At 29.4% G+C, this 44243-nt stretch carries 38 protein-coding genes and 2 tRNA genes; 10 read left to right on the forward strand and 30 right to left on the reverse strand.

What is annotated here, in order from left to right; all coding sequences use genetic code 11:
• Positions 1-221 precede the first annotated feature (221 nt).
• The 9 genes from ACLR9T_RS07655 to ACLR9T_RS07695 all read right to left on the reverse strand — a co-directional run bounded on the left by ACLR9T_RS07655 (position 222) and on the right by ACLR9T_RS07695 (position 9505).
• Positions 222-917, reverse strand: a complete 696-nt coding sequence (locus tag ACLR9T_RS07655; protein WP_413108951.1) for a DUF421 domain-containing protein — start codon at positions 915-917, stop codon at positions 222-224.
• A gap of 52 nt (positions 918-969) precedes the next feature.
• Complete coding sequence (locus ACLR9T_RS07660; protein ID WP_413108952.1) at positions 970-1479, reverse strand: flavin reductase family protein; 510 nt, start codon at positions 1477-1479, stop codon at positions 970-972.
• A gap of 1 nt (position 1480) precedes the next feature.
• On the reverse strand, positions 1481-2896 hold the full coding sequence (gene malQ, locus ACLR9T_RS07665) for a 4-alpha-glucanotransferase (protein WP_413108953.1): 1416 nt from the start codon (positions 2894-2896) through the stop codon (positions 1481-1483).
• A gap of 1 nt (position 2897) precedes the next feature.
• Positions 2898-3557 (reverse strand): lactate utilization protein, encoded by a 660-nt coding sequence (locus ACLR9T_RS07670; RefSeq protein ID WP_413108954.1) that lies wholly within the window; start codon positions 3555-3557, stop codon positions 2898-2900.
• Positions 3558-3588: 31 nt separating this feature from the next.
• Positions 3589-5601, reverse strand: a complete 2013-nt coding sequence (gene feoB / locus ACLR9T_RS07675) for a ferrous iron transport protein B (protein WP_413108955.1) — start codon at positions 5599-5601, stop codon at positions 3589-3591.
• Positions 5591-5827, reverse strand: coding sequence for a FeoA family protein (locus ACLR9T_RS07680; protein WP_413108956.1), 237 nt, complete (start codon positions 5825-5827; stop codon positions 5591-5593). The genes feoB and ACLR9T_RS07680 overlap by 11 nt, the downstream gene beginning before the upstream one ends.
• Positions 5828-5837: 10 nt before the next feature.
• Positions 5838-6638: an MBL fold metallo-hydrolase gene (locus tag ACLR9T_RS07685; protein WP_413108957.1), complete on the reverse strand. Its 801-nt coding sequence runs from the start codon at positions 6636-6638 to the stop codon at positions 5838-5840.
• Positions 6639-6734: 96 nt separating this feature from the next.
• Positions 6735-9161, reverse strand: coding sequence for a heavy metal translocating P-type ATPase (locus tag ACLR9T_RS07690; protein WP_413108958.1), 2427 nt, complete (start codon positions 9159-9161; stop codon positions 6735-6737).
• An 11-nt stretch (positions 9162-9172) separates the two neighbouring features.
• Positions 9173-9505, reverse strand: a complete 333-nt coding sequence (locus ACLR9T_RS07695) for an ArsR/SmtB family transcription factor (RefSeq protein ID WP_279159814.1) — start codon at positions 9503-9505, stop codon at positions 9173-9175.
• A gap of 112 nt (positions 9506-9617) precedes the next feature.
• On the opposite strand from ACLR9T_RS07695, the gene ACLR9T_RS07700 reads away from it, so the two are divergent.
• Together ACLR9T_RS07700 and ACLR9T_RS07705 are read left to right on the forward strand one after the other, a co-directional pair.
• The gene (locus tag ACLR9T_RS07700) at positions 9618-10145 is read left to right on the forward strand and encodes a cysteine hydrolase family protein (protein WP_413108959.1); all 528 of its coding nucleotides are present in this window, start codon (positions 9618-9620) and stop codon (positions 10143-10145) included.
• Positions 10146-10314: 169 nt separating this feature from the next.
• Positions 10315-11379, forward strand: a complete 1065-nt coding sequence (locus ACLR9T_RS07705; RefSeq protein WP_413108960.1) for a branched-chain amino acid aminotransferase — start codon at positions 10315-10317, stop codon at positions 11377-11379.
• Between the two features lie 159 nt (positions 11380-11538).
• Here ACLR9T_RS07705 and ACLR9T_RS07710 read toward each other — a convergent pair whose 3' ends face one another.
• Entirely contained in the window at positions 11539-12879 is a 1341-nt protein-coding gene (locus ACLR9T_RS07710) for a citrate synthase (RefSeq protein ID WP_413108961.1), read from the reverse strand.
• A 173-nt stretch (positions 12880-13052) separates the two neighbouring features.
• Here ACLR9T_RS07710 and ACLR9T_RS07715 point away from each other — a divergent pair, with 173 nt between their 5' ends.
• Both ACLR9T_RS07715 and ACLR9T_RS07720 read left to right on the forward strand, forming a co-directional pair.
• Complete coding sequence (locus ACLR9T_RS07715; RefSeq protein WP_413108962.1) at positions 13053-15404, forward strand: HAD-IC family P-type ATPase; 2352 nt, start codon at positions 13053-13055, stop codon at positions 15402-15404.
• Positions 15405-15499: 95 nt separating this feature from the next.
• Positions 15500-16822 carry an amidohydrolase gene (locus ACLR9T_RS07720; protein WP_413108963.1) on the forward strand — a complete coding sequence of 441 codons (1323 nt, stop codon included), beginning with the start codon at positions 15500-15502 and terminating at the stop codon, positions 16820-16822.
• A 25-nt stretch (positions 16823-16847) separates the two neighbouring features.
• Here the strand turns inward: ACLR9T_RS07720 and ACLR9T_RS07725 are convergent, their stop codons facing one another.
• A complete protein-coding gene (locus tag ACLR9T_RS07725) occupies positions 16848-17393 on the reverse strand; it encodes a hypothetical protein (RefSeq protein ID WP_413108964.1) in 546 nt (181 codons plus the stop codon).
• A 99-nt stretch (positions 17394-17492) separates the two neighbouring features.
• On the opposite strand from ACLR9T_RS07725, the gene ACLR9T_RS07730 reads away from it, so the two are divergent.
• Positions 17493-17942 carry a GAF domain-containing protein gene (locus ACLR9T_RS07730; protein ID WP_413108965.1) on the forward strand — a complete coding sequence of 150 codons (450 nt, stop codon included), beginning with the start codon at positions 17493-17495 and terminating at the stop codon, positions 17940-17942.
• A gap of 68 nt (positions 17943-18010) precedes the next feature.
• Here ACLR9T_RS07730 and ACLR9T_RS07735 read toward each other — a convergent pair whose 3' ends face one another.
• Together ACLR9T_RS07735 and ACLR9T_RS07740 are read right to left on the reverse strand one after the other, a co-directional pair.
• On the reverse strand, positions 18011-18415 hold the full coding sequence (locus ACLR9T_RS07735) for a hypothetical protein (RefSeq protein ID WP_413108966.1): 405 nt from the start codon (positions 18413-18415) through the stop codon (positions 18011-18013).
• Positions 18416-18463: 48 nt separating this feature from the next.
• Entirely contained in the window at positions 18464-19675 is a 1212-nt protein-coding gene (locus ACLR9T_RS07740; RefSeq protein WP_413108967.1) for a DUF2974 domain-containing protein, read from the reverse strand.
• Positions 19676-19753: 78 nt separating this feature from the next.
• Between ACLR9T_RS07740 and ACLR9T_RS07745 the strand changes: the two genes are divergently transcribed.
• The 3 genes from ACLR9T_RS07745 to ACLR9T_RS07755 all read left to right on the forward strand — a co-directional run bounded on the left by ACLR9T_RS07745 (position 19754) and on the right by ACLR9T_RS07755 (position 25087).
• Complete coding sequence (locus tag ACLR9T_RS07745; protein WP_413108968.1) at positions 19754-21175, forward strand: polysaccharide deacetylase family protein; 1422 nt, start codon at positions 19754-19756, stop codon at positions 21173-21175.
• A gap of 101 nt (positions 21176-21276) precedes the next feature.
• A complete protein-coding gene (locus tag ACLR9T_RS07750) occupies positions 21277-23607 on the forward strand; it encodes an HAD-IC family P-type ATPase (protein ID WP_413108969.1) in 2331 nt (776 codons plus the stop codon).
• A 1404-nt stretch (positions 23608-25011) separates the two neighbouring features.
• Positions 25012-25087, forward strand: a tRNA-Glu gene (locus ACLR9T_RS07755).
• Between the two features lie 48 nt (positions 25088-25135).
• Here the strand turns inward: ACLR9T_RS07755 and ACLR9T_RS07760 are convergent.
• Positions 25136-25211 (reverse strand) — tRNA-Gln (locus tag ACLR9T_RS07760).
• A 57-nt stretch (positions 25212-25268) separates the two neighbouring features.
• On the opposite strand from ACLR9T_RS07760, the gene gltX reads away from it, so the two are divergent.
• Both gltX and ACLR9T_RS07770 read left to right on the forward strand, forming a co-directional pair.
• Positions 25269-26708, forward strand: a complete 1440-nt coding sequence (gltX, locus tag ACLR9T_RS07765) for a glutamate--tRNA ligase (RefSeq protein ID WP_413108970.1) — start codon at positions 25269-25271, stop codon at positions 26706-26708.
• A 237-nt stretch (positions 26709-26945) separates the two neighbouring features.
• Complete coding sequence (locus tag ACLR9T_RS07770) at positions 26946-27392, forward strand: DUF3795 domain-containing protein (RefSeq protein WP_413108971.1); 447 nt, start codon at positions 26946-26948, stop codon at positions 27390-27392.
• 151 nt (positions 27393-27543) lie between these two features.
• On the opposite strand, the gene ACLR9T_RS07775 is transcribed toward ACLR9T_RS07770, so the two are convergent.
• The 16 genes from ACLR9T_RS07775 to ACLR9T_RS07850 all read right to left on the reverse strand — a co-directional run bounded on the left by ACLR9T_RS07775 (position 27544) and on the right by ACLR9T_RS07850 (position 44083).
• Positions 27544-27909, reverse strand: coding sequence for a hypothetical protein (locus tag ACLR9T_RS07775; RefSeq protein ID WP_413108972.1), 366 nt, complete (start codon positions 27907-27909; stop codon positions 27544-27546).
• Positions 27910-27918: 9 nt separating this feature from the next.
• Positions 27919-30477, reverse strand: a complete 2559-nt coding sequence (locus ACLR9T_RS07780) for an NYN domain-containing protein (protein WP_413108973.1) — start codon at positions 30475-30477, stop codon at positions 27919-27921.
• Between the two features lie 164 nt (positions 30478-30641).
• Entirely contained in the window at positions 30642-31379 is a 738-nt protein-coding gene (locus ACLR9T_RS07785) for an amino acid ABC transporter ATP-binding protein (protein WP_413108974.1), read from the reverse strand.
• Positions 31379-32950 carry an ABC transporter permease subunit gene (locus ACLR9T_RS07790; protein WP_413108975.1) on the reverse strand — a complete coding sequence of 524 codons (1572 nt, stop codon included), beginning with the start codon at positions 32948-32950 and terminating at the stop codon, positions 31379-31381. The genes ACLR9T_RS07785 and ACLR9T_RS07790 overlap by 1 nt, the downstream gene beginning before the upstream one ends.
• 343 nt (positions 32951-33293) lie before the next feature.
• Positions 33294-33866, reverse strand: a complete 573-nt coding sequence (locus ACLR9T_RS07795; RefSeq protein WP_413108976.1) for an NUDIX hydrolase — start codon at positions 33864-33866, stop codon at positions 33294-33296.
• Between the two features lie 29 nt (positions 33867-33895).
• Positions 33896-34291 (reverse strand): hypothetical protein, encoded by a 396-nt coding sequence (locus ACLR9T_RS07800; protein ID WP_413108977.1) that lies wholly within the window; start codon positions 34289-34291, stop codon positions 33896-33898.
• Entirely contained in the window at positions 34281-34898 is a 618-nt protein-coding gene (locus ACLR9T_RS07805) for a nucleotidyltransferase family protein (protein ID WP_413108978.1), read from the reverse strand. The genes ACLR9T_RS07800 and ACLR9T_RS07805 overlap by 11 nt, the downstream gene beginning before the upstream one ends.
• Positions 34898-37189 carry a xanthine dehydrogenase family protein molybdopterin-binding subunit gene (locus ACLR9T_RS07810; protein WP_413108979.1) on the reverse strand — a complete coding sequence of 764 codons (2292 nt, stop codon included), beginning with the start codon at positions 37187-37189 and terminating at the stop codon, positions 34898-34900. Before ACLR9T_RS07810 ends, ACLR9T_RS07805 begins: the two co-directional genes overlap by 1 nt.
• Positions 37189-37662 (reverse strand): (2Fe-2S)-binding protein, encoded by a 474-nt coding sequence (locus tag ACLR9T_RS07815; RefSeq protein WP_413108980.1) that lies wholly within the window; start codon positions 37660-37662, stop codon positions 37189-37191. Before ACLR9T_RS07815 ends, ACLR9T_RS07810 begins: the two co-directional genes overlap by 1 nt.
• Positions 37652-38455: an FAD binding domain-containing protein gene (locus ACLR9T_RS07820; RefSeq protein ID WP_413108981.1), complete on the reverse strand. Its 804-nt coding sequence runs from the start codon at positions 38453-38455 to the stop codon at positions 37652-37654. Before ACLR9T_RS07820 ends, ACLR9T_RS07815 begins: the two co-directional genes overlap by 11 nt.
• Before the next feature lie 3 nt (positions 38456-38458).
• Positions 38459-39862 (reverse strand): uracil-xanthine permease family protein, encoded by a 1404-nt coding sequence (locus ACLR9T_RS07825; RefSeq protein ID WP_413108982.1) that lies wholly within the window; start codon positions 39860-39862, stop codon positions 38459-38461.
• 11 nt (positions 39863-39873) lie between these two features.
• Entirely contained in the window at positions 39874-40641 is a 768-nt protein-coding gene (locus ACLR9T_RS07830) for an ABC transporter ATP-binding protein (RefSeq protein ID WP_413108983.1), read from the reverse strand.
• Complete coding sequence (locus ACLR9T_RS07835) at positions 40641-41633, reverse strand: FecCD family ABC transporter permease (protein WP_413108984.1); 993 nt, start codon at positions 41631-41633, stop codon at positions 40641-40643. The genes ACLR9T_RS07830 and ACLR9T_RS07835 overlap by 1 nt, the downstream gene beginning before the upstream one ends.
• A gap of 6 nt (positions 41634-41639) precedes the next feature.
• Positions 41640-42656, reverse strand: a complete 1017-nt coding sequence (locus ACLR9T_RS07840; protein WP_413108985.1) for an ABC transporter substrate-binding protein — start codon at positions 42654-42656, stop codon at positions 41640-41642.
• On the reverse strand, positions 42643-43182 hold the full coding sequence (locus ACLR9T_RS07845) for a nucleoside-triphosphatase (RefSeq protein WP_413108986.1): 540 nt from the start codon (positions 43180-43182) through the stop codon (positions 42643-42645). The genes ACLR9T_RS07840 and ACLR9T_RS07845 overlap by 14 nt, the downstream gene beginning before the upstream one ends.
• Before the next feature lie 106 nt (positions 43183-43288).
• On the reverse strand, positions 43289-44083 hold the full coding sequence (locus ACLR9T_RS07850) for a transcriptional regulator (RefSeq protein ID WP_413108987.1): 795 nt from the start codon (positions 44081-44083) through the stop codon (positions 43289-43291).
• Positions 44084-44243: the final 160 nt, after the last annotated feature.

The raw sequence follows: 44243 nt of genomic DNA on the forward strand, positions 1-44243 counted from the left end.
TATATAATAAGGGATATAGTGGTTTGACGCAATTCTAATTGGAATATTTCATATATTTAAGAATAAATTTATACATATCTTTTTATTTTTGCAACAGCTATCTTAGCCAATTTTAAGTTTAGTACAACAAAAAGCTCCATTTTATGGAGCTTCCATGAGTATATGTTTGTGTATATAAACTGTATTTTATTTACTATGCTATTTCATATAAATAAAAAATTTTAATCAAAAACTTTTTCTACCTCATTAACTGAATACACTGCTAGATTACTATTATCTTCTTGAAACATTAAAATAACATCAGAAAGTGGTATTCCTCGAACATTCAATTCCCTTTCTAACCATTTTTCGTCTTGACCAATCATATTTAAATTATCATGAAAAATAATTCCCTGTTTAACTAAAATGGTAGGTAATTTGACTTTATTAATTGTAATATTTAAATCATTTACTACTGCAGGACGATATTTTTCTTTAGGAAAAAAACTAAAACTTCCATTTGTTTCTAATACAACTGTCTGTAATTCATTTAAATTAAAATAACCCGCTATTCGACACTGCATTAAAAACTCATCTAAATCTAATTTAGCTTTTTCTAATTCTTCATTATAAATTTGATTATTTTCATATAAAACAACAGCTTGACCATCAATCATTTTTCTTAGCTTTAAAGAAGAACTAGCTGCTTTAGATAGAAGAATAATCACTATTGCATAAACCACCATAGCAATTAAAGGCTGTAAAATATTATCAAAGCCCCCCATTACCAATTCACTTGCAATACTACCAATTGTAATTCCGTTTATATAATCATACATATTTAATTGGCTAACTTGTCGATATCCCATCATTTTTGTAATAATAAATAACACGATCAAAGAAATGACTGGAATAATAATATATTCTAATATTTGCATAATCTCACCTTTAATAGTATGGTCGTTATAAATAAAAATAAACGAAAAAGAATTATTCTTTTTCGTTTATATATGCATTTTCAATTTCACCAATATATACATAATGATAATCATGATTAGGGTAATTTTTAGCATCAAGACTTTTATCAATGAAACCATCAGGATTAATTTTTCCTTGATATAGTTTTTTACAAATAAATGTCATTTTTCCCTGTTTAAATGTTGGTTGTTCATCAAGCATTTCAATATCAAAATCAACTTCTTTGATTTTATCACAATCACGTCCTGATTTAGAACCTAAAATACCTAATTCTTTTTTATATCCTTCAAAGAAAGTTAAACTAAAATAATCACTATTATCTACAAACTCTTTTGTATATCGTTGAGGACGAATGTATACAGTAACAACATTTTTATTCCAAATGACACCAATTCCACCCCATGATGCAGTCATCGTATTTGTAACACCATCTCTTAATGCGCTAATCAATAACCAGTCTTTTCCAATTGTTTTAAATGGATTTAAAACAATTTCATTAATATCAATTTTTTTATAGCTCATCTTAATCCCCTTTTCTTAATTTACCAAATAATTCAATTCCTTTTTTAGCCATTTTTAAATCAGATACTCGGTAAGTCCAATTAGTATCATTAACTTCTCCTGGCACATTAAAACGTTGATCATTATTTACTTCTAACAAATCCCAAATTGGAATAATTACATCACTAGCATTTGAATTTAGACAATAATGTAATATCGCAAGATTTAAAGGTAATGGACTTTTAACTAATTCAACAAGTCTATCATAAGTTTGCTGATCTAAATTATCAACCCAGCCTTTAATAGTTTCATTATCATGCGTACCAGGATAAAAATAATTATTGTTTAGTTGTTCAAAACCTTCATCAAGCATAAATTGAAATACTTTCATTCCCTTTAAATGATAATGATTTTTTAATTCAATCACTTCCGCTCTTAAATAACCTAAGTCTTCAGCAACTAATTCAATATCCCCTAACTTTTCATAAAGACAGTCAAATAATTCATAACCTGGAGCATATTTCCAAATACCATCAATTGCGCTGGTTGAAGTTGCTGGAATATCCCAGTAAGAATCAAAAGCTCTAAAGTGATCAATTCTTGTAATATCAAATATTTTACTAGCCCAGCCAATCCGACTGACCCAAAATTTGAAATCATTATTTCGCAAATGATTCCAATCATAAATAGGATTGCCCCAATATTGTCCTGTAGCACTAAAATAATCTGGAGGAACCCCTGCCACATCTGTTGGATGACCTAAATCATCTAGTAAAAAAGATGCATTATCAAGCCAAACCTCTACAGAACCATGGTCTACATAGAATGGCATATCGCCTATAATTTTGATACCTAACTCATTTGCATATTTTTTAAAAGTGAACCATTGTAAATAAAAAATATATTGTACAAATTGATAATATCCTATTTCTTCGTCATATTCGCTTAAATTTATTTGCTGAAGTTTAGGAAAATATTTGAATTCGTTTGGCCACGATGACCAATCATATGAATTATTAATAGTAGCAAACGTACAATATACTGCATAATCAAGTACCCAGGGACATTTTTTTAAGAAGTAATGATATTCATCGTTACCTCTAAATTTTTTATATGCTCTTAATAGATATTTATGCTTAAACTCTCGAATTTTATCATAGTAAACAACTGAACTTTCAGAATAATATTCTGGTACATCTTCCAATAAACCCATTTCCATTAATTTTTCTAAATCTATATATATCTCATCACCAGCATAAGTACTTACACTACGATATGGTGAATTTGCTTGAGTTGATAGATGAAATGGTAAAATTTGTAAATACTGAGCTCCATTTTTAGCTAAAGTTTCAACAATTGAATAAGCATCTTTTCCTAAATCACCAATTCCATATTTAGATGGAAAACTAGATAAAGGAAATAAAACTCCCGCCTTCACTTTAATATCCCAAATCCTGGTTAACGATGACGATCTTAATTCTATCTACGTTACCTTGATAACCTAACTTAACATAACTACTACATATTCGATCTGAGGATAGACACTCTATGCATTCTCCTGTTTTAGTACATGGAGTTTTTTTATTTAAGCGAACAGCATTAGCAGGAGCACTAACTGTTTTTATATGATTAATTGCTTCTGTTTCTGTTTCAAATATTTTATTTTTTCCAGCAATCACAATTACTTCTTTGGGTCCATAGATCATAGCTGCAACTCTATTTCCATTACCATCGACATTATATAAACATCCATCCATTGTTAGAGCGTTAGTACTAGTAATGAATAAATCACTTGTAAATGCCTTTCTAAAAATCTCTTGCATTTGCTCTCTAGTTAAATCTTCTTGATAGCGATCGTGTAAAATCACATCAGATTGTTTAATTAGATCAATCACTCCTGTTTCAAACAATGTCATTGATCCCCCTAAAGCAACGGTTCTTTGATTACATAAGTATTTATTTAAATAATTATGTAATTGTTCAAAATTATCTACAAAAGTAATTTGCATATTATTTTGATTAAAAGCTTTGATCATTTTATCTTCTTTAATCGTTATAATTTTCTTTAAATTTTTGTCCATAATTGTAAGTCCTTTCATAAACATATACACTTATTATATTATTTGTTTGCTAAGAAATCAATAAAGCTAAACGATAAACCATAAATGCGACAACATAAGCGATTCCAGTTTGATACATAGCTGTTAAAATTGCTTGTATCCAGGAACCTAATTCTCGCTTGGTTGCAGCAAAAGCAGCAACACATGGCATATATAAAACTGTAAATGTTAAAAAGGCAAAAGCACTAGCTGGTGTAAGCAATGAGTTTAAAGCATGATATAACGCAGCAGGAGTACTTGAATTAGTTAAAACTGATAGAGTGGATACAACTGATTCTTTAGCTGTGATTCCTGTGATTAGTGATGTGGATAGACGCCAATCAGTAAAACCTAAGGGTTCAAATATAAAAGCAAGTTTATTACCAATAAAAGCTAGAATGCTTTTAGAACTATCATTAACCATTTCAAATCTAAAGTTAAAACTTTGTAAAAACCAAATTAATAAAGATGCAATAAAAATAATTGTAAATGCCTTTTTTAAAAAATCTTTTGCTTTTTCCCACATATGCATAATAACATTTTTAGCCGTAGGAATACGATAACTAGGTAATTCCATAACAAAAGGAATTGGATCACCTGGAAAAATTGTTGATTTTAATAATAATGCTGAAAAGATTGCAACTAAAATACCAATACAATAAATAGTAATCATAACCAAAGGGGCTTTAGTACTAAAGAATGCCGCAATAATCATGCCATAGATTGGTAATTTTGCACTACAAGACATAAACGGTGTTACAACTATTGTCATTTTACGATCTCGTTGTGAAGATAATGTTCTTGATGCCATGATTGCAGGCACTGAACAGCCAAAGCCAATCAACATTGGAACAAAAGATTTTCCTGATAATCCAATTTTTCTTAATAATTTATCCATTACAAAAGCAACTCGAGCCATATATCCACTATCTTCAAGCATTGATAAAAAGAAAAACAGTACTACAATTAAAGGTAAAAAAGATAATACACTACCAACTCCTGCAATGATTCCGTCTTGTAGTAATGAAATTAACCAAGGTGCAACCTGATGATTAGTAAGAAATTCAATTATCGTTTCACCAATAAAACTCACTCCCATCTCCATTAAGGATTGTAAGGGAGCACCAATCACATTAAAAGTTAAAAAGAAAATTAATAGCATCACTATAATAAATATTGGAATTCCAAAATATTTATGAGTTAAAAAAGCATCTATTTTTTCCGATCTTACCTGTCCGGTTGTTTCTTGTTCCTTAAACACAGTTCTACTAGTAATATCTTCTATAATTTGATATCGCATCTCAACTAAAGCAGCATCTTTATCAAGACCTTCTTTTTCTTCCATATCCTTAATAATATGTCCAATAATGTGTAGCTGTCGATTATCTAATTTTAATTGTTTAATTATTTCAGGATCACCTTCAATTACTTTAGTAACTGCGAAACGTTTAGGCAAAGCTGCTTTTATAGCATTTTCTTCAATTAAATGATTAATTGAATGAATAGCTTTATGAATTTCACCAGTACATAAATCCAAATGTGAGCAATTTTTTTCTTTTAAAATTGCTTCAATCGCCTCAATCAATTCTTCAATTCCCTCATTTTTACTAGCTGAAATAGGAATTACTCGGATTCCTAAAGCATCCTGCAAACCCTCGACATCAATACAATTACCACTATTAATAACTTCATCCATCATATTTAAAGCTAAAACCATTGGAATATTTAATTCTAATAACTGCATTGTTAAATATAGATTTCTTTCAATACTTGTCGCATCAATAATATTGATAATCATTGATGGTTTTTCTTTAATTAAAAAATCAGTTGAGACAATTTCTTCCATTGTATAAGGTGTTAATGAATAAATACCTGGAAGATCAACCAATTTAATTGTTGGATGTTTCTTTATTGTGCCTGATTTTTGTTCTACTGTTACACCAGGAAAGTTACCAACATGCTGGTTTGATCCAGTTAATGCGTTAAATAATGTAGTTTTTCCACAATTTTGATTTCCAATCAAAGCAATTGTTTTAGTTATCATTATTTATCACCTCAATTTCTATCATTGCTGCATCATCTTTTCTAATTGTTAAAACATAGCTACGTAAATATAATTCTATTGGATCTCCCATTGGAGCAACTTTACGAACCTTTACAATCGTTCGTGGTGTTAATCCCATTTCTAATAAACGTCTCCGTAACAATCCTTCACCATGAACTACAGTAATTTTTCCACTCATTCCAGGTACTAATTTATCTAATGTCATACTACTCCTCCTATAGCTCATATTCATCTAAATCATTAGGTACATATATATTGCCATTAAAATATTGTTTGGCTTCTTCAGTATACAATTGTTTACGCTTCTTTAAATTTTGTTCTTCGGTATGATATAAAACCAGATTTTTTATTTTTAAATATTTTGCTAATTCACTAGCTTCTTTAACAGTAGAATGATGTTTTTCATATGGTTTGAAAATATTACGTTCTCTATATAAACAAAAAGCCTCACATAATAACCAGTTTGAATTTGATACATATCGATAACATAACTCATTAAATGGTTCATCACCTAAACATGTTAATTTTCCATTATTTAATTCCAACGTAAAACCAAATTGTTTAGTTTTAGTTGAGTGAATATCAAAGAAAGTCACAAGATGTTCACAAATTGTGACTTTTTCTCCATCTTTAACTTCTTTAATAAAAATTCTCTGATTTAGTAAGTCGTAATACTTTTTTTGAACAGTTAGTTTTACAATTGTTTTAATTGTAGAAACTAACTCATCATGACAATATATGTTGAAATTACCATCATATTCCTCATTTATAATCTTTGTTGCAATCATTCTAAATATCCAAATCACACCTAAAACATGATCCGTATGCCCATGAGTTACAATCATATGTTTAATTTGATTAAGTTTGATTTTAGCTAAATCTAATTGTTTTAAAATGCCGTTTCCTCCGCCTGCATCTACAAGTAGATAATCATCTTTAAACTTTAAAGCAAAACAGGTATTATAACAGTTTTTTACACTTGCATTTCCAGTTCCTAATACAATTAATCTTTCCATAAATACCCTCCGCGCTAAATTATACACTAAATTTTAAATTGTTTAAAGTCTCTAACATTATTCAAACTAAATCAGGACTGATTATTCAGTCCTGATTTATCTTAAGATACGCATTGAATTTAAGATGGCAATCAAAGTTACACCAACATCTGCAAATACTCCCATCCACATATTTGCATAACCAAACATCGTTAATAAAAGAACTCCAATTTTAATAATTAATGTGAAAGTCACATTTTGTTTTAATACTTTATTTGTTTTTTTAGAAATTGAAATAGCTTCACCTATTGTAACAATATCATCATTCATTAAAACGATATCAGCTGCTTCAATTGCAGCATCACTACCAACACCCCCCATAGCAATTCCTAAATCCGCTCTTGCAAGTACAGGAGCATCATTTATTCCATCTCCAACAAATGATAATCTAGCACCTTGATTAATTAAAGTTTCAACTTGTATTACTTTATCTTGTGGTAATAACTCACTATATACAGTATCAATTCCAATTTTCTTTGCTATATCTTCAGCAACCTCTTTACGATCTCCAGTTAACATAACAGTATTTTGAATTCCTGCTTTTTTAAGACGTTTTATTCCTTCAATAGTTGTATCTTTGATTTTATCAGCAACAACTATGTTACCTAAATATTTTCCTTGACAAACTATATGAATGATCGTTCCTACTGTTGAGGGATTTTTAACTTGTATTCCTAAGCTTTCAATATAAGATTTATTTCCTAAATTATACAAGTTATCATCTATTTTCACTTCAATTCCTTTACCTGCTACTTCTTTAAAATCACTAATTCGTTTTTGATCAATAACTTGATCATATTTTTTCACAATACTTTTAGCAATAGGATGGTTTGACATGCTTTCTCCATAAGCACCTAACATTAATAAATCATCTGAACCATTTATTTCAACAACTTCAAAACTACCTTCAGTAAGTGTTCCTGTTTTATCAAAAACAACAGTATCAATATCTTTTAGTAATTCAAGATAATTACCACCTTTAACTAAAGCACCTATCTTACTTGCTTTACCTAAACCAGCATACAAACCTAATGGTATTGAAATTACTAACGCACAAGGACAAGATACAACTAAAAATGTTAATGCTCGATATAACCATTCAGAAAAGATAGCATCTTTAAAAATAAACATTGGAACGATTGCAAGAGCAGCAGCTAAAAATACTACTGTTGGGGTATAGATTCTAGCAAAACGGGTAATAAATTGCTCAATTGGAGCTTTTTTACTAGCAGCATTTTCAACTAAATCCAAGATTTTTGATACAGTTGAATCTTCATAAACCTGAGTTACTTGGACATTTATAATTCCTGTTAAATTAACAACACCAGCTAATACTTGATCCCCCTTTTCAACATTTCTTGGTAATGTTTCACCAGTTAGACTAGAAGTATCTAAAGTACTTTCACCACTTAATACCTTTCCATCTAGAGGAATCTTTTCCCCTACTTTAATGACTATTTCATCTCCAACTTTAATTTTTTCTGGAGCAATTTTTTTTATATCATCACCAACTACAAGATTAGCGTAATCACTTTTTAAATCCATTAATGAACTAATTGATGTCCTTGTTTTATTTACAGCATAAGCTTGGAAAATCTCACCGACTGAATAAAACAACATTACCGCTATAGCTTCTTTATAATCACTGATACAAAAAGCGCCAATAGTAGCGATACACATGAGAAAATTTTCATCAAAAATCTCCCCTCGTTTTATATTTTTTAAAGCTTTTAAGATTACTTTGTATCCTACTAACAGATATGCGATTCCATAAATTAAAATATCTAATTTAAAATCACCAATAATAATACCAATAATATAAATTAATGTTCCAATAATTAATCCAAGATGATCCTTAGGAGTAAATAATTTTGGTTTTTCTATTATTTTAATTTCATCTTTTAGTGATAATGTAATACCCTCTTCAATTTGATCAACTACTTTTTGGATTAGTTTTAATAATTTATTTTGATCAATTGAAGTTTTAGGTTTAACTTTCAAAGTCTCTGTTGAAAAAATAATCTGTGCTTCATCAATTTCATTCATTTTATTAATTGCTTGTTCAACTTTTATAGCACAATTAGCACAATCAAGACCATTGATATGAATATTAAGAGCATCATTTAAATCATGATGTAAAATTGGTTCTACATCATGATCGTGTCCACATTCACAATTTTCATGGTCGTGATGGTGTTCATGGTTATATTTGCAACTACATTTACTATGATCGTGATGATGATCCTCATCTAGATTTTCAAATTTATTTGATAAATTAATCACTTCAACATCTGGTTCAACACTTTTAACTGTTGCAATAATCTGTGCTTCATCAAATGAATCATCTTTTGTTTCGATAAACATCTTTGTCGTTGCAAAAACAACGCTGCATTTTTTAACCCCTTCTAAACTAGCTACTCGTTCTTGAACTTTTTGAGCGCAATTAGCACAATCAAGTCCTTTTAAATTATATTTAAGTTTCATAGTGACCTCCCTTATTCAATCACATGCTTATAACCTGCATCAAAAATTTGTTTAACATGTTCGTCATCAAGTGAATAGTACATTAATTTTCCATCACGTCTAAATTTAACTAAATTGGCTTGTTTTAAAATCCTTAACTGATGAGAAATTGCTGATTGAGTCATTTCTAAACATGCAGCTAAATCATATACACACATTTCTGATTCAAACAAAGCGCAAATAATTCTAATTCTAGTTGAATCTCCAAACACCTTAAATAATTCTGCAACATCATATAAAATTTCTTCTTCTGGAAGTGCTGCAGCAACTTTATTAACAATAGCTTCATTTACTACTTTATCCATTTTACGTCTCCTTTCGTATGAATATTTATTCATATGACAATATGATTATATAACCATATATTTACATTGTCAACCAATAATGATAAAATAATTCAAAGAATGGAGGATTAACATGAAAAGATTACTAGTAGTGATTGATTATCAAAATGATTTTGTTAGTGGAAGTTTAGGATTTAATGATGCAGTAATATTAGAAGATTATCTAGTAGAACTAATTGAAAAATATCATATAAATAAAGATGATGTGATTTTTACTTATGATTCTCATCAAAATAACTATTTAGATACTCAAGAAGGTAAAAATTTGCCTATTATTCATTGTATAGAAAATAGCAAAGGTTGGCAGTTATATGGAAAAATAAATGATTTAGCTAAAAATGATAAAAAAATTCTGAAAAATACTTTTGGTTCTTTAGAATTAGGTAATTATTTAAAAGATAAAGATTATGATGAAATAACTTTAGTTGGTGTAGTTTCAAATATTTGTGTAATTTCTAATGCTGTTATTATCAAAGCCGCCTTACCTGAAGCAACAATAATTATTGATTATAAAGGTATTGCTAGTAATGATTCTTTACTTCATGAAAAAGCAATTGATTTAATGGCTAATTTACATATGAAAATTATTAATAAAAAATAGTTTATAATGAAATAAACTATCTTTTGATTGAATAATTTACCATTATCCATAATTATTATTATATTTTCATAGAAATCCTATAATATCTCTATTGTTTAGATAAATTCCATCTTGTAACAAGACTTAAATAAGAGTATACTTATAAATAAACTAAGGGGGTATTTTAATAATGGAAATTAAAATTGAAAGAGCTCAAACACTAAAAGAAAAACCGAGTCAAGATAATTTGGGGTTTGGTAGTTATTTTACTGATCATATGTTTATGATGGATTATACCGAAGGTAAGGGCTGGCACGATGCAAGGATCGTTCCATATGCACCAATTCCTATGGATCCAGCTACAATGGTATTACATTATGCACAAGAAACGTTTGAAGGGTTAAAGGCATATCGAGATCCTAACGGGGACATTACACTATTTAGACCCGAAATGAATGCACGAAGAATGATCAATTCAAACAAACGTATATGTATGGCAGAATTACCAGAAGATATGTTTGTTGAAGCAGTTGAAGCAATTGTTAAATATGAACAAGATTGGATTCCTACTGCTAAAGATACATCATTATATATTCGACCATTTATGTTTGCAAGTGAAGCTGGGGTTGGAGTTCATCCTGCTAAATCATATACATTTATCATTATTTTATCGCCTGTAGGAAGCTATTATCCTGAAGGAGTAAATCCAGTTAAAATATGGGTTGAGGATGAATATGTTAGAGCTGTTAAAGGTGGGACAGGATTCACTAAATGTGGTGGAAATTATGCTGCTAGTATTGCTGCTCAAGTAAAAGCAGAATCTCATGGTTATACACAAGTATTATGGTTAGATGGTGTTCATCGTAAATATGTAGAAGAAGTTGGAACAATGAACGTAATGTTTGTAATTGATGGAAAAGTTATTACTGCTCCGCTTGAAGGCTCTGTATTACCAGGGGTTACTCGAGATTCAATTATTCATATACTTAAAGATTGGGGTTATGAAGTTGAAGAAAGAGAGCTTAGTATTGATGAATTGATGGAAGCTGGTAAAAACGGTAAACTCACAGAAGCTTTTGGAACTGGAACTGCAGCGGTTATTTCACCAGTTGGGCAACTATATTATAAAGGTGAAGAAATCATTATTAATAAATTTAAAACAGGTGATCTAACTCAAAAACTTTATGACACTTTAACTGGAATACAATGGGGTCGTATCGAAGACAAGTATGGATGGGTTCGTCATCTTAAATAATTATATTAATATAATCTAATAAAAATAAAAAAAGCAAGTACCATTGTGTATCTTGCTTTTTTATTCACGAGTAGTTATAAAAAGATATCTTTTCTAATAATATCAGTATCTATTCAATAATGTACTCTTTCAACCTATATTAGATAAATAAAAATAAGCTTATTTTCGTTTATCTATCGGAATATAATCATATGTCTGTCCAACATACTTAGCTGCTGGACGAATGATTCTACCAGAATATAATTTATTTTCAATATTGTGTGCTAACCAGCCAACTGCACGCCCTACTACAAACATCAGTGTATATAACTCTTTTGGAATACACAACATATCATAAATTAACCCACTATAAAAATCAACATTAGCACAGACATTAATTCCTTTACGTTTTTCGATTTCCTTAATTGCTAATTGTTCAAAACGATAGTAAAAATCAAATTCTGCTTCACGCCCCTTTTCAATAGCTAAATCTTTACATTGTTGTTTTAATATAACACAACGAGGATCACTAAGTGTGTAAACAGCATGACCGATACCATAAATCAAACCACTATTATCATTAAATTGTTTAGCTAAGATCTTATCAATAACTTCTTTAATTTGTTCATCACTAGCACTTAAACCAATTTCATCAATAACTAATTGCATCTGCTTCATAACAGCTAAATTAGCACCACCATGTTTAGGACCCTTCAATGAACCAATTGCTCCAGCAAAACTAGAATAAATATCTGTTCCTGTTGAACTAATTACAACATTAGTAAAGGTTGAGTTATTTCCCCCACCATGATCAGCATGTAATACTAAACACATATCTAAAACCTCAGCTTCTTTAGGTGTGAAATGTTTATGGTCACGTAACAAGTATAAAATATTTTCAGCAATTGATAAATCAGGTCTGATTTGATGTATATACAAACTTTCTTTATCAAAATAATGTACTTTAGTACGATATGCATAACAGACAATTGATGGTATTTTTGCAATTAAGTTTAATCCTTTGTACATAGTTGCTGAGGCACTGATATTATCAGGATCACTATCATATGAATAAAGCATCAATACCTCTTGTTGTAATTTATTCATTAGATTTTTAGAAGGAAACCCTAGAATTTTTGATTCAAGATAGTGTGCTGGAAGCTCATAGCGACTAGATAGCTCATTTTTAAAGTTTTCTAATTCTTCTGAATTAGGTAAATATCCAAATAAAATCAGAAAACAAGTCTCCTCAAATAAGAAACGCTGATTGGGTTCTCTTTTATTAATTATATCAGAAACATTGATTCCACGATAATATAGTTCACCATCACAATCAACCTTTTCCCCGTTTATTTTTTTATAACCAACTACATCAGCTATTTTAGTAAGTCCAACTAAAACACCAGTACCATCTTCATTTCTTAATCCTTTTTTTACATCATATTTTGAATATAATTCATTTTCTATTTTATTGTTACTTTCTTTTGCTTTTTCAATAAAACCATCAATAAATTCACTCATATAAACACCCCCTAAAATTTAATTATTTCTATTATAGCATCAATCAATCAAATTGTATACAATTTATATTGAAGATTGTATACAAAAAATCTTAATCTTTCTTAAGTAAAATTCATATTGATTTATTGTTTAATTAGTATAATTAAGTTAAAATGAGTTACAGAGGCGATATTATGAAAATAAATAATCAAAATTATACTGGTTTAAATAGTAATCAAGTCAAACAAAGAATAAATGAAGGCAAATTAAATATAATCGATAATAAGATTACTAAATCATATAAGCAGATATTTTTAAATAATACAATTACTTTTTTTAATATATTAAATACTGCTTTATTATGCCTTGTTATCTTTGTCGGTTCTTACAAAAATACTTTATTTATATTAGTAATTATTATAAATACTATTGCAGGTATTTATCAAGAAATAAAGGCTAAACGAACGTTAGATCGTTTAGCAATTATTACAACATCTAAAGTTGATGTCATCCGTGACGATATACTTCAAGAAATTTCAATTGATGAAATAGTATTGGATGATTATCTTGTTTTAAATACAGGGTGTCAGATCCCTGCTGACAGTACATTAATTGAGGGGTATATGGAAGTAAATGAGTCTTTATTGACGGGGGAATCTGATCCTGTTTTAAAGCAAAATGGTGATTGTTTATTTTCAGGGAGTTTTATTACTTCAGGAAAAGGAATTTGTAAAGTTGTTCATGTTGGTGATGATAACTATATGAATAAAATTACTAATGAAGCCAAACGATTAAAAAAGCATAATTCTCAATTAAATCAAAGCTTAAATAAGATTTTAAAATATGTAAGCATTATTATTTTACCAATTGGATTACTATTGTTTTTAAAACAATTTATTTATGGTCAACAAAGTTTTAGTGATTCAATAATTAGTACAGTTGCTGCTGTGTTAGGAATGATTCCTGAGGGTTTAGTCTTACTGACTAGTGTTGCATTAACTCTTAGTGTTTTAAGATTAGCAAAGCAAAAAACACTAGTTCAAGAACTATTTTGCATTGAAACATTAGCTCGAGTTGACGTCTTATGTCTTGATAAAACAGGGACTATTACTGAAGGAACGATGAGAGTTGAATTTGATGTAAAGACAAGTAATGTTGATTTGAATGAGATTATTGGTAATTTAATGTACACATTAACTGATATTAATGTTACTGCTCAAGCACTTAGAGAACATTATCCCTGCCAAACAACTTTTAAACCATACTATGTCATCCCATTTAGTTCGGATCGTAAATATAGTGGAACATCTTTTTATGAGTGTGGTACATACTATATTGGTGCATACCAGTTTTTATTTCCTCATGGTAATCAAAATCTTGAAGAGCTTTGTTCTAAATATGCAAGTGATGGATATCGTATTTTAGTATTAGCACATACTGATAAGATAATGGATAATGAAACTTTACCTAATGATTTAGAACCATATGGTATCATAGTATTAAGTGATGTGATTAGACCTGATGCTAAAGAAACAATAAATTATTTTAATTTACAAGGAGTAGATCTAAAAATTATTTCTGGAGATGACCCAATTACAGTTTCTGCTATTGCTAAAAGAGCAGGATTAAAAGAAGGACACAAATATATTGATGCTACTAAACTAACTTCAACAACAGAATTGCAAGAAGCAATGAGTAAGTACTCAGTTTTTGGACGGGTTACTCCTCAACAAAAAAAAGAAATGGTTTTGACACTAAAAGAAATGGGACATACTGTTGCAATGACTGGTGATGGAGTAAATGATGTTTTAGCATTTAAAGAAGCAGATTGTTCAATTGCAATGGCTTCAGGCAGTGATGCCGCAAAAAACGCTGCCAATTTAGTTTTATTAGATAATAATTTTAATGCTATGCCTCATATTGTTGATGAAGGTAGACGAGTTATTAATAATATTACTATGTCAGCATCAATGTTTTTAATTAAAACAATTTTTTCTGCATTAATTTCTATTACAACAATATTTTTTGGTCAAGCTTATCCTTTTGAACCAATTCAATTATCTTTAATTAGTGCATGTGGGGTTGGTATTCCTACTTTCTTTTTAACATATGAAGCTAATTTTGATCAAATAAAAGGAAACTTTTTGAAAAATGTATTAGAAAAATCTTTTCCATCTGGTTTTATCATTGCTTTAGGAGCTACTTTAATAACGAATATTGGATTATCACTAGGATATGAAGCGAACATGTTATCAACTATTTGTATTTTATTTACTGGATGGAATTATACGGTTGCCCTACTAAAGGTTTATAAACCTTTAACTTTATATCGAAAAACAATAATTTATACAACTCAACTAATATATTATATATCAATGATAATTGGTCAATCAATTTTAGAGTTGACTGATGTGACCTTTAATTGGTTAATGGTCTTACTTGCATTAATTGCATTTTCTTCACTTCTTGTTGATTTATCCAGTTATTTATTTAAAAGGTTAGAGAATAAATATATAAAATATCGTACATCTAGAAAGAATAGGTAGACACCTATTCTTTTTTCTATCAAGATATCTTAGTAATTATATTGGCAAATGATTCAAAAACTTGTTAAAATATAATAAAGGAGAAGGAATGAATTATGTATGAAAGAATAAAAATGCTCGCAACAAAATATTTTCCTGAAACCGTTCAAATAAGAAGAGATTTTCATAAATATGCAGAACGTGGCTGGTTAGAAATGCGAACCGCTTCAATAATTGCTAGAAAATTAGAGAATTTAGGATATCAGGTATCTGTAGGAAAAGAGTTAATGCGTGAAGAATTTAGAATGGGGCTTCCTAGTAAACGTATTTTAACAATCAATTATAAACGTGCTTTGTTTCAAGGTGCTGATCCATATTATTTAGAAAAAGTAAAAAATGGTTTTACTGCTGTAGCGGGGATTATAAAAAATGGAGAAGGACCAGTTGTAGCAATTCGTTTTGATATAGATGCTTTAAGTATTACTGAAGATGATTCAATTGATCATAATCCAGGTAAGTTTGGTTTTGTCTCTTGCAATCCTGGAGCAATGCATGCCTGTGGTCATGATGGACATAGTGCTATTGGTTTAACTGTAGCTAAAATTCTAGCTGAAATCAAAGAGCACTTACATGGTACTATTAAACTTATCTTTCAGCCTGCTGAAGAAGGAGTTAGAGGAGCTAAAAGTATTGCTACTAGCGGAATCTTGGATGATGTTGATTATATATTTGCAGGTCATATTTGGCAGCAAGCACCTGATGAAGATTACGATATTTATTTAGGAATGGATGAAACATTCGCTACAACTAAACTAGATGTTATATATCATGGTGTTTCTTCACACGCAGCAGGAATGCCGCAATTTGGTAAAAATGCTCTTCTTTCTGCTGCCTCATGTATTTTAAATTTACATTCAATTCCTCGTAACAGCGATGGTTGTACACGCATTAATGTTGGAACTATTAATGCTGGAACAGGTCGTAATGTTGTTCCGGAAACTGCTAAATTAGAAATTGAGGTTCGTGGTGCTACTACTGAATTAAATAATTATATGGAAGTATATGCTCGCGATATAATTCAAGGTTCTGCTTTAATGCATGATACTATTGTGGAAATTAAACAAATGGGTAAAGCTTATTCGCTTGAATGTGATAAAAAGATGATGGATATAATACATGATGTATGTGATGAACACTTGAAGGATATTAAAGTTGCCCCAAAATATCTTAGTCCTTTAGATGGTAGTGATGATTTTTCTTATATGATGACGACTGTTCAAGCGCATGGAGGTATAGGTACGTATATCAAATTAACTACTGATTTAGTCGCATCACCCCATAATTGTGCTTTTGATTTTGATGAAAAGGTACTTTTAACAGGGACAACTGTTTATAGTTGTATAGCATATTATCTATTAAGAAATAATGAAAAAAAATGAGACGATTAAATTTGTCTCATTTTAATTAGTCATTTTTTTTGTTATCAAAAAAGCTCATAAAATTATCCACCGCATTATCTACGCCATTTTCGAACTTTGATTTAAAATCATCAAAATCTCCTTTAGCCTTATCAATAACATCATCTACTTCATCGTCTTTAGCTCGATATACACGACTAGCATAACCTTTCGCCTGCATTCCTAAATTTCTGATTGAATCATCTTCACTTACATCAGCACTATTTGCAGCCATTTCTAGATAACTACCCTTTTCATATAACTTTTTAGCTACTTCTTTATCTTTTACATTATCAAGATTATTTTTAATATAGTTAGCTGCATCAATAACATCATTACGATTAACTACATAATCATCATTAAATTGATTTTTAACTTTCGCATCAATATCATCAAAATCATCTTCACCATCATCGTTGTTATCATTATTTTCATTTGTTGTGTTATTAGTATTGTTATCCTTGTCATTATCGCCATTAGTACACCCTACCAACGAAAAACTTAAAGTAAATAATAGACTTAAACAAAATAAGTATTTTATTATTTGTTTCATATATATTCTCCTTTTTAAATTTCTATAAATATTTTTAACCAATTTAATTTTTTTAAACCAAATATTAAAAAAATAATATATAATAAGTATGGTGATGATATGAAGGAAAAACAGCTAGATGCTTTACTTGAAAATATTAACTATGAGATTTCTTTATTATCCAATATGAGTGCTTTTATAAAGCAAGAGTTTGAAGATGTATCATGGGCAGGTTTTTATCTTAATCAAGATGAACAGTTAATTCTTGGACCATTTCAAGGATTAGTTGCTTGTACAACAATTCCTTTTAATAAAGGTGTATGCGGTGCTTGTGCCAAAAGTCTAACAACTTTAAGAGTTGCTAATGTTCATGATTTTTCTGGTCATATTGCTTGTGATAGCGCCAGTAATAGTGAAATTGTCTTGCCTATAGTAATAGATGATTCTTTATATGGCGTTTTAGATCTTGATTCTACTAGTTTTGATCGTTTTCAAGAAGAAGATCAAATAATGTTAGAAAAATTAGTTGATATTTTAATTAAACACTTAAAAAGAATAAAAAGTAATTAAACGATACTGTTTCCAGTATCGTTTAATTATAATAAATAAAAAGCGATAAAAATTATCGCTAAATAAGATTAACTTTTTTTATCAAATTTATGATTACACTTAGGACAAGTAATAGTAATTTTTCCTCGTCCTTTAGGAACTCTAACAGTCTGTTTACACTCAGGACATAAAAAGTATTTATGTTCATGGTCTTCACGATTCTTTTTAATTATATTAATTCTTTTTTGGATTGGTTGGATCAATGATAAGTATTTATCATTTTCAGCCTTTCTTTTATAAATATTTCGTGAATATGTTCTAAATAGACTATAAATTAAAATTAGCCAAACAATTGTAGATAAAAATGTATTTCTAATAAAAAATAAGTTTAAGATCATTAATACTATAGCCAAAATCAATAGAAACATATTAAATTGATCTGAACCATAACGTCCCATCATAAATCGATATAATGCATTTTGAAATTTGTTCATAACAACCCTCTTTTCATCTATTTACTATAATATCATAATATTAATAAATTATGAATTGTTATTTTTTTTCTTGTATTCTTTACGACTATTATTATTTTCAACTAATAAAGTCTTAAAAAACTGAATTAAGGCATTTCTTGATTCACTATCCATATTTTTTAATTCTTTAAGTGCAGTAATAAGATGAGTAAATGTTTTTTCTGAAAAATCATTTATCTGTTTAATTTTTGCTGCTTCAATAATATTAAAAATACTATCTACAGCGTTTTTTCTAGTTTCTTTATCAACTTTATTGAGCCATGCTTTAAAAGCAGTATCCATAACTTGACTATCTTGGTTTATCGATTTAATTTCAACAAAACTGGTTCCTTCTATTTGCCAAGTAAAGCCATTATGCTGCATCAATCCCTTAGCATCACTTTTTACAGCGATCATTTCTTCAAGATATTCAAGCATGATTCCAAAAACACACCCCTCTGGAACGAACTTTTTGATTCTTTTTGCAATATTTTGATATTCTGGCATTTTCAATGTTTCTATATTAAAACCAGGACCATCATTATTATAAATTTCAATAATTCTTTTTATAACTTTTTCATCATTATTACAGGCTGCATATACTGCTAAATTTCCACCTTTAGAATGTCCACCTAAACGAATTCCAACACCATTAAAACATTGATTTAAATATTGTTTTATGCTACTAAAAATTGATGTTTTAAAATTACGGTTTTTAATTATATATAATAATGAGCGATTATATTTTTTTTCGGAAATCTGTTTTAAATATTCTTTAGCACGAATTTGTGAAGGAATTGGTAAAGTATATGTCATCATAAAATCTTCTTTCCAGCCTAAAATAGTATCATCAGTTCCTCTAAAAGATACATAGATAGTATTATCAGGTAATTGAAATGTAATAGCAGCAAATTGTTTTATTTCTTGATAATCTAATTCATTAAGATAATCAGATAATAAAATATTTTTATAACGTTTTGATTCTGCCATAACTTTTAATAACTGAATTGCATCTTTTGTAAAAGAAAATTCACTCATTAATTGTTCAACATCATTTAACTTAAAAAAATCCTTTGCTACATCCTCCAGGCGACGATTTCCCTCTTCTAAAAAACCTGGTACTATTTGCTTAAATTCTACATATACTAACTCACTTAAAATCAATCCATCAATATCATTAAAAGGATCTATTTGCATTTCAAGATCACCACGCCATTTTACATAATCTATAATATTAGCCATTTTCAACTTTCTCCCCATTTTTATCTATTCTTGACAATTTAATATTGCCCCCTATAATTGTTGTAGAAGGTGGCATATATGAATATTATAAACAAATCTAAGTATAAAAAACATATTTTAATCATTATATTTTTTTTATTAGTTATTATAGGATATTTTATTTTTTTTAATTCCTCACCTCTAATTGTTTTTAATAATAATTTACAATTAGAGATTAATACCAAATTTGATTATAAAAGTATAATTAAGACTATTAAAGATGGAAAAATAGATGAAATAAAGGTTGATACAAGTAAACTAAGAAATGATAAAGTTGGTAGTTATCCTATTATTTATAAATATAAAGATAATGATTATACAGTTAAAATTGAAGTTATTGATAAAAAGAAACCAACTTTTGATATTAATAATATTGAAATCGATGCTAGTATGACGATAAAACCACAAGCATTAGTAACTAATATTAAAGACGAAACTAAAACAAAAGTTTCTTTTGATAAAAAATATGATTTTTCTAAACAAGGAAAAATAAAAGTGATAGTTAATGTTACTGATGAAAGTAAAAATATTACCAGTAAAGAAGCTGTTGTTACTGTTTTATCTAAAGATAGTAAAAAACCTAAAATCACTGGGTTAAATGATTTATCTGTAACAATAAATGGGAAAATCGATTATAATGCAGGTGTTAATGTAAGTGATAATCATGATCCTCAACCCAAATTAATAATAAATCATAAAAAAGTTGATTTAACTAAAACAGGTGATTATCCTGTTATTTATACGTGTATTGATCGTTCTGGTAATAAAACTGTTAAAAAACGTAAAGTAACAGTTGTTGAAAATAAAGAAATTGGGGTTTATAAACAAACTGAAGATAAAATTATTTATCTAACTTTTGATGATGGACCTTCTTCAAATACTAAAACAATCTTAGATATTTTAGATAAATATAATGCTAAAGCAACTTTTTTTGTGACTGGTGCTAATCCAGTCTATAATCATTTAATTAAAGATGCTTACAATCGTGGTCATACAATAGGTTTACATACATATAGTCATGATTACAAAACCGTTTATTCTTCAATCGATGGTTATTTTAATGATTTGGCCAAAATAGGAACTATTGTTAAAGAACAAATTGGGTTTGTTCCTAAATATATACGATTCCCTGGGGGTGCTTCAAATAGCGTTTCAAAAAAATATTGTGCTGGGATTATGTCATTATTGACCAAAGAAGTAATAAATCAAGGTTATCAATATTATGATTGGAATAGTGGAACTGGTGATGCGGCAAGAAATAATGTTCCTGTAGATCAGTTATTTGCTAGCGCTACTGCTTCTAGTGCTAATAATCAAGTTATTTTGGCTCATGACACTGATGCTAAAGATACTACAGTTGAAGCTTTACCTTCAATAATTGAACATTTTCAAACACTAGGATATGTTTTTAAAGGGATTGATGATAATTCATATGTTCCTCATCATCATGTAAATAATTAAAACTTATTAAGAAATTCTTTAGTTTTTTTATGATGAAATTTTAATATCTAGGATATAATATATATAAAAGTTATGAATACTATTTTATAGGGGAAATTATGATGAAAAAAATAATCGGGTTAACTGAATCTGAGGTTAATTTAAAAGTTAAAGAGGGTAAGGTAAATATTGCACCTAAACCTGTTGTTAAAAGTAATTTGCAAATTATTATTGGTCATGTTTTTAATTTGTTTAATGCGTATAATTTTGTTATTGCTGTTGCTTTGATTGCAGTGCAAGCTTATTCTAGTTTATTTTTTGTAGTTATAGTTGTTTCTAATACTGTTATTAGGGCAAGACAAGAAATAAAATCAAAAAATATGGTAGCAAAATTAAACCTTATTGTCTCGCCTAAAACTAAAGTTGTCCGTAATGGGGTTATAAAATCGATCGATAATGAAGAGATAGTTTTAGGTGATGTTGTTTATTTTGAAACTGGAAATCAAATTAGTGCCGATACTAAAGTTATTGAAAATAGTGTTGAGGTAGATGAATCTTTATTAACTGGTGAAGCTGATCCTATTACTAAAAATCCTGGTGATACGCTATTATCAGGGAGTTTTATTTTAAGTGGTGGATGCTATGGTGAAGTTATTCATGTAGGAAAAGATAACTATGCCAATAAAATTACTGACCAGGCAAGAACTCGAAAACCAGTTAGCTCAGAATTATTGAATACTTTTAATACTGTTACCCGCTATACAAGTTACTTAGTTTTACCATTGAGTATTTTAATGTTATATCAAGCTTATATCATTCGAGATCAAAGTGTTACAAGTACGATTGTAAATACTGCAACTGCTCTTTTAGGAATGTTACCTAAAGGATTAGTTCTACTTACAAGTGTCTCTTTAGCTGCTAGTGTTGTAAAGTTAGGTAAACGAAAAACACTTGTTCAGGAAATGTTCAGTATAGAAACTTTGTCCAGGATAGATGTTCTTTGTTTGGATAAAACCGGAACTCTTACTGAAGGAAAAATGGAAATTGAACAGGTAATTGATTTAGATAATCCTTTTTCATATGATACACATGAAATCATGTGTTCTTTTGTTGCAGGTTCATTGGATAATAATATTACTTTTCAAACTTTAAAAAAATATTATAATTCCCCTGCTAAATATAAAACATTAAATCGAATTGCTTTTTCCTCCGCACGTAAATGGAGTGCGATAGAATTAGAAACGATTGGTACTATCGTTGTTGGAGCACCTGAAATTATCCAACCTAAATATCAATTACCAGAACATGTAGCTTTAATGGCGCAAAGTGGTGCACGAGTGTTAATGATCGGTCATCATAGTAACATTAATCTTCTTCAAGAAACTATTGATCAAACTATTCCTCTTGGTTTAATCATTATTAAAGATCCAATCAGAAAAGATGCTAAAAAAACACTAAAATTTTTTAGTGACAATGATGTAAATGTAAAAGTGATTTCGGGTGATAATCCTGCTACTGTTAGTGCAATCGCTTTACAAGCAGGCGTTGCTAATGCAGATAATTATATTGATGCTTCTACAATTAAAACTGAGGAACAATTAGAAGATGCAATTTTAAACTATAATGTTATTGGTCGCGCTACTCCTTTTCAAAAGCATCAAATGATATTATGTTTACAAAAACATAAGCAAAAAGTAGCAATGACTGGAGATGGTGTCAATGATGTATTAGCGCTAAAAGACGCTGATGTCTCAATTGCGATGGGCTCAGGTTCTGATATTGCTAGACAAGTAGCTCAATTTATTATTATTGATGGTAAATTAGAAACTTTAGTTGAAGTAGTTCGTGAAGGACGACTAGTTATTAACAATGTAACTCGTTCTGCATCAATGTACTATTTAAAAACTATTTATACAATCTTACTTTCTTTTTTATCAATCCTTTTAAATATACCATATCCTTTTATTCCTTTCCAAATGACATTATTAGATATGTTTATCGAAGGATTCCCATCTTTTATGATTTTATTTGAACGAAATATTGAAAAACCTAAGGAATCTATTGGTCATCATGCTTTGAGATATTCTCTACCTAATGCACTAACAATAGTCTTGAGTGTTGGAATAATCAAACTACTAGCTCCCTCATTTCACTTATCATTACCAGAAGTATTTACTATTTTATATTTCACAACTGCATTTATCTCTATTCATATGATTTATCGTATTTATTGTCCAATTAACTGGTATCGAGGTGGAGTATTAGTTATTGACATAATCGGATTTATTTTATCTACTCCAATCTTCTGGCCTTTATTAGAAATGCATAGTTTAAACTCAAAGTTAATTTGCTATATCCTAGTAACAATTGTTGTATGTATCCCTGTTTTAATTATACTTACTAGATTGGTTAGTAAATACTTAAATAGAATTCAAACTAAATCTGCCAATTAAAAAAGAAGATAACATAATCAATGTCATTATTTTTACCAGAAACAATACTAAATGAATATTGTCTTCTGGTTTTTAATTTGGGCAAACTGAAAAAGTATAGTATTGATACTACATTCGTTTATGAGATGATTTACTGGTGGAGTTTCTCCACCTTTTTTCTTGAAAAATGCCTTAATATATGAAATGATCTTGTAAAATTAACTTGATATTCATATTTTCTTTTATCTTTCTTTGGAATTTTGATTTTTTGAACAATATGCTGACAGAAATTATAGAGTATCATACGTGCATATATTTCTTGTTGGATAAGTTTTCTTTTCTTGGAATGCAATGCATTTAATCCAATCGCATATTTGAAGGTATGAATTTATGGATTTGTGGACATGCTTTGATCATTTTATTTTGTTTTAAAGTTAGCATTCTAAAAACATCAATATCAAATTCACCATCAGGGAAAGGGCCTAGAGATTGTGTCATACACAATTTTGATGTTATATCTCTTACTCTTATGAGATAACTGTTTCCGGATTGAACGACATGTTCAAATCCATTATATGACTCATAATATCTATTAGCTATAAAAATAGCTTTTTTACCATTGTATCTATCAACAAGTTAACAAAAGCATCATTTTCATTTTTTTTGGCTTCACTTTGTATGATAAGATCATCATAAGTATATTCTAACAAATCATAATTTGCATTTAAACGATAAGCAGAATAAGCTTTTGCAGTAGTCCCATATCTTAATTCAGTTGTTTTTTATCATATATTGTGTTATCTATGGGGAGTACACTACCATCTATAGCTAATAACCTATAACCCTTATATAATTTATCCTTATGACTTTTTTATTGAATCTGTCAAACAATATTTTAAATGCTTTTACTCTAATTTTACTTCTTGCTTGTATAAATCCAGATGCAGTTGGAAGAGTAATCATTGAGTTTTAAAAGTTCATCTTTTAAAGAACCGGTCTCCATACAAATGACATTTTCAATAGTCGTTTCAAAATTGAGTTTTCTATTGCGTGTAAAATCAACTTCAGAATTACCACAGAAAAGAGACGAACATTCAGCCATCTTCTTAATGTTGTAATTCAAGACATTTTTTAGATGTTTATAGTTATTCATGTTGTACCTCCGACATATACCTATAAACAATTGGCCTATTATCAATCATAAATTGATAATAGATCGTATACTTTTGTATTGATGTCAATATTTTTTGTGAAATTTAAAATAAAAAAAGAGAGATACATTTTATGCATTCCTCAACTGTCATTAAATCCTTAACTTAATGACATTGATAACATAATCTTCTTTTTTAATTTATTATATTTTAAATTTTTTTACAGAAACACTATATTTTATACTTTTTTAGTGCTATAATATTATCTAAAGATGGCCTGTTGGTGAAGTGGTTAACACTCTGGATTCTCATTCCAGCATGCAGGGGTTCGAACCCCCTACAGGCTACCATTTTTAAAATAAAAAGCAGGAAATTATTCCTGCTTAATTTTTATATTTTGGCTGGGGTACCTGGATTCGAACCAGGGGAATGGCAGATTCAGAGTCTGCTGCCTTACCGCTTGGCTACACCCCAATGTATATATATACTTTACTACTTTTTTTAGAAAAAGAAAAGGAGAAATTTAAAAAAATGCAAAAAATTCGCACACGTTTTGCACCTAGTCCCACAGGCTATATGCATATTGGTAATTTAAGAACAGCTCTTTATAGCTATTTAGTCACTAAACATGATGGAGGTGACTTTATTTTAAGAATTGAAGATACTGATAGACAGCGAGAAGTTGCTGGAGCGATTGATATTATTTATGATGTTTTAAATGATACTGGTCTAAATTATGATGAAGGTCCTTTAAAACCTGGAGATGTTGGACCTTATATTCAATCAAAAAGATTAGAAATATATCAAGAATATGCTCATAAGTTAGTTGAGTTAAAAGCCGCACATTACTGTTTTTGTAGTGAAACAAAATTAAAAGATGCTCATAATAATACATATACATTTAATGATCCTTGCAAATCTCTTTCAATTGATGAGGCAAAAAAAAGAATTGCTGATGGTGAAACATATACTATTCGTCAGACAATCCCAGATACTGGTACTACCATATTTAACGATGCTGTTTATGGTAATATTGAAACCGAAAACACGCTATTAGATGAAGGAATATTACTAAAAAGTGATGGTTATCCAACATATAATTTTGCAAATGTAATTGATGATCATTTGATGAAGATCACTCATGTGGTCAGGGGCAATGAATATTTATCTAGTACTCCTAAATATAATCTGATTTATAAGGCATTTAACTGGAACCCTCCAGTTTATATCCATGTTCCCCCTGTTATGAAAGATGAACAAAATAAGTTAAGTAAACGTAATGGTGATGCTAGTTACCATGATTTGATTAAACAAGGTTTTTTAAGTGAAGCTATTATTAATTATATTGCTTTATTAGGTTGGGCACCAGTTGGTGAAGAAGAAATTTTTTCATTAGAGGAGTTAGTTAAATTATTTACAGTTGATCGGATTAGTAAATCCCCTGCTATATTTGACTATGAAAAACTGAAATGGATGAATGGTGTTTATTTAAGAAGCATGTCACTTGAGAAATTTAATAATTATGCATTAAATTATTATCAAAATAATTTAAAAGTAAGAGTAAATTATATGGAGTTATCAAAAATTTTACAGCCTCGGATCCAAATCTTAAGTGAAATACCTGAAGCTATTGATTTTATTAATTCTCCTTATCAATTTAATGCAGAATTATTTGTCAACAAAAAAATGAAAACAACAATAGATAATTCTCTAGAAGCTTTAGAAATTGTTTTACCTTCATTAGATAATTTAGATTTTGATGATGAAAATAGTATTAAAGATAAATTTATAGAATTAGCAAAAAAACATGAAAAGAAAAATGGTCAAATTATGTATCCTATTCGAGTAGCTTTAACCTTTAAAGCTTTTACACCTGGTGGTGCAGTTGAAATAGCACATATACTTGGTAAAGATGAAACAATTAAAAGAATTAACAATGCAATTATAGAATTAAAAAAGATATGTAGTTAAACATGATAATGACATGAATTTTAAAATTTTTAAAGTTCATGTCATTTTTTATACAGCAAAACTGCTAATTAAAATTCATAAAAAGTACCTTATATAAGTTGATAAATAGAATTTATTATACTATTCTTTTACCATCACAACATCAGCTACTTAGAAGGTATGTATAAAATATATAAGGGATGACATACAATATTACCCTTTTCATGTATAATGTAAATGACTAGGAGGAATATGGAAATGAAAATGACAAAAAAAATAGAAGAAATTATGTTTGCTCCATGTGGCATGAATTGTATGGTATGTTATAAACACTGTTTTACAAAGAAAAGCAGAAAACCATGTTTGGGGTGTTTAGTTAATGATGAAATAGGAAAACCAGAACATTGCCGTAAATGTAAAATAAAAGACTGCGTTCATGAAAAAAGAGTTTCATATTGTTATGAATGTAATCAATTTCCTTGCCAACTAATAAAAAATCTCGAAAAAAGCTACATTAAACATTATAATACTAGTTTGATTACTAATAGCCTATTTGTAAAAGAATACGGACTAATAGAATTTATGAGAAATCAACATAAAATTTATACATGTTTAAATTGTGGCGGTATATTTTCGTTACATGATAGAATCTGCACAGAATGCGGGAATCCTTTTATCAAAAATAGTAATCATCAAACAAATTAGTTCATTAACAGTCTCTATAAATTTAATAAAAAAACCGTAGATTCAATATGTTGAACTAACCCCAAAAATTTGATTTTTAAGTCTAACTTATTAGCAGTTACATCAATGTCTTAATCAACGGTTTTATTTATATGTAAAATATTTTATCACCTTAATGATATTCAAAAGCTTTAATTAGTCTTTGATAAGCATTTTTTATACTTGTTTCATGTTCTTCAGCAAAAATTATGGTCGTATCTTTTAAAATAATTGCTAAACAGTAATGCAGTTTATTATTTAAACGACGATCTAATAATCCGATATGACCAAATAATAATTGTTTAACTTCCTCAATATTTTTCTTTAAATCATCAGTTGTACCATATGTTATTTTTATAACTTGATCATATGAAAATTTCTTTTTTTTAATTAGACCATTTACATAGAAATAATCTTTATCAATTATTAAAGTATAAATGGCACGTTTAGTATACTCATTTATGCCACCAATATAATTAAGATTATACTTAAAAGTCATAGTTTTCCTCTATTCTTTATGATATTTTTTTAAATCCTGTAATAAATAATTATACCCTTTGGGTTGATTCCTTTTAAACTCAGCTAACTTTTCTTTATCCAAATGTTCAATTTCTAAGCGTAATTCTCTAGATGAAATCCGCTTTGCACCTTGTCCTAAAACAATCAATTGTTCCAAGGCATCTGATGTAGCAACTGTAATACTATATTTACTAGCTAATTCATGAGTCGTGCGCTCAATATACATATCAGCCGTTTGGGCTTCTTTAGTATATACAATATAAATATTATCATATTTATAACTACTTCCTAAATTATCTTTTACTTTATAAGCATCAAAAACTAAAATTAAAATACATTTTTTATATCCCTGGTAATTACACATAATATCAATTAATCGTGACCTTGCTGCATCTAGATTATCCTTGGCTAATTCTTTAAGTTCTGGCCATGAATGAATGACATTATACCCATCAATTAGATAACACTCAGGAATATGCTTATAAACTGGTTCATTGATTAATTTTTTTGGAGTTTCTTTTATTTGGTTACGATTTTTAATCGGTCCATAAGTTTTAGCAAATATTTCTTCTAATTCTTTATCTACATTAATAAATTTAGTCTGTTGATCTTTTTCTTTTATTTTAGATGTTTTTTTTAATTGAAAAGGAATGTGCATATAGTCCTTTACTTCATCCCACTTAACATTATAACCCGCACCATGGCTACAAAAAACAGAGCCAGTTGGATTATCTTTATCAGTTTCACTATCATAATTGATTTGCTTGATAATCTCATCTTCATCTTGACATGGACGATATCCTGCAATTTGACAAATTAAACGGCCTTTACCTTTAGTATAATTAATCACTTCACTTTGATAATCTTGCATTCTACTTACTGGTGCACTGCCGGTAATAGTAACTACCTCTCCTAGAATATCTGGCATGACAAAAGAGCCTTTCATTGCTTCAATATCATAAACAGCTTTACTTAAAAATTCAACAGGTAATTCTAAAGAAAAATCAAAATATGGTTCCAATAAAATTGATTTTGTTGATTTTAACCCATGTCTAACAGCTCGATATGTTGCCTCACGAAAATCTCCACCTTCAGTATGTTTTAAATGTGCTTTACCAGCGATAAGTGTTATTTTCATATCAGTAATTGCTGACCCTGTTAATACACCTAAATGTTCTTTTTCTTTTAAATGTGTTAAGATCAATCTTTGATAATTACTTGATAAAACTTCATCTCTACAATTAATCCCATATTGTAATCCGCTACCTGGTTTACCTGGTTCTAAAAGCAAATGAACTTCGGCATAATGACGCAATGGCTCAAAATGTCCTACCCCTTCTACTGCTTCTAAAATAGTTTCTTTATAAATAATCTTACCATGATCAAAACTAACATTTAACCCAAATCTTTCATTAATAAGATTTTTAAGAATTTCAATTTGAATTGCTCCCATTAATTGAACATGAATTTCTTTAGTTTGATTATTATAATTAATATGTAATTGAGGATCTTCTTGAGATAATAAAGATAGTTTTTCTAAGGTTTGATACCAATCATGATCATCTGGTAAAATAATACGATAATCCATATATGGTGATAATACTGGTTTTATAGTTTCACTCTCAAATCCTAATCCTTGCCCAGCCATAATGTTCTTAAAACCCTTGATAGCGCAAATATCGCCTGCCTTAACTTCATTTACTAACTGATATTTATTGCCTGAGTAAATTCTAATTTGATCAACTTTTTCTTCTTTGTTAATTTGTGCTTTTACTTTTAAAGCTCCCCCAGTAATTTTTAAATGAGTTAATCTATTTCCTTGTTCATCATGACTAATTTTAAATACGCGGGCACCAAATTCTTTTGGATATGGTCTTTCTTTAATATAACTACTGAATTCATTAAAAAAAGTATCAATTCCTTCCATTTTTAAGGCCGAACCAAAGAAACATGGAAAAAGCTGACGCTTTATGATTTCTTCAATTAACATTTCTTTTGTCAGTGTATTGTGTTTTAAATAATAATCTAATAATATTTCATTATTTAATGCAATACTTTCATAAAAATCATCATCAAGATTTTCAAAATCATAACACTGTTCATTTAAACGCTTTTTCAATTCCAATAATAGTTCTTCTTTATTAGTATGTATGCTATCCATTTTATTTATGAAAATAAAAGTTGGTATTTGATAATGTTGCAATAACTTCCAAATTGTTTCACTATGTGCTTGAACTCCATCTATCCCACTAACTACTAGAATTGCATAATCCAATACTTGTAATGTTCGTTCCATTTCAGTTGAAAAATCAACATGACCAGGGGTATCTATCAATGTTATTTGGCAATCATTCCAATTAAATATTGCTTGTTTTGAAAATATCGTAATTCCACGATCTCTTTCTTGAGTATTGTAATCTAAGAATGCATCTCCATGATCAACTCTTCCTAAATTACGAATCGTTTTACTTAAATATAACATGCTTTCTGTCAATGTTGTTTTTCCTGCATCGACATGCGCTAATATTCCTAATACAATTTTTTTCATTTTATCATCCTGCTTTTGTTGTAATAATATTATTATAAGTATAATTGTAGAAATTACAATAATATTAAAACATTATTTTGAATAAATAATCCGGTATGATTTTATAACATTATAAAAAAGATTGCTAGAAAATTTTATTTCTATAACAACCTTTTTTAAACATTTTATTGATTTAAAAAGCGATTTAAAAATTCCTTTGTTCTATCTCTAGAGGGATGATTAAAAATATGGTCAGGTGTTCCCTCTTCTGCAATTATTCCATTATCCATAAAAACGACTCTAGAAGATACATCACGAGCAAATTGCATTTCATGAGTAACTACGATCATTGTTAATCCTTCATTAGCTAAATCTTTCATAACTTTAAGTACTTCACTAACCATTTCTGGATCTAAAGCACTAGTAGGTTCATCAAACAACAATACTTCAGGTTCCATACATAATGCTCTAGCTATTGCTACTCTTTGTTTTTGACCACCTGAAAGTTGAATACTTCCAGCTTTAGCAAATTTTTCCATCCCAACTTTTCTTAAATACTTCATTGCAACTTTCGTTGCTTCTTCACGATTTCTTTTTAATACTTTCATTTGTCCAATTACACAATTTTCAAGTACTGTTTTATTATTAAAAAGATTAAAACTCTGAAATACCATTCCGACTTTACTACGATGTACATTAACATTAATTTCACCTTTTAAAATATCTTTTCCATGATACATGACACTACCAGAATTAGGGGTTTCTAGGATATTCAAACAACGAAGAAAAGTCGACTTACCACTACCACTAGCCCCAATAATGGTAACTACTTCACCTTTTGAAACAGTAAAATCAATATCATGTAATACTTCTAAATTACCAAAAGATTTTTTCAAATGTTTTACTTCAATAATTGGTTCCATTATTTTATCCCCCCTTCACTATCAAATGTAATTGTTTTTTTAGAATTCATTTTATTTTCAATATAATTTAAAATTCTAGTAGTTGGAAAAGTTAAACATAAATAAATCAGCGCAACAACAAAATAGGTTGGTACAAATGCATATAAACTACCAGCTACACTTTTTGCTTGGTAAAATAATTCAGTAACTGCAATAACGTTTAATACACTACTATCTTTAATATTAATTACAAATTCATTACCAATTGATGGAAAAGAATTTTTGATTGCTTGAGGCAAAATGACATATACCATCGTTTGAATATTATTCATCCCAATACTTCTGGCTGCTTCACTTTGACCTTTATCAACAGATTGAATCCCTGAACGAACGATTTCTGCCATGTATGCTCCAGTATTAATTGTAATAACAAATATTCCAGCAGTAAATGGATCCCAATGAATAATATTTTTAAGTCCATAATAAATAAATGCACCTTGTACCATCATTGGTGTTCCTCTGAAAATTTCAATATATATAGTTGTAATTATCCAGGTAACCCTTTTTATAATTTTACTAACTAGTCTATCTCTTTCCTCAACTTTAATAGCTCTAATTGCTCCAATTACTAATCCAATTAATAACCCTAAGATCGTTCCCCCAAAAGCTAATGTTAAAGTTGATCCAATACCACTAAAAAACAACGGACTATATACTTCAAAGATTTGTTTAGCAGCAATAAAAATATTATCACTTAAACTAGTAATAGTAGCAGGAATTCTTTTAATCGCTTCATCCATCATGATATTTTTATCTTCATTTGATAAAGTATCTAGATAATTATTAATTTCTTCCTTTAACTTTGAATTTTCTTTACTTATTGCAATAGATACAGATGTGTCTGTTAAATCAACATCAAACCCTTTTCCATCTTTAAATTCAACATAGGTTAAATCTGGATTAGTAGCAATAATTCCAGCGGCAACTGGTAATTCAGCAGTTACAGCATCAACTAATTCATTATTTAGCTGCATTACCATTGCAGGATAATCTTCCAATGCAGTAGCATGTTTAACATTAGGGATTTGATCAATTACGGTATCATATAAAGTATTTAATTGTCCCAATACTTTTTTATTAGAAAAATCTTTTAAACTCTTTGCATTTTCTAATTTATCACCTTTTCTTACAATTAGTACCATTTGTGATTCATAATAAGTTTGAGTAAAATCAACTCTTTGGCGACGATCTGCTGTATCCGTCATCCCAGCAATAACCGCATCAATTACCCCTGCTTGTAAAGCTGGTTCTAAACCATCCCAACTCATTTTTTTAATTACTAGTTCTTTTCCTAAATATTTAGCAATTGCTTGTGCGATAGTTACATCATAACCATCTGCATAGCCGCCACCCTCTAAAGGAACTGTTGTTTCTGTTTCATTGACTTGTGTCCAGTTGAATGGTGCATAATTACATTCCATTCCTACAACAAATATATTATCAGTCTCTTCTTCAGCTTTTACAGGGTTAACAGGTATAATTACAGTGAATACTAAAGCTAATACTGTAAAGATTTTTAATAATCTTTTCATTTATTTTTCTCCTTAAACAAAATTAAAAAAATCGTGCTATTAACACGACTAAAATCTTGCGTTAATAGCTCCTCTTCATTCCTGAAGGAGTACTGCAGGTATTTCCTACAGCACCTAGATAATAGATTGCCATCTATTATCTATCGGCAAAGATTACCTTTCCTATAGATCAATGTATGCCTACTTACTATAGTACTCTGATGCTTTGCAACCTCTATTTTTTCTTTATAAGAATATCTTAATCTATAAAATTTGTCAACATAAATGATTTTTAATGCATAAATATGTATATATTAAGTTACTTTAATATATGCTAAAACAATTTCAAACTAACAAACAGGACTTAATAAGCCCTGTTTGTTAGTTTGGAAACACGTTTCATTAATTTGTGATAAATAGGTATCATTTCTTTTTCTTTTACTACTTGTTCTATTTCATTAACTGCAATCCATTTTACTGCTTTATTTTCATCAAATTTAGGTATTAGCTCCTGTTTATCATCAGCAATCAAAGCAAAAGTAAAATTAAAGTGTAAATGAGCTTCTACTAGCTGGTTATTTTTAAAATGTGGTTGTACAGGTAATATATCTATCGATATCCAGTTATCACTTAAAAAATGAATATCTTTAATGCCGGTTTCTTCCATAGCTTCACAAATAGCAACCTGGCCTAAATCATCATTACCATCAACATGTCCACCAAGCCAAGCCCAAGAGTTATATATATTATGGTGTGCCATTAATACTTTGTCTAGCGTGGGATTTAATACCCAAGCAGATACTGTTAAATGAGCTATTTTGTTATCTCTTGTTAGAGCATTAGAATTATTTTTAATAAAATCTATAATAATGTTTAATTGTTGAATTTCAAATTCATTAATTTGGTTAATATTTTTTGATTTTTCTAATTTTATCATATTTGCTTCTCAGTTATCATCATACATGGTTAACTTTTAAGATATTGGATAATATCTTTAGTTAATTTAAAATTATCTTTTAGATTAGGATTGATAATTATTTGATCTGTACCACCAATCTTTTTCATTAATTGTAAACAATCAAAAATAGATACTGCTAGACAATATTTGAATTTGTTGTTTGATTTTTTTTGATTAGAAAATACAGAAAAATATTGTTGATTATTTTGACTAAATAAGTTATCTAAAATCATTAATAGATCATCTTTTGGTATTTCAAATAATTTACGTTTAGAAATTTTTATTGTGGTAAAAAGATAAAGATTATTGTTTTGTAAATAATCTAAAATATCTTTTAGATTATTTAGCTCTTTATCACAATTATATTTGACTATTAAATTTAATAACTTATCTTCATTTACCATTTATTTTCACCATATTCATTCTATTATTATGGATATTATCTAAATCTTCTAATTTATCTATATCCAATAACTCAAGTTCATTTTCAATCTGATAAAATAGACATTTATCTTGATATTGATTAATAATCTTACGACCTCCTTGATCTCCTTCTAATTTCATTAATTCTTCAATATAGGCAGCATTAAATATCGTGGGGTTACCTGCTTGACCTTGATAGATCATCGAAGCTAATGAATAATTAGAATTATTAAAAGCATCAAGCATTTTATTTAAAGTCTGATAATTCAAATAAATTTGATCTGCCACAACAAACATGATCTGGAAATCATTTTGCTTATCAATCATTTCTATTCCCGCTTTAATTGAATAGGAAAGACCTTCATGACATTTAGCACTATAGATATAATTAAGTTCAGGATAAGTAGTTATTATTTCAAAATATTGTGTTACTACAATTAATTTACAATCACTACGAATAGAAGATAATTTAATCAAGTTATCTAAACCATAACGATATAATTCTTTTCCCCCTATTTTGTACAACAATTTATTTGAGCCAAAGCGAAGACTATTACCAGCAGCCAGATAAATGATATATGTTTCCATTATTCTTCTGGTAACGCCATTAATATTTTTTCTGGTGTCATTGGTAAATCTCTAAGCCATATTCCCGTAGCATTATAAATAGCATGTGCAATTGCTGGACAAGGCGTATTAATTACGATTTCTCCAATTGATTTAGCTCCAAAAGGTCCCGTTTTTTCATAACTGCTTTCAAATTCAACTCGTAATTTTCCCATATCTAAACGAGTTGGAATCTTATATTGCATGAATGAATTTTCTGCAATAGCGCCTTTTTCACTATATTGTACATTTTCATAAAGTGCCATACCAATCCCTTGGACTAGCCCTCCTTCAGTTTGAACTTTTGCTAAATTAGTATTAATGACTGTTCCACAATCAACCACTGCTACATAGTCTAAAATATCAACTTGTCCAGTTTCTTTATCTAATTCGATTTCAACCATTCCTACCATAAATGGTGGTGGTGATACTGGTGAAGAGTGAGTAACTGTTACTTGAGTTGAAATATTATTTCCACACATTGATTTAGTTGCTAATTCTGATAACGAAATAATTATATTCGTGTTTAAATTTTTAATACCATTATTAGTAAATTCAAGTTCTTCAATTGAGCATTCAAGTGCTTCAGCTGCCAATTTACATAAGTTTTCTTTTAACTGATGGCATGCTTTTTCAACAGCCTTTCCAGTAACATAAGTGGTGCTTGAAGCATATGAACCTGAATCATATGGTGACGCATCCGTATCAGCGCCAAACACAATAATTTTATCAACATCACAATCTAGACACTCCGCTGCCATCTGAGCTAAAATCGTATCACATCCAGTTCCCATATCCGCAGCACCTATTAGAAGAGTATAATATCCCTCATCATCAAGTTTAATCGTTGCTGAACCAACATCTACCCCAGAAATTCCGGAACCTTGCATTGCCATTGCTACACCAGCAGAGCGAACTTTTCCATTTCCTAAATCATGAACTTTTGCTCTGTTTTGCCAATCAAATAGTTTTTTTGCATGATTCATACATTTATCTAAAGTGCAGCTAGTTGCTACTTCATTATAATAAGCACTCATTGTTTGACCTTGACGAACCATATTTTTTTCCCTAATTTCAACCGGATCAATTCCTAAACGACTAGCTAATTCATTTACAGCTGATTCAACTGCAAAAGTTCCTTGAGTAGCTCCATATCCACGATATGCTCCTGCTGCTTGACAATTAGTATAAACGACATCATAGGAAAATTTAAATGCTTCTAGATTATTAGAATATAAAGGAATTGATTTATGACCTGATAGACCAACTGTAGTTGGGCCATGTTCACCAAAAGCACCAGTATTAGATAAAGTATAAACATCAAACGCTTTAATAGTTCCATCTGTCATTGCACCAATTTTAACCGTGATTTCCATTTCATGACGTGGAGTAGCTGCAATTTGTGATTCTGTTCGTGAATAAATAATCCGTGATGGATTCTTGGTCATCAAGGTAACAAATGCTGGATAAACTTCAGATACCACTGTCTGTTTCGCCCCAAAACCACCACCGATTCGTGGTTTTTCAACTCGAATCTTAGATTTTGGAATCCCTAATGCATTAGCTAGAATCCGTCTAACATGAAAGACAATTTGAGTTGAGCTAATTACATGTAAACGGCCATATGGATCAATTTGACAATATGTCCTAAAAGTTTCCATCATCGCTTGTTGATTAGCCTTAGTATGATAAGTTCGTTGAAATACCTCATCACACTGCAAAAAAACATTTTCAATATCCCCTTCCTGACAACTACCACTCGCACATAGATTTCTTTGATTATCAGCTCCTACTGAACATAGTGATTTCCAATTTTCTTCAGGATGAACTAGTATTTCATTATCTTTAGCTTCATTTAAATCAAGAACTGGTTTTAAAACCTCATACTTTACCTTGATTAATTTCATAGCTGCATCAACAATTTTTTCAGTTTCACCAGCAACAATAGCTACTGCATCACCAACAAAACGAACTCTTTGATCAAGTATCAAACGATCATATGGACTAGGTTCAGGATATGTTTGTCCTGCCATCGTAAATCGTTCTTGAGGAACATCTTTATATGTATAAATAACCTCAATTCCAGGTAATGATAAAGCAGCAGAAATATCAATTTCTTTAATCAAAGCATGTCCATGTGGAGAACGTAAAACTTTAACAATTAAACAATCATCAGGAGTAATATCTTCAACATATGCTGGTTTTCCTAAAAGTAAATTCATAGCATCTTTTTTACGAATTGGCTTATTAATCTGTTGGAAAGAATTATTCATTATTTATCCTCCTTCCCCTTTTGTTCTTGAAACCTCAAGTAAGCTTTAATTCCACGCAATTGTCCCTCATATCCTGAACAACGGCAAAGGTTACCAGCTAAATAGGATAAAATCTCTTCATCACTAGGATGTGGATTTTCTTTCAATAACGCTATTGCATTCATCATAAATCCAGGATTACAAAACCCGCATTGTTCAGCACCCTGATCAGCAATGAATGCAGCAAACTCATCAGCTTCCTCTTGTAACCCTTCTAACGTTACAACTTTATGACCATTTACTCGAGCTGCTAAAACACTACATGATAAAATTGGCTGTTCATCTACAAAAACAGTACATAAACCACAATTACTAGTATCACAGCCACGTTTTACACTTACACATCCCAAACTACGAACAAGGTCAATTAATAACATATCAGATTCAATTTCTTTACAAATATCCCGACCATTTAAATTCATCTTAATTTCCATGATTAGCCTCCTTACCAAGAGCCATTAGTGCACGCTTAATTAAAACTTTAGCAATTCGTTGTCGATATTCTTTACTGCCACGTAAATTAGAACCCAAGATTAATTGTTCAGCTATATCATTAGCAAAAATTTTTGCTGTTTCTTCAGTGATTCCATCAGTTAAATGACCTTTTTCATCTTCAAAAGCAACTGCTTTTAAAGGGCGAGCACCAATTATACATAAATATTTATTATTTAGTTTACTGATAGCACAAGTTAGAACAGGAAAATCTGTTTTTGTGTTTCTTTGTGAAATATACTGTACTTGTAATGGCGTCTTTTTAATAATTACACGAACCAAAATATCTTTAGTTATTGGCATAGCCGCAAACTCACGAATTGGAATAATTCCGCCATGATATAATTCAACATAGGCATCTAAAGCCATAAACATTGTTAAAACATCTGAAAAACCATAACGACCAAATAAACTACCTCCAATTGTAGCCACGTTTCTAAACTGGACTCCAACAATACTCTTAACACTTTCTTTTATTGCATTATGAGTATATTCATTTAATGTTGAATCAATTTCCAACTGACGCAAACTTACCATTGCTCCAATATGAATTTCATCACCCTTATCTTCAATCAAATTCAATCCTAAATCACATAAATCAATAGCATAATCAACAGTACGATTTTGCATTTTTAACCAAAGCATTCCTCCAAGGACGACGCTACTACGATTTTGGCATAATTCGTAAGCTTCTTCGATGCTTTTAGCTCGAATATATTTATGAATTGTAAGCAAAATTTATGCCTCCTCTACTTTTTTTTCTTTAGGTAAACAAATATTTAAAATAATTGCTACAAATGCTGCTGGAACGATTCCTGATCCACCAAAAATCATTTGTACTGCTTCAGGTAACCCTGCTAATACAGCACTATTAGCCCCTAATCCATACCCTAAACCAAGTGCTACTGAGACAATTGTCATATTACGAGCAGATAGCGGCTCACGTGTAATCAATTGTATTCCACTCATAACAATTGAAGAAAACATAATTACTGCTGCTCCCCCTAAAACACTTTGAGGCATGATTGAAATCAAAGCAGCTAATTTTGGAAATAATCCACATAAAATTAAAAATACAGCTCCACATGCTAAAGCATAACGATTGACAATTTTTGTCATCGTTACTAAACCAACGTTTTGGCTAAATGAAGTATTTGGTAAAACACCAAATAAAGCTGCAAACGAAGAACCTACGCCATCACAGATAACTCCACCAGATAATTCCTGATCAGTAGCTTCACGGTCCATTCCACCTTCAATAACCCCAGATATATCACCTACAGTTTCTACTGCAGTTACTACAAACATGATCAATACAGGTAAAATTGCTTTTAAATCAAACACAGGAGTAACAGGCATAAATTCAGGTAATGCAAACCAGCTAGCCTGAGCAACTTTATCCCAATTTAAAACCCAAGATTTTACAAATTCACTTCCATCACTAGCTATTCCTGTTGTAGATAAAAACATTGGTAAAATCATACATACAATATACCCACAAATAATCCCAATTAAAATACACGAATAACTCATCATGCCTTTAGTCCCATGTTTTAAAACTAAAATTATAATTAAAACAAATAAAGCTATTAATAAATTTTCAACTGAACCATAATCTTTCGCATTACTTCCACCACCAAAAGAACCAACTCCAACACTAATTAGTGATAATCCAATTGATAGGACGACTGTTCCTGTTACAACAGGTGGAAAAAAACGACGAAGTGGTTTTAAAATAAACCCTAAAACTGTTTCTAATAAGCCACCAATAATTGAAGCTCCCATAATCGCTCCATAGCCAATGATACCACCGCCCATAACATTAGCAACACTTTGAAATACCCCAATAAAGCCAGAACTTGTTCCCATAATAATTGGCACTTTTCCACCTATTGGTCCTATTGCAAATAATTGAACTAAAGTGACAATTCCTGCAACTAACATGGCATTTTGTAATAAGGAAACCTGAATTTTAGCAAACTCACTTGCATCACTCATTGCCGCACAAGCACTAGTGATAATTAAAATTGGTGTTAAGTTACCAACAAACATTGCTAAAACATGCTGTAATCCTAAAGGAATAGCTTGTTTTAATGGTAATTTTCCTTCAAATTTATATGGATCTGAATATTCTTTTTTCATACCTTTCCCCTTTATCTTGTTAAATAATAATATTGTTGATATTCATCATCTTTTTTAATGATGATATTTGAATAAATTAATTGAATTTTTTTTGTAATTTCTTCACAATTTTCTTGCTGTGGTTTGATTTCACTAATTATTTTACCATCATCCATCAATAGAACCCGATCACAATACATCAATGCATATAATGGATTATGTAAAACAATTAATGCTGTTTTATGTTTGGATTTAATTAATTGCTGTAAAATTTCAAATATCATATAACGATTATTAAAATCTAAAGCACTGTCTGGTTCATCCAATAATAATACTGGTGTATCCTGCATTATTATTCTAGCAATTTGTACTAACTGTTTTTGTCCTTCACTTAAAATTGAGTAGTCCTTATTTAATAAAGATTCAATCTGTAAAATTTCAGCTAAATGCTTAACTTTTTTTATATTAATATTTTGATTGAGCTGCAAATAAGGATAACTTCCTAAACCAATCAGCTCACCAGCACTAATACCTTCAACTATTTCTATTCTTTGTGTTAACATAGCTATATTTTGGGCTCTTTGTTTTATTTTCATCGTCATAAAATCATGATCTTTAACTCTAACAATCCCAGAGTGTTTTAATGAACCCATTATTCCTTTTAACATTGTTGATTTACCACAACCATTATGACCAATCAACCCAACCAATTCATCTTCACACAAAGTCAATGAGATATTATCAACAATCAATGAATCATAAAAAACCGAAAAATCTTTTATTATTAATAGCTCTTTCATTAAATTTTTCCTCTTTGTTTATACATCCAAAATACTAATACTGGCGTAGAAAATAAAATTGTCAAAATACTCAATGGCAATTCAACACCAGTAGTCAGCATACGAGCTAGCATATCTGCAACCAATACTAAAACAGCTCCAACTAAACTACTAATGGTATAAAAATAACCAGTTCTTTTTTTAAACATTAAATACGCAATATGAGGTGCAATTAATCCTACAAATGAAATCACACCAGTTATTGCAATTACTGAGGCTACCATCCATGTTGCTAAAATTAAAATTATTGCTCTTTGCCACTTAGCATTAATTCCTAAATACTGTGCATTTTCATCACCAAGTGACAAAATTACGATCTGTCGATGTAACAAACATAATATCAGCAACGGAATTACTCCACTAAATAGCGAAACCATCATTTTATCAACAGTAACAGCAGCAAGACTACCCATTGTCCAAAATTCAATCGCAGCTAATTGACTTAAAGGATCCGCTATATATTTCAACATCATAATTCCTGCATCTGCTAAAGAAGAAATTACTATTCCTGATAATATATAAGCTGAAGCTTTTTGCATTCCCATAGTTTTAACTAAAACAATAACCAGAATAAGACTCAACATTCCAAAAATAAAAGCCCCAAATGTTTTTTCAATTGTTGTTCCAGCCCCAATTATTATTGCTGCTGCTGCTCCTAAACTTGCTCCTGAAGCTACTCCAGTCAAGTCAGGTGAAGCCAAAGGATTAGAAAACAGCATTTGATAAATAGCTCCAGCTAAGCCTAATACTAAACCTGTAAATAATCCCATAATTACTCTTGGTAATCGTAAATTATAAAAAACATTTTGTTGGATTGAAGAAGTGTTAGTACCACCTAAAATTTTTAGAATATCAGCAATTGATAAATCATAACTACCAATTGTTAGTGAAAAACAAAATAAGATCAAACAAATTATAATAAAAACAACTAAACATATCTTCTTATTTTTCATTTTAATTTATTTAATGATTAAACTTTGATCAATATCAAATCCGTAAAATCTTTTATAAAAAGAAGAAACATCCTTTATGAAATCATTAAATGGATAATCATTTTCATGCAAGATACTTGTTAACCACATCGTTCCTAAAATTCCTGAAGGAACGGGCGAATCCCACTCTTCAATTCCTTTGGGCATCTGATAAACAGCTTTATTTTTCACTGCTGTTAATGAAGCCAATTGAGCATCATCTAATATATCTTGAACACTATATGCAGCACCAGATGGGATCACGATAATCTCCGGGTTTAATTGTAATAACGTTTCATAAGAGATAGCTGTCCAGTAATCTCCATCAATATTTTTTGCAACATTTACTCCACCTGCCGTTTCAATCAGTTTACTTTGATACATACTAGCTGGCGCAGTCTCTAAATATGATGAGTTAGAACCCATATAAACTGTTTGTTTAGCAGTGTTATAATTCTTAATTTTATTTATTTGTTTTTCATAATAATCTGTTAATTCTTTAGCCTGATCTTCTTTACCTGTCGCTTTAGCAATTAATTTTAACATTTCAACTAACTGTTCATGACTTTCTGGATTAACTACTAAAACAGAAATTCCCAAATCAGTTAAAGCATCAATGTTATCTTTAAGTTTCATTGGTAATAAGACTAGATCTGGTTCTAATTTAGCTATTGCCTCTAAATTTAATCCTTTCATAGAACCAACTTGTGGTAATTTTAACAATTCAGGTCTAGCCATTTTATAAATTGACCTAGTATCAGCTTTTTGTTCAAGACCAACAATCTGATTGCCAAGTTGCAAAGATAAACAAGCATAGGTTGTAATATAATAAGAACTGACAATTTTTGTAGCAGGTTTATCCAAAGAAATTTCTCTTCCTGCTTGATCAATCAAAGTGATTTTTGTCTCTTTTTTTATTGTATCTTTGTTAGATGTACATGCTACCAATGTAAATGCAAGTATAATGGATAAAGTTAAAGTTAATATTTTTCTAATCCTTTTCATTTTTCTCCTCTCTTTTCAATATAATATCTAGTTTAGAAATAATATCCTGATAAACTTCATCAAATAAAGAACAATCTAAATTATAAAGATAACAATCTGGTCTATTCTTTATCAAATTTAAATAATCAATCGATTCAGCTTTTAATACAGCAATCACTATTTTTTTACTAGATAAAACTTTATTAACCATGTTAATAAAATCATAGCTTGTTCTTTCAAAACGTCCTAATTCATCCATCACTACAAATAAATGCTCACTAGCTATTGAATTTTGTAAACATTTTTTGCCAAAAGTTGAAAATGCTGCAGGAATGCCAACAACTTGTTTACCATCATATTTTGAAATAGGAATTTGTTTTTTAGTAATCAGATCTACCATTAAATAAGTTGGCCCAGCTTCAAATCTTTCAAAAGGAATAGTTTGAAAACCAGCATAAGAACTGCTAAATTGCTTTAATATTTTTTGAACCAAAGTTGATTTACCAGTATTTTTGCTACCAGTAATTAAAATATTTTTCTTTATCATTTAAAATCTCCATTTAACAAAAATAGCTTATAATGATTATTTCTAAACGCTCTAAGCCTAGAAATTATATCATATAAGCTATTTTTCTACAATAAACCTCTTTTAATTACTCTAGTTCTATTTCATTTTTAATAAAACTAAACTCAGGATCTTTTTTTAGTTCATTTAATAAATCATCCTTTATATCCTCAAAAAAATGATTATCTACCTCTTTGGTTTTAATATGATGATATAACGGTGAAGCATTAATATCCCATTTTATATTTAATGATTTAAACATTTTACTAATTATTTTGATTAGTTTAATTTTATTTTTAGTTCTAGAATATAATTCAAAGTATCCTAGATACCAACTATATTTCCAACAATCTAAGTTTTTGGCAATATGGTAATACTTATAAGCTAAAATTTCTGCATCTTCAAATCTTTTTTCTTGGAGAGCCATTTGTAATAATTTCATAATATTGTTTAAAATATCATTTGAATACATTAATATCTTTTCTTCAAGAATCTTTGAGGCTTCAAAGATTCTACCTTGTTTTTGATACAAATCAGCTAGCTTTTTTCTTTTATCAATACTATTTACTTCCGATAATTGATTAATTAATTCTTCTGCTTTTAAAAATTCATTGTTATTAAGGTACATAGAAATCAAAGCTGATTGTGCTTGATTTTTAATTACCTGATTATCACTTATTAATGTTCGTCTATACAATTGTTCAAATATTTGTTGATATTCATCATTTTTATTAGCGTTATAAAGACTACTCATTCCCGCTAATACTAAAGTAACATTCAAAATCAAATTATAACAGGTAGGATATTCATTTATCTTATCTATTCCTTTTTGGTAAGCTTCACCAAAGTTTTTAAGTTTTGCCAACTGATTTACAAACATCATTACTTCATAGTCAGATAAATCATCTTTAAAGGCAAGTAATGTATTTAGATCTGTTTGTAATAATCTAGCTAAAATAGGTAATAACGTTATATCTGGGTAACTAGTACCAGTTTCCCTTAGTTAAAGATATGACCCCTCATTATCAGTCTACTTTTCCAAT

It is taken from the genome of Thomasclavelia sp. (assembly GCF_047249845.1).
Taxonomy (GTDB): domain Bacteria; phylum Bacillota_I; class Bacilli_A; order Erysipelotrichales; family Coprobacillaceae; genus Thomasclavelia.

Excerpts from the sequence above, each read along its gene's own strand:
- ACLR9T_RS07655 (WP_413108951.1), bottom strand. The coding sequence starts at position 917 with ATGCAAATATTAGAATATATTATTATTCCAGTCATTTCTTTGATCGTG.
- ACLR9T_RS07660 (WP_413108952.1), bottom strand. The coding sequence starts at position 1,479 with ATGAGCTATAAAAAAATTGATATTAATGAAATTGTTTTAAATCCATTT.
- ACLR9T_RS07670 (WP_413108954.1), bottom strand. The coding sequence starts at position 3,557 with ATGAAAGGACTTACAATTATGGACAAAAATTTAAAGAAAATTATAACG.
- feoB (WP_413108955.1), bottom strand. The coding sequence starts at position 5,601 with ATGATAACTAAAACAATTGCTTTGATTGGAAATCAAAATTGTGGAAAA.
- ACLR9T_RS07680 (WP_413108956.1), bottom strand. The coding sequence starts at position 5,827 with ATGACATTAGATAAATTAGTACCTGGAATGAGTGGAAAAATTACTGTA.
- ACLR9T_RS07685 (WP_413108957.1), bottom strand. The coding sequence starts at position 6,638 with ATGGAAAGATTAATTGTATTAGGAACTGGAAATGCAAGTGTAAAAAAC.
- ACLR9T_RS07690 (WP_413108958.1), bottom strand. The coding sequence starts at position 9,161 with ATGAAACTTAAATATAATTTAAAAGGACTTGATTGTGCTAATTGCGCT.
- ACLR9T_RS07695 (WP_279159814.1), bottom strand. The coding sequence starts at position 9,505 with ATGGATAAAGTAGTAAATGAAGCTATTGTTAATAAAGTTGCTGCAGCA.
- ACLR9T_RS07700 (WP_413108959.1), top strand. The coding sequence starts at position 9,618 with ATGAAAAGATTACTAGTAGTGATTGATTATCAAAATGATTTTGTTAGT.
- ACLR9T_RS07705 (WP_413108960.1), top strand. The coding sequence starts at position 10,315 with ATGGAAATTAAAATTGAAAGAGCTCAAACACTAAAAGAAAAACCGAGT.
- ACLR9T_RS07710 (WP_413108961.1), bottom strand. The coding sequence starts at position 12,879 with ATGAGTGAATTTATTGATGGTTTTATTGAAAAAGCAAAAGAAAGTAAC.
- ACLR9T_RS07715 (WP_413108962.1), top strand. The coding sequence starts at position 13,053 with ATGAAAATAAATAATCAAAATTATACTGGTTTAAATAGTAATCAAGTC.
- ACLR9T_RS07720 (WP_413108963.1), top strand. The coding sequence starts at position 15,500 with ATGTATGAAAGAATAAAAATGCTCGCAACAAAATATTTTCCTGAAACC.
- ACLR9T_RS07725 (WP_413108964.1), bottom strand. The coding sequence starts at position 17,393 with ATGAAACAAATAATAAAATACTTATTTTGTTTAAGTCTATTATTTACT.
- ACLR9T_RS07730 (WP_413108965.1), top strand. The coding sequence starts at position 17,493 with ATGAAGGAAAAACAGCTAGATGCTTTACTTGAAAATATTAACTATGAG.
- ACLR9T_RS07735 (WP_413108966.1), bottom strand. The coding sequence starts at position 18,415 with ATGAACAAATTTCAAAATGCATTATATCGATTTATGATGGGACGTTAT.
- ACLR9T_RS07740 (WP_413108967.1), bottom strand. The coding sequence starts at position 19,675 with ATGGCTAATATTATAGATTATGTAAAATGGCGTGGTGATCTTGAAATG.
- ACLR9T_RS07745 (WP_413108968.1), top strand. The coding sequence starts at position 19,754 with ATGAATATTATAAACAAATCTAAGTATAAAAAACATATTTTAATCATT.
- ACLR9T_RS07750 (WP_413108969.1), top strand. The coding sequence starts at position 21,277 with ATGAAAAAAATAATCGGGTTAACTGAATCTGAGGTTAATTTAAAAGTT.
- gltX (WP_413108970.1), top strand. The coding sequence starts at position 25,269 with ATGCAAAAAATTCGCACACGTTTTGCACCTAGTCCCACAGGCTATATG.
- ACLR9T_RS07770 (WP_413108971.1), top strand. The coding sequence starts at position 26,946 with ATGAAAATGACAAAAAAAATAGAAGAAATTATGTTTGCTCCATGTGGC.
- ACLR9T_RS07775 (WP_413108972.1), bottom strand. The coding sequence starts at position 27,909 with ATGACTTTTAAGTATAATCTTAATTATATTGGTGGCATAAATGAGTAT.
- ACLR9T_RS07780 (WP_413108973.1), bottom strand. The coding sequence starts at position 30,477 with ATGAAAAAAATTGTATTAGGAATATTAGCGCATGTCGATGCAGGAAAA.
- ACLR9T_RS07785 (WP_413108974.1), bottom strand. The coding sequence starts at position 31,379 with ATGGAACCAATTATTGAAGTAAAACATTTGAAAAAATCTTTTGGTAAT.
- ACLR9T_RS07790 (WP_413108975.1), bottom strand. The coding sequence starts at position 32,950 with ATGAAAAGATTATTAAAAATCTTTACAGTATTAGCTTTAGTATTCACT.
- ACLR9T_RS07795 (WP_413108976.1), bottom strand. The coding sequence starts at position 33,866 with ATGATAAAATTAGAAAAATCAAAAAATATTAACCAAATTAATGAATTT.
- ACLR9T_RS07800 (WP_413108977.1), bottom strand. The coding sequence starts at position 34,291 with ATGGTAAATGAAGATAAGTTATTAAATTTAATAGTCAAATATAATTGT.
- ACLR9T_RS07805 (WP_413108978.1), bottom strand. The coding sequence starts at position 34,898 with ATGGAAACATATATCATTTATCTGGCTGCTGGTAATAGTCTTCGCTTT.
- ACLR9T_RS07810 (WP_413108979.1), bottom strand. The coding sequence starts at position 37,189 with ATGAATAATTCTTTCCAACAGATTAATAAGCCAATTCGTAAAAAAGAT.
- ACLR9T_RS07815 (WP_413108980.1), bottom strand. The coding sequence starts at position 37,662 with ATGGAAATTAAGATGAATTTAAATGGTCGGGATATTTGTAAAGAAATT.
- ACLR9T_RS07825 (WP_413108982.1), bottom strand. The coding sequence starts at position 39,862 with ATGAAAAAAGAATATTCAGATCCATATAAATTTGAAGGAAAATTACCA.
- ACLR9T_RS07830 (WP_413108983.1), bottom strand. The coding sequence starts at position 40,641 with ATGAAAGAGCTATTAATAATAAAAGATTTTTCGGTTTTTTATGATTCA.
- ACLR9T_RS07835 (WP_413108984.1), bottom strand. The coding sequence starts at position 41,633 with ATGAAAAATAAGAAGATATGTTTAGTTGTTTTTATTATAATTTGTTTG.
- ACLR9T_RS07840 (WP_413108985.1), bottom strand. The coding sequence starts at position 42,656 with ATGAAAAGGATTAGAAAAATATTAACTTTAACTTTATCCATTATACTT.
- ACLR9T_RS07845 (WP_413108986.1), bottom strand. The coding sequence starts at position 43,182 with ATGATAAAGAAAAATATTTTAATTACTGGTAGCAAAAATACTGGTAAA.
- ACLR9T_RS07850 (WP_413108987.1), bottom strand. The coding sequence starts at position 44,083 with ATGATGTTTGTAAATCAGTTGGCAAAACTTAAAAACTTTGGTGAAGCT.